This is a genomic window from Hymenobacter sp. UYCo722 (assembly GCF_040547115.1).
Lineage (GTDB): Bacteria > Bacteroidota > Bacteroidia > Cytophagales > Hymenobacteraceae > Hymenobacter.
Genome location: NZ_JBEPPC010000007.1, coordinates 170,128 through 226,792 on the forward strand (window position 1 = coordinate 170,128; position 56,665 = coordinate 226,792).

At 60.6% G+C, this 56,665-nt stretch carries 48 protein-coding genes and 1 tRNA gene (2 of these 49 running past the window's edge); 20 read left to right on the forward strand and 29 right to left on the reverse strand.

The features are described 5' to 3' along the window. Nucleotides 1-1,386: the 5' portion of a penicillin-binding protein 1C gene (pbpC, locus tag ABIB44_RS16335; RefSeq protein ID WP_354585735.1), read on the reverse strand. 957 nt of this gene lie to the left of the window's left edge; only the first 1,386 of its 2,343 coding nucleotides appear in the window; its start codon is at nt 1,384-1,386; its stop codon lies beyond the left edge, outside the window. 442 nt (nt 1,387-1,828) lie between these two features. Here pbpC and ABIB44_RS16340 point away from each other — a divergent pair, with 442 nt between their 5' ends. Continuing rightward, nucleotides 1,829-4,552, forward strand: coding sequence for a S8 family serine peptidase (locus ABIB44_RS16340; protein ID WP_354585736.1), 2,724 nt, complete (start codon nt 1,829-1,831; stop codon nt 4,550-4,552). A 135-nt stretch (nt 4,553-4,687) separates the two neighbouring features. Here the strand turns inward: ABIB44_RS16340 and ABIB44_RS16345 are convergent, their stop codons facing one another. After that, nucleotides 4,688-10,291, reverse strand: coding sequence for an alpha-2-macroglobulin family protein (locus tag ABIB44_RS16345; protein ID WP_354585737.1), 5,604 nt, complete (start codon nt 10,289-10,291; stop codon nt 4,688-4,690). 108 nt (nt 10,292-10,399) lie between these two features. Further along, complete coding sequence (locus tag ABIB44_RS16350) at nt 10,400-11,095, reverse strand: HAD family hydrolase (protein WP_354585738.1); 696 nt, start codon at nt 11,093-11,095, stop codon at nt 10,400-10,402. A gap of 69 nt (nt 11,096-11,164) precedes the next feature. Here ABIB44_RS16350 and ABIB44_RS16355 point away from each other — a divergent pair, with 69 nt between their 5' ends. The 4 genes from ABIB44_RS16355 (at nt 11,165) to ABIB44_RS16370 (ending at nt 16,093) form a co-directional block, all read left to right on the forward strand. Further along, nucleotides 11,165-11,794, forward strand: a complete 630-nt coding sequence (locus ABIB44_RS16355; protein ID WP_354585739.1) for a CatA-like O-acetyltransferase — start codon at nt 11,165-11,167, stop codon at nt 11,792-11,794. Between the two features lie 104 nt (nt 11,795-11,898). Continuing rightward, nucleotides 11,899-12,804: a LysR family transcriptional regulator gene (locus tag ABIB44_RS16360; RefSeq protein ID WP_354585740.1), complete on the forward strand. Its 906-nt coding sequence runs from the start codon at nt 11,899-11,901 to the stop codon at nt 12,802-12,804. Nucleotides 12,805-12,873: 69 nt separating this feature from the next. Beyond that, nucleotides 12,874-14,070: a threonine synthase gene (locus tag ABIB44_RS16365; RefSeq protein ID WP_354585741.1), complete on the forward strand. Its 1,197-nt coding sequence runs from the start codon at nt 12,874-12,876 to the stop codon at nt 14,068-14,070. 145 nt (nt 14,071-14,215) lie between these two features. Further along, a complete protein-coding gene (locus ABIB44_RS16370) occupies nt 14,216-16,093 on the forward strand; it encodes a polysaccharide deacetylase family protein (protein ID WP_354585742.1) in 1,878 nt (625 codons plus the stop codon). 91 nt (nt 16,094-16,184) lie between these two features. Here ABIB44_RS16370 and ABIB44_RS16375 read toward each other — a convergent pair whose 3' ends face one another. From ABIB44_RS16375 to ABIB44_RS16400, 6 genes are all read right to left on the reverse strand, one after another. Then, on the reverse strand, nt 16,185-17,234 hold the full coding sequence (locus ABIB44_RS16375) for an alkane 1-monooxygenase (RefSeq protein WP_354585743.1): 1,050 nt from the start codon (nt 17,232-17,234) through the stop codon (nt 16,185-16,187). A 93-nt stretch (nt 17,235-17,327) separates the two neighbouring features. Continuing rightward, nucleotides 17,328-17,594, reverse strand: coding sequence for a DUF167 domain-containing protein (locus ABIB44_RS16380; protein ID WP_354585744.1), 267 nt, complete (start codon nt 17,592-17,594; stop codon nt 17,328-17,330). Between the two features lie 48 nt (nt 17,595-17,642). Continuing rightward, a complete protein-coding gene (locus tag ABIB44_RS16385) occupies nt 17,643-18,380 on the reverse strand; it encodes an endonuclease III domain-containing protein (RefSeq protein WP_354585745.1) in 738 nt (245 codons plus the stop codon). A gap of 82 nt (nt 18,381-18,462) precedes the next feature. After that, on the reverse strand, nt 18,463-19,443 hold the full coding sequence (locus ABIB44_RS16390; protein ID WP_354585746.1) for a hypothetical protein: 981 nt from the start codon (nt 19,441-19,443) through the stop codon (nt 18,463-18,465). A gap of 162 nt (nt 19,444-19,605) precedes the next feature. Then, nucleotides 19,606-20,016 (reverse strand): response regulator, encoded by a 411-nt coding sequence (locus tag ABIB44_RS16395; protein ID WP_354585747.1) that lies wholly within the window; start codon nt 20,014-20,016, stop codon nt 19,606-19,608. 138 nt (nt 20,017-20,154) lie between these two features. Continuing rightward, the gene (locus ABIB44_RS16400; protein WP_354585748.1) at nt 20,155-21,645 is read right to left on the reverse strand and encodes a sensor histidine kinase; all 1,491 of its coding nucleotides are present in this window, start codon (nt 21,643-21,645) and stop codon (nt 20,155-20,157) included. An 81-nt stretch (nt 21,646-21,726) separates the two neighbouring features. Here ABIB44_RS16400 and ABIB44_RS16405 point away from each other — a divergent pair, with 81 nt between their 5' ends. After that, entirely contained in the window at nt 21,727-22,554 is an 828-nt protein-coding gene (locus ABIB44_RS16405) for a TrmH family RNA methyltransferase (RefSeq protein WP_354585749.1), read from the forward strand. A gap of 14 nt (nt 22,555-22,568) precedes the next feature. On the opposite strand, the gene galB is transcribed toward ABIB44_RS16405, so the two are convergent. The 3 genes from galB to typA form a co-directional block, all read right to left on the reverse strand. Beyond that, nucleotides 22,569-25,031, reverse strand: coding sequence for a beta-galactosidase GalB (galB, locus tag ABIB44_RS16410; protein WP_354585750.1), 2,463 nt, complete (start codon nt 25,029-25,031; stop codon nt 22,569-22,571). Nucleotides 25,032-25,106: 75 nt separating this feature from the next. Then, nucleotides 25,107-25,616 carry a DUF6630 family protein gene (locus ABIB44_RS16415; protein ID WP_354585751.1) on the reverse strand — a complete coding sequence of 170 codons (510 nt, stop codon included), beginning with the start codon at nt 25,614-25,616 and terminating at the stop codon, nt 25,107-25,109. An 81-nt stretch (nt 25,617-25,697) separates the two neighbouring features. Continuing rightward, entirely contained in the window at nt 25,698-27,509 is a 1,812-nt protein-coding gene (typA, locus tag ABIB44_RS16420; protein ID WP_354585752.1) for a translational GTPase TypA, read from the reverse strand. A 227-nt stretch (nt 27,510-27,736) separates the two neighbouring features. On the opposite strand from typA, the gene msrB reads away from it, so the two are divergent. The 3 genes from msrB to ABIB44_RS16435 all read left to right on the forward strand — a co-directional run bounded on the left by msrB (nt 27,737) and on the right by ABIB44_RS16435 (nt 29,686). Further along, nucleotides 27,737-28,285 carry a peptide-methionine (R)-S-oxide reductase MsrB gene (gene msrB, locus ABIB44_RS16425; protein ID WP_354585753.1) on the forward strand — a complete coding sequence of 183 codons (549 nt, stop codon included), beginning with the start codon at nt 27,737-27,739 and terminating at the stop codon, nt 28,283-28,285. A gap of 163 nt (nt 28,286-28,448) precedes the next feature. Continuing rightward, on the forward strand, nt 28,449-29,240 hold the full coding sequence (locus ABIB44_RS16430) for a DUF3050 domain-containing protein (RefSeq protein ID WP_354585754.1): 792 nt from the start codon (nt 28,449-28,451) through the stop codon (nt 29,238-29,240). A 110-nt stretch (nt 29,241-29,350) separates the two neighbouring features. Then, a complete protein-coding gene (locus ABIB44_RS16435) occupies nt 29,351-29,686 on the forward strand; it encodes a hypothetical protein (protein ID WP_354585755.1) in 336 nt (111 codons plus the stop codon). 79 nt (nt 29,687-29,765) lie between these two features. Here ABIB44_RS16435 and ABIB44_RS16440 read toward each other — a convergent pair whose 3' ends face one another. Further along, nucleotides 29,766-30,584 (reverse strand): hypothetical protein, encoded by an 819-nt coding sequence (locus ABIB44_RS16440; RefSeq protein ID WP_354585756.1) that lies wholly within the window; start codon nt 30,582-30,584, stop codon nt 29,766-29,768. 238 nt (nt 30,585-30,822) lie between these two features. Between ABIB44_RS16440 and metG the strand changes: the two genes are divergently transcribed. Next, a complete protein-coding gene (metG, locus tag ABIB44_RS16445; protein ID WP_354585757.1) occupies nt 30,823-32,865 on the forward strand; it encodes a methionine--tRNA ligase in 2,043 nt (680 codons plus the stop codon). 144 nt (nt 32,866-33,009) lie between these two features. Here the strand turns inward: metG and pth are convergent, their stop codons facing one another. The 6 genes from pth to ABIB44_RS16475 form a co-directional block, all read right to left on the reverse strand. Then, on the reverse strand, nt 33,010-33,576 hold the full coding sequence (pth, locus tag ABIB44_RS16450) for an aminoacyl-tRNA hydrolase (RefSeq protein ID WP_354585758.1): 567 nt from the start codon (nt 33,574-33,576) through the stop codon (nt 33,010-33,012). Nucleotides 33,577-33,708: 132 nt separating this feature from the next. Then, a complete protein-coding gene (locus ABIB44_RS16455; RefSeq protein WP_354585759.1) occupies nt 33,709-34,281 on the reverse strand; it encodes a 50S ribosomal protein L25/general stress protein Ctc in 573 nt (190 codons plus the stop codon). Nucleotides 34,282-34,374: 93 nt separating this feature from the next. Continuing rightward, nucleotides 34,375-34,956, reverse strand: coding sequence for a hypothetical protein (locus ABIB44_RS16460; protein WP_354585760.1), 582 nt, complete (start codon nt 34,954-34,956; stop codon nt 34,375-34,377). 410 nt (nt 34,957-35,366) lie between these two features. Continuing rightward, entirely contained in the window at nt 35,367-36,431 is a 1,065-nt protein-coding gene (locus ABIB44_RS16465; RefSeq protein ID WP_354585761.1) for a DUF6340 family protein, read from the reverse strand. A 109-nt stretch (nt 36,432-36,540) separates the two neighbouring features. After that, nucleotides 36,541-37,467: a ribose-phosphate pyrophosphokinase gene (locus ABIB44_RS16470; RefSeq protein WP_354585762.1), complete on the reverse strand. Its 927-nt coding sequence runs from the start codon at nt 37,465-37,467 to the stop codon at nt 36,541-36,543. 177 nt (nt 37,468-37,644) lie between these two features. Further along, a tRNA-Gln gene (locus ABIB44_RS16475) sits at nt 37,645-37,717 on the reverse strand. A 275-nt stretch (nt 37,718-37,992) separates the two neighbouring features. Between ABIB44_RS16475 and atpD the strand changes: the two genes are divergently transcribed. The 6 genes from atpD to ABIB44_RS16505 all read left to right on the forward strand — a co-directional run bounded on the left by atpD (nt 37,993) and on the right by ABIB44_RS16505 (nt 44,240). Beyond that, the gene (gene atpD / locus ABIB44_RS16480; RefSeq protein WP_354585763.1) at nt 37,993-39,498 is read left to right on the forward strand and encodes a F0F1 ATP synthase subunit beta; all 1,506 of its coding nucleotides are present in this window, start codon (nt 37,993-37,995) and stop codon (nt 39,496-39,498) included. Nucleotides 39,499-39,598: 100 nt separating this feature from the next. After that, the gene (gene atpC / locus ABIB44_RS16485; protein ID WP_354585764.1) at nt 39,599-39,847 is read left to right on the forward strand and encodes an ATP synthase F1 subunit epsilon; all 249 of its coding nucleotides are present in this window, start codon (nt 39,599-39,601) and stop codon (nt 39,845-39,847) included. Between the two features lie 136 nt (nt 39,848-39,983). Further along, nucleotides 39,984-40,853, forward strand: a complete 870-nt coding sequence (locus ABIB44_RS16490; protein ID WP_354585765.1) for a tetratricopeptide repeat protein — start codon at nt 39,984-39,986, stop codon at nt 40,851-40,853. A gap of 132 nt (nt 40,854-40,985) precedes the next feature. Continuing rightward, complete coding sequence (locus tag ABIB44_RS16495; RefSeq protein ID WP_354585766.1) at nt 40,986-42,098, forward strand: AI-2E family transporter; 1,113 nt, start codon at nt 40,986-40,988, stop codon at nt 42,096-42,098. 90 nt (nt 42,099-42,188) lie between these two features. Beyond that, nucleotides 42,189-43,313: a trans-sulfuration enzyme family protein gene (locus ABIB44_RS16500; RefSeq protein WP_354585767.1), complete on the forward strand. Its 1,125-nt coding sequence runs from the start codon at nt 42,189-42,191 to the stop codon at nt 43,311-43,313. Between the two features lie 213 nt (nt 43,314-43,526). After that, entirely contained in the window at nt 43,527-44,240 is a 714-nt protein-coding gene (locus tag ABIB44_RS16505) for a membrane-associated protein (RefSeq protein ID WP_354585768.1), read from the forward strand. A gap of 83 nt (nt 44,241-44,323) precedes the next feature. Here ABIB44_RS16505 and ABIB44_RS16510 read toward each other — a convergent pair whose 3' ends face one another. The 4 genes from ABIB44_RS16510 to ABIB44_RS16525 form a co-directional block, all read right to left on the reverse strand. Continuing rightward, nucleotides 44,324-44,908 (reverse strand): hypothetical protein, encoded by a 585-nt coding sequence (locus ABIB44_RS16510; RefSeq protein ID WP_354585769.1) that lies wholly within the window; start codon nt 44,906-44,908, stop codon nt 44,324-44,326. Nucleotides 44,909-45,028: 120 nt separating this feature from the next. Beyond that, nucleotides 45,029-46,198: a DegT/DnrJ/EryC1/StrS family aminotransferase gene (locus ABIB44_RS16515; RefSeq protein WP_354585770.1), complete on the reverse strand. Its 1,170-nt coding sequence runs from the start codon at nt 46,196-46,198 to the stop codon at nt 45,029-45,031. Nucleotides 46,199-46,319: 121 nt separating this feature from the next. After that, nucleotides 46,320-47,012 carry an acetyltransferase gene (locus tag ABIB44_RS16520; RefSeq protein WP_354585771.1) on the reverse strand — a complete coding sequence of 231 codons (693 nt, stop codon included), beginning with the start codon at nt 47,010-47,012 and terminating at the stop codon, nt 46,320-46,322. An 8-nt stretch (nt 47,013-47,020) separates the two neighbouring features. Beyond that, on the reverse strand, nt 47,021-47,662 hold the full coding sequence (locus ABIB44_RS16525) for a sugar transferase (RefSeq protein ID WP_354585772.1): 642 nt from the start codon (nt 47,660-47,662) through the stop codon (nt 47,021-47,023). A gap of 199 nt (nt 47,663-47,861) precedes the next feature. Here ABIB44_RS16525 and ispE point away from each other — a divergent pair, with 199 nt between their 5' ends. After that, entirely contained in the window at nt 47,862-48,683 is an 822-nt protein-coding gene (ispE, locus tag ABIB44_RS16530) for a 4-(cytidine 5'-diphospho)-2-C-methyl-D-erythritol kinase (RefSeq protein WP_354585773.1), read from the forward strand. 81 nt (nt 48,684-48,764) lie between these two features. Here the strand turns inward: ispE and ABIB44_RS16535 are convergent, their stop codons facing one another. From ABIB44_RS16535 to tgt, 3 genes are all read right to left on the reverse strand, one after another. Further along, nucleotides 48,765-49,679: a DMT family transporter gene (locus tag ABIB44_RS16535; protein WP_354585774.1), complete on the reverse strand. Its 915-nt coding sequence runs from the start codon at nt 49,677-49,679 to the stop codon at nt 48,765-48,767. 166 nt (nt 49,680-49,845) lie between these two features. Continuing rightward, nucleotides 49,846-50,925, reverse strand: coding sequence for an LptF/LptG family permease (locus ABIB44_RS16540; protein WP_354585775.1), 1,080 nt, complete (start codon nt 50,923-50,925; stop codon nt 49,846-49,848). 89 nt (nt 50,926-51,014) lie between these two features. Then, nucleotides 51,015-52,145 carry a tRNA guanosine(34) transglycosylase Tgt gene (tgt, locus tag ABIB44_RS16545; RefSeq protein ID WP_354585776.1) on the reverse strand — a complete coding sequence of 377 codons (1,131 nt, stop codon included), beginning with the start codon at nt 52,143-52,145 and terminating at the stop codon, nt 51,015-51,017. A 229-nt stretch (nt 52,146-52,374) separates the two neighbouring features. Here tgt and ABIB44_RS16550 point away from each other — a divergent pair, with 229 nt between their 5' ends. Both ABIB44_RS16550 and ABIB44_RS16555 read left to right on the forward strand, forming a co-directional pair. Then, nucleotides 52,375-53,481, forward strand: a complete 1,107-nt coding sequence (locus tag ABIB44_RS16550) for a glycosyltransferase (protein ID WP_354585777.1) — start codon at nt 52,375-52,377, stop codon at nt 53,479-53,481. Next, entirely contained in the window at nt 53,472-54,095 is a 624-nt protein-coding gene (locus tag ABIB44_RS16555) for an RNA polymerase sigma factor (protein ID WP_354585778.1), read from the forward strand. The genes ABIB44_RS16550 and ABIB44_RS16555 overlap by 10 nt, the downstream gene beginning before the upstream one ends. A gap of 56 nt (nt 54,096-54,151) precedes the next feature. On the opposite strand, the gene ABIB44_RS16560 is transcribed toward ABIB44_RS16555, so the two are convergent. Together ABIB44_RS16560 and ABIB44_RS16565 are read right to left on the reverse strand one after the other, a co-directional pair. Next, nucleotides 54,152-54,385, reverse strand: coding sequence for a helix-turn-helix domain-containing protein (locus ABIB44_RS16560; protein ID WP_354585779.1), 234 nt, complete (start codon nt 54,383-54,385; stop codon nt 54,152-54,154). Continuing rightward, a complete protein-coding gene (locus tag ABIB44_RS16565) occupies nt 54,385-55,101 on the reverse strand; it encodes a DUF2975 domain-containing protein (protein WP_354585780.1) in 717 nt (238 codons plus the stop codon). The genes ABIB44_RS16560 and ABIB44_RS16565 overlap by 1 nt, the downstream gene beginning before the upstream one ends. 211 nt (nt 55,102-55,312) lie before the next feature. On the opposite strand from ABIB44_RS16565, the gene rsmG reads away from it, so the two are divergent. Continuing rightward, nucleotides 55,313-55,930: a 16S rRNA (guanine(527)-N(7))-methyltransferase RsmG gene (gene rsmG, locus ABIB44_RS16570; RefSeq protein WP_354585781.1), complete on the forward strand. Its 618-nt coding sequence runs from the start codon at nt 55,313-55,315 to the stop codon at nt 55,928-55,930. Nucleotides 55,931-55,979: 49 nt separating this feature from the next. Here the strand turns inward: rsmG and ABIB44_RS16575 are convergent, their stop codons facing one another. Then, a protein-coding gene (locus ABIB44_RS16575) for a YheT family hydrolase (RefSeq protein ID WP_354585782.1) crosses the window boundary here: on the reverse strand, nt 55,980-56,665 show its 3' portion. Its footprint extends 295 nt past the window's final position; only the last 686 of its 981 coding nucleotides appear in the window; the start codon falls outside the window, past its right edge; the stop codon is at nt 55,980-55,982.

The window sequence follows — 56,665 nt, forward strand, 5'->3', positions numbered from 1 at the left end:
TATTCCCGAGGGCTCGTTTTTAATTTTTAGTTCTTCATTTTTAATGAGAGCCAAAGGTGCGTACCGCCCGCCATCCGCCAGCGCCGCGTACAGCCCCGTCAGTTCCTCCAGCGTGGCCCCGCAGCCGCCCAGAATGGTGCTTAAACCCAGCCTCGGTGCGGCTTTGGCCACGCTTTTGAAACCCGCCGCCCGCAGCTTATCGGTGAAAACGGGCACGCCCACATCGGCCAAAATTCGCACCGCCGGAATGTTGAGCGAGTAGGCCAGGGCCCGCTCCACGGTCACTTCGCCGGCGCAGCTCTTGTCGAAATTCTCGGGCCGGAAGCCGCTGAAATTGGTGGGCACATCGGGTAGCTTCAGCTTTGGGGTGATGATGCCCCGGTCCACGGCCAGGGCGTAGAGAAATGGCTTTAGCGTGCTGCCCGGCGAGCGAATGGCCCGCACGCCATCAACCTGCCCACTACTGGTGGCGTCGGCAAAATTGGCCGAGCCCACGTAGGCTTCCACGGCGCGGGTGCGGTTGTTCACGACCAGCACGGCGGCCTGCGAAATGCCCAATTCGTGCAGGCGGCGCACGTAGTTCCTGGTTAAATCTTCGGCCTTGGCCTGGGGGCCGCGCCGTAATGTGGAATGGATGATGGGCTGGCCCGGAAACTGCGTGACCAGCCGGCGTGCCAGGTGCGGGGCCAACGCGGGGGCGGCGTGGCGCTGGGCATCGAGCGGCTCATTAATGGCATCTTCAATGTCCTGGTTGGGAAACAACTGCTGCCGCTGAAACTGCCGCAGCCAGCGGTTGCGCTCGGCCAGAATTCGGTCGTTGTTCTTGCCCAAAACCAGCACGCGCGGCTGGTTGGGAATAATGGCCAGCGTCACGGTCTGGGCCAGGGATAAGTAGTCGGGTGGCTGCTGGAAATAGAGCAGCGCAGCCGATTTCACGCCTTCGATGTTGCCGCCGTAGGGCACCAGGTTCAGGTAGAGCTGCAGGATTTCGGCCTTGCTGTAACGGGCTTCCAGCTGCGTGGCGCGCAGCATTTCCAGCAGCTTATTGCCGAAGGTGCGCTCTTTGGGTTCCAGCAGGCGGGCCACCTGCATGGTGATGGTGCTGGCCCCGGTGGTGCGGCCTTTTCTGAAAATATTTCGCCCCGCCGCCTGAAGTATTGCGAATGGATTGACGCCGAAATGGTAGCGAAAATACCGGTCTTCCTTATTGATAATGGCCTGCTGCAAGGCGGGCGTTATTTCCGCTAACTCGGTTTTCATCCGCCATTTCTGGGTGGGATTCAGGAAGGCGTGGAGGACGGTGCCATCGGCGGCCAGCACGATGGGGGAGTAGTGTGGGGCGGGCGGCAGGGGAAAGAGGCGGTTGAGGCCGAAGAACAGGAGCAATGCCCCTGCAAGCCCCCAAAGTAGCCGTATGCCCTGCCGCCGATTCATGATGAAAGATAGCGGAAACCCCAGGTAAACCCTGAATGCTGCTTCAGCTTCTGTAAACAGGATGCCCCGCCGGGGCCGTTTCGACAGCCTTCGTATTCAGGTTGGGCGTCATCCAATCGTTAAAACGTGATTTTCAATTAAAATGCTGCGATTATATGGCACTGGCAATTATCCGTTGTTTGACAATGGTATTTTCAATAAAATAGATAAAAGTTCAAAAAATAGTAATTCAGGGTAAATCCGCTGAAAATAGTGATTCGTAGGTAGTGGCGTGGCCGTCAGGAATATCGGTAACGCCTTTGCGCTGGGCCCAGCGCATGAATTGGGCTGCCGCATGTCGCTGCCCGGCCACTGCAATACCTCACTAACCAACCCGCTATTTTCACACGCTTACATGAAAAACAAAATTCTCCTTACCCTGCTCGTGGCAGGGGTCAACGGCGTTGCGTTTGGCCAAGCCATCGTGGACCCGGAGCTGCGGACGGCATTAGCCACCAGCCCAGTCGCTCAGGTAGTTGTGACTTTTAATGGAAGCGGAGCACCGCAGGCTTCGCAGCTGCTGGCGCTGCAGCAGTTGGGCATCACGCGGGGCATCACCATGCAGGCATTGCCCATTGCCGGCATAGTGGCTACGGCCGCCCAGGTCAATGCCCTGGCCGCCAACCCCGCCGTGCGCTCGCTGTTCATCAACAAGCAGCTCGACTACGAAAATTTCGACGATACCAACCTGACGGGCGTGAAGCGCCTGCGCCTCGACCAGCAAATCACGGCCCGCAACAATGGGACGCCCGTTTCGGGGCGCGGTATTGGCGTGCTCATCAACGACAGTGGCGTCGATGGCACCCACGATGACATCAAGCTTGGCACGCACCTGGTGCAGAATACGCTGGGCTCCACCAACCTCAACTCGGTGAATGCCATGCTGCCCGTGACCTACGTGGAGGGCGTGCCGAACACCGACAACAACTCGGGCCACGGCACGCACTGCGCGGGCACGGTTGGTGGCAACGGTGCCCGGTCGGGTGGCAAGTACGAGGGCGTGGCACCCGGCGCTTCGCTGCTGGGCTACGGCTCGGGCGGTGCGCTGCTGGTGCTCGATGCCATCGGCGGCTTCGACTATGCGCTCACGCACCAGTTCCAATATAACATCCGGGTTATCAGCAACTCCTTTGGCTCGTCGGGCACCTTCGACCCCAGCGACCCGCTGAACGTGGCCACCAAGCGCTGCTACGACCGCAACATGGTGGTGGTATTTGCCGCCGGCAACTCCGGCCCCGGGGCCGATACCCACAACCCCTACGCCATTGCCCCCTGGACCATTTCGGTGGCCGCCGGCGACAAGAACGGCCTGCTCGCCAGCTTCTCCTCGCGTGGGGTGAAAGGCCAGGGCGGTACGTTCCAGGTCGATGGCCAGACCTGGACCTATAAGAATGAGCCCGTGATTACGGCCCCCGGCGTTGATGTCGTTTCGACCCGCACGCAGGGCCCGATACCGCTGCTGGGTGCCCAGAAAGATGCTGCCGTACTCACGCCGGCCGAGCTTCCCTTCTACACCGTGCTGAGCGGTACTTCCATGGCCACGCCCCACACGGCTGGGGTCATTGCCCTCATTCTGGAAGCTAAGCCGTCGATGTCGCCCGCCCAGGTGAAGGAGCTGCTGCAGAAAACCGCCACCAACATGCCCGGCCGCGAGTCGTGGGAAGTAGGTGCCGGCTATGTGAATGCCTATGCCGCGGTGGACCGCGCCTTCCGGGGTACCAACTTTGGCGCTACCGTCAACAGCACCCGCACTTTCAGCAGCAGCGTGAACTCGCTGGCTGCGGTTAGCAACTTCACCGTAAAGTATAACCCCGCTACCACGGCTTCGAACCAGTTCACCTTCAAAGTTCCCAGCGGTGTGAACAGCCTGGAGGCCAGCATCAACACATACGGGATTGAAGGCCAGACCGGCAACACGGTCAACCTGATTGTGCTCGACCCCACCGGCAAGCAGTACCGCTCGGGCATTCCCGCCGAGTTCACGCTCACTCCCGGTCGCAGTGTGGCTGTGGCCTCGCCCATGGCCGGCACCTGGACCCTGAAAATAGAGGGCCTGAATGGCGTGGCAGCTCCCGAGGACATTGACGGCAAGATTACCATGCAAACCCCCGCCGGCACCACCAACCTGAACGACATTGCCGGCAACCCGGCCGAAGCCTCCATCATCATGGCCGTGACCAACCGCCTCGTCGATGGTCTCCCGAACGGCTTCAAGCCCAGCCAGCCCCTCACCCGCCTGCAGCTGGCCGATTACCTGCTCATGGGCCAGGGCGTACGCCAGTACCAGCCTACCGACGGCTCGCGCACGTTCAGCGACATATCGTCGGCTACCGACATGCTGCTGACCGAGTCGGTTGCGGCCCGTGGCGCGGCCATCCGCGACCGGTACCAGCAGTTCAACGGTGTGATGGTGCCCATGGCCAACGGCTCGTTTGCCCCCAGTGGCCAGGTGAGCCGCGCTTCGCTGGCCTATTCGCTGGTGCAGGCCCTGGGCTTCCAGACGCAGGCCCTGGCCCGCAACGGCAAGGCCGTAACGGTGAACTACAACGGCGCTAAGGTTGCCGTTGATGATGCCGCTGGCATCCCCGCCGGCCTGGAAGGCTACGTAAGCATCGCCCTGGAGCTTAACCTCATCAATGCCTACTTCTCGGTAACGCAAGGCCCTTACGACCTGCAACCGGTGGTGCACGCCACCTTCAAGCCAACCCAGGCGGTAACGCGTGGTGAGTTTGCCGTTATCGTAACCCGCACGTTCCCGCAGTACAACGCCGTTACCCAGCCGGCTGCCGCTCGCGGCACAGCCAGCACCGGCACAACGGCCATAACTGCCAGCCCGGCGGCTTACCCCAACCCCTTCACCGAAACTACCACCATCAGCTACTACCTGACCCAGCAGGGCCCGGTGAGCGTGGATGTGTACAACACGATGGGTGCTAAAGTGAAAACCCTGGTGGTTGACACCCAGAATGCTGGCTACCACGAAGTGAAATTCGATGGCCGCGACCTGGCCCGCGGTACTTACCTGTTCAAGGTAAAAACCAGCGAATCGGTTTCGACCAAGCGTCTGGTGCTGCAATAAGTAACCTTCGGGTTGTGATTGAATGAAAAGGGCCTGCTCTATTTGGAGCAGGCCCTTTTCTGTTCTGGCGAGCTTCCTCCCCGGCTCCTCTCCGAAAAGTAAAGGAGGGCAGGGGGAGGCGCACGCGTCAGCGTATTACCGCACCCGCACTACGCCGGCCCCGTTGTAGCTGTGATACTCCGCGTTGTACATCGCGTCCGCGTTCACCGGCCCCAGCTTAAACGTGCCTTTCGATACCGCCCGGCAGAGATAATAAAAATGCTTCGGCGCGCCCGTGGCCGTCGTGAATAGATTAATCCGGTCGTCGCGCACGTCCAGATAATCGGGCGTCGAAGCATCCTTCGCCCAGGCCAGCTCGCGCAATGCGCCGATGCGTGGGTTCTCGATTTCCAACCCAGCCGGTAGCAAATCCGTGATGGCGACGTTCTTGATTTTACCGGCTCCGTCGCCGGCTTCCAGCGTAATCTTCACCACCACCAAATCGTTCTGGCGGAAGCTGGGCGTTCCCAGCGGTACGCCGTCGCGGGTGAGGAACTGGCGGCGCACTTTCAGGTAGCTGTCTTCCTCCTTCACCTGGCCGCTGGCGGAGATGCCTTCGGTTTCCCAGAAGTAGTAGAGGCTGCCCTTGCCGGCGGTCCGGATGCTGACGTTGCGGTTGGCTACGTTGCGTATCGTCAGGTCTTTGCCATCGAAATTCCCAGCCGGTTTGCCGTCGATAAATAAGCTGGCGGTTGCGGTGCTGCGAGCATTCTGGCGGGCTATTTTGCCGAGGGCCAGCAGGGCGAAGGCGCTTTCCTGAGTGCTGAGCCAGGGCGTGGCTTTCAGCTGGCGGCTGAGCTGGCGGGCGATGCCGGGGATTTGCGGGTTGTTGGGGTCGGTGCTGACGAGGACGTTGAGGATGAGGCCTTCGTCGCGGATGGGGGAGTAGAACGAGCCGTCGAGGGCGCGGTGGGCGGCCCGCTCGCTGCCGAAGCGGGTGGGCAGCAGCTCGCGGAAGGCGCGCTGGTTGCCGAGCAGGCTCTGAGTGCAGGCGAGAAGGAATTTGGAGTCTTCGGCCAGCAGTGGGCGGTTGGCGCGGTAGTAGTTCATCGCCACGGGGTCCTGGCGGCCGGCCAGGGCGAGGACGTAGAGCGAGTAGGCGATTTCCTTGCTGGCTATCGTGCGCTGGCGGGCGAGGTTGTTGGCGTCGAAGTACTGGTAGGGCTCGGTTTCGCGCTTTTTGAGGCGGAAGGCCAGGTATTTCAGCACCTTGTCGAGCACCGATTTATTCACCGAGAAGCCGGCCTGCTGGGCTTCCTGCAGGAAGTGGGCGGCGTAGGCGGTGGCCCACCAGTTGTCGTAGTCGCCGCCCGGCCAGTAGCTCAGGCTGCCGTTGTAGAGCTGCATACTCTCAATCTTGCGGATGGCTTCCTGGACGTGGTAGTTCGGGTTGTAGCGCTGGGCCTTCGGGCCGGAACCGGATTTCTGCTGCAAGGTGGCGGCCAAATCGGCGTAGTACAGCTGCGGGAAAGCGGCCGACACGGTTTGCTCCAGGCAGCCGTAGGGATATTGCAGCAGGTAGCGCAAATCCTTGCTGAACTCCGTGAGCGGCGAGCGGCTCACGACCAGCCGACTGGTCAGTGAGGAGGGTAAGAAATCGGTTTTCAGGCTGAGCGGGAGCGTGGCCCCGCCGGCCACTACGCCGCTGCCGGTGCGCTTTTCGAGCGAAGCGGCGGGGCGAATTGGAATATCTACTTCTTCTCGGTATTCTGTTGTTTGAACTGAAGAAGCACGAGGAACATACTCACCTGCTTTTGCCACTATCGTGACTTTCCCTTGGCCAATGGAAGAATTACTCCAAAGCCGGAACGTAACCCTGCCTTCTGAATTGGGCTTTACAATTACACTGTGCATCATGCCAGTGAATTTCCCGTCTCGATTATAGCCGCGTGAAGGAGATTGGGTTGCTGGAGAACCTAGCGCTGTAAAAGTCATTCCCTCATGATATTCGATAGGACCTTCTACCAGAGGCGTGACAGCAATTGACAGCGTTTTATTCGTCGTATTCGTCAGCGTCACCGGTACGTCAATCGTGTCGCCGGGGCTCATAAACCGGGGTAGCGCCGTCGAAATTACTACTGGGTCGGCCACCTTCATCGTGGCTTCGGCCGAGCCGAAGGCATCGTCTTTGTAGGCCACGGCCATGATGCGGAGCGCCCCGCTGAACTGCGGCACGCGCACCCGGTAGCGTACTTTGCCGTCGCCGTCGGCGGTGAGGACACCGCTCCATTTCGACACCAGTTTCACGCGGCGGTTGGGCACGGGGTTGGTGCGGCGGCGCATGTCGGCCGCATCGCCGCCGCTGCTGCTGGTGCCCAACTCGGGCAGCAGGAACGGGTACACGTCGAAGGCCGCCACTTCGAGGGCGCGCTTCTGGTAGAAGTAGGCGTGCGGGTCGGGCGTCTGGTAATTTTTGAGCTGGAGAATGCCCTCGTCCACCACGGCCAGGGTGAGCTGGGCGCGGGGCGCGGTGGTGATTTCCACGGTTTGCCAGGTTTGCGAGCGGCTGGCGGCGGGGGCAGTAATGACCACAGGCAGTCGCGAATCGGCTTTTTCGACGGTGAGCGGCAGGAAGCCGCGGGCCACGGTGAGGGGCAGGCGGTCCTGGGCGGTGTGGGCGCGCACGGCCGTGGCGGTCACGTACACGTTGGGCACGTGCTCGCCCTTGATGGGGATTTTGACCTCGGCCGCCTTGCCGTCGGTGGTCACGTAGAAATGGTCGAGCACGTTAGCTCGCTCCACCGTCACGAGAATGCGGCCGGCGAAGGGCGACTTCAGCAGCAGATTGGCCGTTTCGCCGGGCGCGTACTTGGGTTTGTCCGCCTCAATGGTCACCTCGCCCTCATTGTTCACCTCGAAGGAATTGGCCTGCGTATCGCCGTAGCCATAGGCGTAAAACCGCTGCGTGACGTAGCTGCTGGCCCCCGGCCGACTGATTCTTACCTCGTATTCGCCCGAGTAAATGGGGGTGAAGCTGAAGCTGGTTTCGGCTCCCACGGTGCGGCTTTGGCTCAGAATCACCTGGTCGCGCTGCTGCGAATTGTACACGTAGCGGCCGCCCTGGCGCTCCAGCACGGTTTCCCAAAGCCGGCGCACCACCTTGATTTCGGCCGGCGCGGAAGTGGGTTTGCCGCCCGGCGTGAGGGCCAGCAGCTTCACCGTGAGAGCCTGTTTGGTGCTGATGAGGTCGGGCAGATTGCCGATGCCGAACATGGTGGCCTGCGTCTGCACGTCGAAGGTGGCGAGGCGGTTCACGGGCCGGCCGGTTTCGTCGAACACCGTGGCGAAGGCCACGCCTTCCAGCGTGCCGAGGTCGCGGAAATCGGGCACGGAGTAGGTAGCGGTGCCCAGGCCGGCGGCGTCGGTCATGCCTTCGCGCACGGTTTTTTCGAAGCGCGAGGTGAGGGCGCTTTCGCTGGCTTCGCCGTCGTCGTTGGTCGATTTGCGCCGCTCGCCGCTGTTGATGGTGAAGCTGTAGTCGGGGTATTTCGGGGCCGAAAACGCCTTCTGCTTGAGCGAGAATTCGACCTCGAACTTGCGGTCGGCGGCGGGCGGTCCGAACAGATTCACGGCCGTGATATTGGCCGTCACGTCCTGGCCCGGTTTTACGGTTTTAGGCGCGGCCGTCACGGTCACCTTCATGCGGTCGGGGATGAATTCTTCGACGCTGATTTGCTGCGAGGTCAGCAGCACGTCGTTGCCCGTCAGCACCTCCAGCGTGTAGAGGCCCGTCATGATGCTGGGCGGCAGGATGAAGCGGCTTTCGAAGCTGCCCGCCGCGCTTAGTTTCTGCTGCAAGCTGCTGTATTCCTTGCCGCTAGGCAGCAACAGCCGGATTTTCATCGGCAGGCTCGGCGGCGGGCTTTTCCAGTCCTCGGTGCGGATAACGGTGTTAGTTCGCACCGTGTCGCCGGGGCGGTACAGGTTGCGGTCGCCGTACAAAAAGGCCTGGTAATGCGCGGCGTTCGAGGTCAGCCCGCCCACGGCAAAGCGGGAGGTTTCGACCCGGCTTTTGGTGAGGTCGAGGAAGGAAAAATCGGCCTCCTTCACCGCCGTAATCATGCCCAGCGAGAAGCGCTTCATGCTGGCCGCCGAATCGAACTGCGCCACGCCGGATTTGTCCGTCGTGGTCGTGCCAATCACCTGGTTATTTGAGCTCACGAGGTTCACCGTGACGCCCGCCAGCGGCTCGGCCGTGCGGATGGAATTGGCGAAAACCGTGGTGCCGCCCGTTGCGCCCTGCTTCACGATGAGGCCCAAATCCGTCACGGCTATCAGCTTGCTCACTTGCAGCCACTGCCGCTCGGTATCCTGCACCCGTATCACGTACAGGCCCTTCATCGGCCCCTGAAATTCCAGGTCTTTCAGGTTGAGATTGAGCAGGCGCAAACCGCCTTCCTTGGGCAGCCCATCCACCGAAATGGTGCGCTCCGACAGCACGTTGCCAATGCTCTCGGTGTCGTAATACTGGAAGCTGCGGTCGATGTAGTCGCCGTTTTCGTCCTGGTTTGATTCGCGGGGCTCGTCCTCGTCGTATTCGGGGTAGCCGTACTGCTTTTCGCCGCGCAGCAGCTGCTGAATGTTGTTGGCGTAGACCTTGGCGATGGTCACCTTCACCTTGGCCACTTCGTTGATGCGCAGTCCCAGGTTGCGGTTTCCCAGCGCATCGAGGTACATGGCCTTGTCGCTGCTGGTGAAGCTCAGACTCGGCCGCTCGTCCCCAAACGAAACGGCCTGGCTGAACGCCTCGCCCAGCAGCCCGCCCAGCAGCCCGCGCGTGCCGGCCGCCAGCGAAACCTGGTAGGTTTTGCCCACCTCAAACCCGCCGCGCAGCGTGAAGCCGCTTTCCAGCGCCTCCACGGTGTAGGCCACGGCGGGTGTCACTTTCAGGTTGGGCTGAATATCGGCGGCGCTCACGGGTTGGTTGAGCAGCAGCGTTACCACCGGCTGGCCGTTGAGCAGCGCACCGGTCAGTTCGCGCACTTCCAGCGTGCTTTGTTCGGGCACTTCGACCTGGGCGGTGAGGACTTTGTCGGTGGCCTTGGTGCCGGTGGCGGGCCGCAGGCCGGGGGCAATGTCAATCTGCACGGGCGTGCCCGCCTGCACGTCCTGCATAAAGGTCACGGCCACCACATCGTCCGGCTCAGCCGAATTCACCTCCACCGCCACGGGCTTGCCGCCCTGCGTTACTTTCAGTCGCGACTTCACATCGGAAGGCCGCACGGGGTAATTAAAAACCAGGTTGGCGCGCAATTCCGCCGTGCCCGCCGCCCGCTTCGAGCTGCCGTAAAACACCTGCGGCGCGGCCATATTCAAATACGGCGTGTGAAACTTCGGCCGGTTCAGGACCAGCTGCTGCTTGTCGCTGGGCAGCGTTGAGGGCCGGAGCGCGGCCGAGAAAACCGTGCTGGGCCGGAAGGGCTCCAGCGGCGAAAACGTCAATTCCCGGTCGCCGGTCCACTTAAACTTGCCGCGGATATTGGGCAAGAACGTGACGAAGCGCGTGGTATCCCACTGGTTGAGTTTGCCTTCGTCGACCACCTTTTCATCGAAGGTGAAAACGAGGTTGGCATACGGGTCAATTTCGTCGCCGTCGGTCTGGGCCGTTTCGGCGGCCTGTTCCTGGGCGGTTTTTTTTGCGCATGACGAGGCAGCTAGCAGCACAAGCAGCAGGGGCAAAAAGCGGTAACGGGCCAACATGTGAAGGGGGGAGTGGAATTGTGGCCGGAAGGTAGCGGAAAAGCGCGAGCGTTGGGCGGATAAACGATAGATAAACCGCAATATTATGAGGTTAACCAAGGCAGGGCATTACCTCACCAGCTCCAGCACCTCCCGCAGCCGCCCCACCACCCGAAACTCTACGCCCACCAGCAGCTCGGCCGGCACGTGCTCATGAATCCAATTGGCGTGGTAGGGGACGTGAATGGCGGGAAACCCCAGCCGCACCACCGGCAGAATATCCGATTTCAGCGAGTTGCCAATCATCACGAAGTTATCGGGCCGGATGCCGAGGCGGGCAAACAGGCGGCGGTAGGTGGGCTCGTCCTTCTCACTCACAATTTCGACGTGGTCGAAAAAGTCGCCCAGGCCCGAGCGCGCCACCTTGCTTTCCTGGTCAAGCAGGTCGCCTTTGGTGAGCAGCACCAGCCGGTGCCCGCGCTGCTTGAACTCCGTGAGCACCTCCAGCACATCGGGCAGCGGCTCGATGGGGTAGCGCAGCAGGTCGCGGCCCAGGTCGAGAATGCGTTGGATTTCGTGGCCGTGCACCGCGCCGTCGGAGAGTTGAATGGCGGTTTCAATCATCGAAAGCATGAACGACTTGGCCCCGTAGCCGAACAACTGCATATTGGCCCGCTGCATGTCGTAGAGGCGGGCGTTGATGGTGTCGAGGTCGGCGTAGGGCGTTAGAATCCCGAGTAGCTCAACCTCCACTTGGTCGTAGTGCGGCTGGGTTTTCCAGAGGGTGTCATCGGCGTCGAAGGCGATAATGGTTTGGGTAGGCATGACGTTCGATAGTAAAGCCGCGTAAAACAGTTCAGCCAACCCCGCAAAGCTACCGACCTTTGCGCCCGTATGAAGCACCTGATTGACCTCGAAACCTGGCCCCGCCGCGAGCATTTTGCCTTTTTCTCAGCTTTTGAAGAGCCCTTCTTCGGCCTCACCGCCAACGTGGACTGCACGGCCGCCCAAGCCGCCGCCAAACGGCTGGGCGTGTCCTTTTTTCTCTATTACCTCTATCACGCGCTCGAAGCGGCCAACGAAGTCGAAGCCTTCCGCTACCGCATCGAAAACGGGCAGGTGTATCGCTACGACCGCGTGCACGCCTCCGCTACCCTCGGCCGGGCCGACCACACGTTTGCCTTCAGCTTCATCGAGCAGCACGACTCACTGAATGGCTTCGTTGCCGCCGCCGAGGCCGAAATCGCCGCTGTGCAGGCCAGCACCGGCCTGCGCCTGAGCGACACCACCGGCCGGCCCGACACCGTGCACTGCTCGGCCCTGCCGTGGGTGCGCTTCACGGGGCTTTCGCACGCCCGCAGCTTCTCGCACCCCGACAGCTGCCCCAAAATCTCCTTCGGCCAAGTGTTTCAGGAAGGCGATACCCGGCAAATGCCCGTGTCGGTGCACCTGCACCACGGGTTGGGCGACGGCTACCACGTCGGGCTGTTTCTGGCGGCGTTTCAGCGGCGGCTGGATTTATAAAGGAAATTAAAAATTAAAAATGAAGAATTAAAAATGGCTTAGCTGAGCACGGAGAATAATTTCAATTTTTAATTCTTCAATTTTAATTTTTAATCCTCCCTCCCTTGCTCTCCCATCCCCACGAAGTTTTCCTCGAAGTAGCTCAGCGCCTGAGCTTCACCAAAGCCAGCCAGGCGTTGTTCACCAGCCAGTCGGCCGTGAGCAAGCAGGTGAAGGCCCTGGAGGAGCACTACAAAACCGGCCTGTTCGAACGGCTGGGCAGCAGCATCCTGCTCACGCCGGCCGGCCGCAAGCTCTACGAAAAGCTGCTGCAGGCCAAGCAGCTGCAACAGGAGCTGCACCAGGAAATGAGCGCGCTCAGCCCGGATTTCGCGCCGACGCAGCACCTCATTATCGGAGCCAGCACCACCATCTCGCTCTACGTGCTGCCGCCGGTGGTGTCGGCCTACCTGCGCCTGAATCCCAACCGCCAGCTCAGCCTCAAAAACCGTAATTCCGATAACATTCTGCGCGCCCTACTCGACCACGAAATCGAGCTGGGCATCATCGAAGGCATCCACAAAGTGAGCAACGTGACCTACACACCCCTGCTCACCGACGACGTAGTGGCCGTGTGCGCCGCCCACAATCCGCTGGAGAAACGCACCTTCGAAGTGCACGACCTGCTCACCACGCCGCTGGCCCTGCGCGAGGATGGCTCCGGTACCCTGGCCGTGCTGGAGGAAGCCCTGGCCCGGCACCGCATCAAGCTGGCCGCTTTGCCGGTGCGGGTGCGCATGGGCGGCACCGAAGCCCTCAAAAACTTCGTGCGCGTGGATACCTGCCTGGCCTTTCTGCCCCGGCAGGCAGTGGTGAAAGAGCTGGCTTCCGGCGAGTTGGTCGAAGTGAAAATCAATAACTTTCCGTTGAAGCGGGAGTTTAATTTTATTCAGCGGAAGGGCACCGAAAACAACGCGCCCTACAAGGATTTTCTCCAGTTCACGCGGCGCTACTATTCTGCTAAGGCATAGCCTATTCCAAATCCCCATCCCAAACGGGCATACCACGGGTAAGGCGGTTCCGTACTTTGCCCCATGAAAATGGTCGCCTCCGAATCCCTGTCCCGTCTCGCCTCGCTGCATTGCTCCGCCTGCGGCACCGAATACTCCGCCTTCGACTTGCAGCGCGTGTCGGCTTGCTGCACCGTGCCGCTGGTGGCCGATTATGACCTGCACGAGCCCATCAGCCGCACGGTAATCGACCAGGCCGATACCTCCATGTGGCGCTACGGTGCCCTGCTGCCCCTGCTGCACGAAGAAAATAAGGTGACGCTCGGTGAAGGCCTGACGCCGCTGCTGCGCCTGCCGCGCCTCGCCGCCCGCCACGACCTCGCCAACCTGCTCCTGAAAGACGAGGGCCAAAACCCCACCGGCTCTTTCAAGGCGCGGGGCCTGAGCATGGCGGTTTCGAAAGCCAAGGAGTTGGGCGTGGAAGGCTGCATTATTCCCACGGCCGGCAACGCGGGCGTGGCCCTAGCGGCCTACTGCGCCCGCGCTGGCCTGAAGGCGGTAGTAGTAATGCCCCGCCACACCCCAGAGGCCTTTAAAGAGGAATGCTACTGGTACGGGGCCGAGGTCGAGCTCGTCGACGGCCTCATCAGCGACTGTGGAGCCCGCGTGCGCCAGCGCAATGCCAACGGCGCGCTCCTCGACATCTCGACCCTGAAAGAGCCCTACCGCCTCGAAGGCAAGAAAACCATGGGCTACGAAATTGCCGAGCAGCTGAACTGGACGCTGCCCGACGTGCTGCTGTACCCCGCCGGCGGCGGCACCGGCCTCATCGGTATCTGGAAAGCCTTCCAGGAAATGAAACAGCTCGGCTGGCTCGCGCCCAAGGTGAAATTGCCCCGCATGGTGGCCGTGCAGGCCGAAAACTGCTGCCCGCTGCTCGAAACCTACGAGGGCCGCCAGCCTAACTGCCACGCCTACCAGGGCCGCGCCACGCTGGCCAACGGCCTGGCCGTGCCCCACCCGCTGGGCGAAAACATGATGCTGCGGGTGCTGCGCGAATCGGGCGGCACGGTGGTGAGCGTGAGCGAAGAAGACATGATGACCGGTATGCGCGATATCGGCCACCAGGAAGGCTTGTTCGTAGCCCCCGAAGGTGGGGCCGTGTGGATGGCCGCCCGCCAGCTGCTGGCCACCGGGGCCATTCGCCACGACGAGAATATCCTGCTTCTGAACACCGGCAACGGCCAGAAATACATGGACAACGTAGCCGGCCGGGCCTGGGGGTAGGGGCTGCGTCTGTCATCTTGAGAGGAGTGGAGGACCTTATCACGACTGAACGACTTGTTCTGATGCGATAAGGTCCTTCGCTCCGTTCAGGATGACAGACGACCTATCGACGCCATCGTCCCGCGACTGGCAATACCTTTGCCCCATGCGCATTCTCCACGTTCTGTCGGCTGAGTTCTTCGCGGGCTCCGTGGCCTACGCCGTGCAATTGGCCGAAGCGCACCGCGCCCAGGGCCATCAGGTGTGGATGCTGTCCGATTCTGCCCAGCTGCCCACCGGGGCCACGCAGCTGCAAACGCCCATCGTGAACCGGCGCTACGGCCAGCGCCTGCGCAACGCTCGCCTCATCCGGCAGCTGGTGCAACAGGAAAACATTGATGTGGTGCACTGCCACTCGCGGGCCGCTAGCTGGGTGAGCTACTTTGCCCTGCGCGGCCTGGTGGTGCCGCTAGTAAGCACCGTGCATGGCCGCCAGCACTTGCACGCTTCTACCTCGTTATTCGATGTGTACGGCGATAAAGTCATCGCCATCTGCGACCATCTGCGCGCCCATCTCATCACGGAAGTGAAAATGGCCGCCGGCAAAATCGTGGCCATCCCGAATGGCGTAGCCTTCGGCAATGAGGAATTAGCGGACATGCCGGCCGGCCATAATTCTTCCTTGCTCCTTGCTCCTTCCTCATTGCGCGAGCCGCCCAGGCTCGCGTTTATCGGGCGTTTTAATGGGGGCAAGGGCGAGCGGGCGGCGTCCCTGTTGGCGCAGGTTTTTCCGGTGCTGCTGCGCGAGTTTCCGGCGTTGCGGGTGGCGCTCATCGGGGGCGAGCTGCAACACTTGCCGGCCGCCGGCAAAGCGGCCCTAGCGCAGCTGCAAGCCGATTTTGGCGACCGCCTGGAAGTAGTGGGCTTCACCGAGGACGTGGCTGGCTGGCTGGCTCGCACCACGCTCGTAGTTGGCGCGGGGCGGGTGGCCATCGAGGCATTGGGCGCGGGCCGGCCGGTGCTGGCGCTGGGCGAAGCCAGCTACGAAGGGCTTGTATCGGAGGAGACTTTTGCGGCGGCCGCTGCTTCCAACTTTGGCGATATCTCGGCGCGGCAGGCCAGCACGGAAGTTGATTTTGCGGCTATTCTGGCCGATGCGCGAGGGTTTCTGCGGAGCCCGCGGCCAGTATCGGCGGCGTTGCGGCAGCAGGTGCGGGCGCACTACGACCTGGCCACGGTGGCCGCCCGGGTGCTCGAAACCTACCAGGCCGCCCGCATGCAAAAGGCCGGCATTGGCTACATTCCGGTGCTCATGTACCATAAAATTCCCGATGCGCCGCTAGCCACCAAGCACCAGATTTTCGTCACGAAGGAAAATTTCGAAAAGCACCTGGCGTATTTCAAGCAGCGGAAGCTGACGCCCATCACCTTCGCCGATTACCTGCGATACGCCAGCAGCGAGCTGCCGCTGGCGGCGTTCCCAGCCCGTCCCATCATTCTCACCTTCGATGATGGCTACCTCGATAACTACACCAACCTGCTGCCCCTTATGCAGCAATATGGCTACCGCGGCGTCATCTACCTGCTCGGCGATTTCGAGGTGCGCTACAACCGCTGGGATGTCGAAGTAGACCCCACCGAGCCGCGCTCCGAAATAATGAACCTGCCTCAAAAACGCGCTTTCGTGGCCGCCGGCTGGGAAATCGGGGCGCACACCATGTCGCACCCGCACCTGCCGGCGCTGCCGCTGGCCGAGGCCGCCGCCGAAATCGCGCAGAGCAAATCTGCCCTGGAAACCGCCCTCCAAACTGACATCGTGAGCTTCGCCTATCCCTTCGGCGACCTGAGCGACGCCGTGAAGAAGGCCGTGCGCACCGCTGGTTTCGCCCTGGGCGTGGCCACCGATACGGGCGGCCTCAGCATCGAAGCCGACCGCATGCACGTGTTTCGGGTGAACATGTTTCCGAACGAGTCGACAGCCAGCCTGTTCAAAAAAACTTCGCCCTGGTACCGCCGGTACTACCGCTGGAAGCGTGGTAAGTAAGTCATTCAACAATTGTTAATGAACATTCAACTGCCGTTCAACGAGCCTGTTGGGGTACATTAACCGGTTGGTGTATGTTCCTTGGCAACTGTTAATTGAAAGCAACCGGTACCCGCCGGTTCATCACCCGAAACCAGAGCGGCGGCACGGCGGCCAGCAGCATCATGCCGGGGTAGCCGGTGGGCATTTGGGGGCTGGCGGGCTGGTGGCGCAGCGTATGGTAGGGCCGGGCGGCCTGGTAGTGATGGTCGGAGTGGCGGGTGAGTTCGTAGAGCAGGATGCGACCCAGGGCATGCTCCGAGTTCCAGGAGTGATGAGGCTGAACTCGCTCGTAGTGGCCGGGGGCCAGCTCGCGGCGTAGCAGGCCGTAGTGCTCTACGTAGTTCACCAGCTGAAACAGCACGTAGCCGACCGCCGCCGCCGCCAGCCAGGCCAGCAGGCCCGCCCCCCCAAAGCCGGCCAGCACCGCGCCCGCCAGCAGCAGCTGTACCGCGCCAAACTGCAGCAGTTGGTTGCCGGGCGCAAGCCACGACTGGTCCAGTCGGCGCAGGCGCTCAGCTTCCAGCGCCCAGGCCGAGCGGAGCTCGCCGCGCACGGCCCGGGGCAGAAAGCGCCAGAAACCTTCGTGCATGCGGGCCGTCACGGGGTCGTGCGGAGTGGCCACGTGGCGGTGGTGGCCCCGGTTGTGCTCAATAAAAAAGTGGGCATACCAGGTGCTCAGCAGCAGGGCCTGGGCCAGGCGCTGCTCCCAGGCGCGGGCGCGGTGCCCCAGCTCGTGCGCCACGTTGATGCCCAGCGCCCCGCAGCAAATGCCCACGGCTACCACAGCCCCGGCGGTTTCGAGGGCCGAAAAGTGGCGGGTTTTCAGGGTAATGAGGAAATACGCCAGCAGGCTATACTGAATGGGAACATTCAGATACAGCAGCCCATCGAATAAGAGGTGGCGCTTGGCTTCGGTGGCGGCAGCCTGGCCCGGCACGGCCGCAGCTGGCGGCCGCAGCCACTCCAGCAGCGGCACCAAGCCAAAGGTGTAGCCCAGCGTGAGCCAGGTCCAGAGCCCGCCCCACCACAGGCCCAGCGCGGCCGTGAGGGGTAGGGTGTAGGCTACCAGGTAGCGAAGGTTGCGGAACGAGGGATGCATGGCCGGTAGCGAAGAAAGCAGCAGGCGGAGGAGGCTGCCGCCGCTTGCTAAATATAGCGCTTTTGCGCAACAGACCCGCTGGCCTACCGTCTGCTACGTTCGCAGGCGCGCCAGCACAATGGCCGCCTGAGCATCGTCGACATCCAGCAGGGCCACTTTTTTGAACGCGGTCGTATGGCCGCTCAGCAGTTCGACGCGGCTTTTGCTGGTGCCGAATACTTCGGCCAGGTAGGCCAGCAGCACGGCATTGGCCTGCCCCTCCTGGGGCGGGGCTTTCAGGCGCACTGTCAGGGTGCCGTCGGGTGCTACCAGCAACTGGTTAGCGCGGGCGTTGGGCTTGGCGCGCAGATGCAGAATCATGTTTTGTTGATGATAAAAGTTTAGCTGATGTACCGCCAGCAAGCCGCACTACCCACCAACCCGCGCCTGGCCGAAGGGGCACTGGTCGAGCACCACGCAGCGCCCGCAGGCCGGCCCACTGAAGTAGCAGCACTTCTGGCCGTGAAACATCAACGCTTCGTGGTGGTCGTACACCTGCTGGGCATCCCAGCCGGGCGGTAGTAATTGCTCTAGTAGCTTGTGGGCTGCCGCCTCGCCCACCTTCGGCCCAATCAGGCCCAGGCGCTGGGCCACGCGGTGGTGGTGGCTGTCGACGGGCATGGCCGGGATGCGCAGCGTGCTGAAAAGCAGGGTGGCGGCGCTGGTTTTAGGCCCGACGCCGGGCAGGCTTTCAAGCCAGGCCCGGGCTTCGGGAATGGGCAGGTCAGCCAGAAAATCCAGGGCGCAAGGGGCTTCGGTGCCGCAGCGGGCGCTGATTTCGCGCAGCACCGCCTGAATGCGCGGGGCCTTCTGCTCGGGCCAGGTGCAGGCCCGGATGGCATGCTGCACGGCCTCGGTGGGGGCATCGCGCACGAGCTCCCATTCCGGAAACGTGGCCGTCAACTCCTGGTAGGCCCGGTGCGAATCGGCGTTTTTGGTGCGGTGCGAGAGCAGGGCACTCACCAGCTCGCTCAGCGGGGCTTTGGTGCTAAAGAAGCGGAACGGCGCGCCGTATTCGGCGCACAGCCGGGCATGTATCAGAAGCGCCTTGGCCTGGCGGGCGGCAAAATCGGGGCTGGCATCGGTTGTCAGGGCGGAAGAAGGCATGCCCAGCCTACGCACCCCCACGAAGCAGAGTTACCGCCGGCTGGGGCCGCTAAAAAGTATTGGCCGGCGTTGGTGCCGCCGGCTACCGGCCAGCGTTGTACAAGGCAATGGCCTGGCGTTGGTTAGAAGCCTGCTTGCTTTGCAGTACGATGGGTACCAGCAGTACCGGCAGCGCCGCGTAGGTGAGGGGCGACACCCCCGAGCGGGTCGGGGTCAGGGTTTGCAGTAGGCCCGCGATAAGCAGGCCGCCGCCTACCACGTAGCTGGCGGCCGTGAGCTGTTGGTAGCGGCGCGATTCGAACAGCAGCTGCTGGGCCCCGGCATTGTCGCTGGTGGCCAGCAGCAGGGTGCGGCTGTTCAGGTTCTGAATCGGGCCATTGTCTTTCGAAAAGTACTCGGTTTTAATGGTGCGGTAGCCGCCGTAGGGCGAGCCGTAGCCGCCCATGCCATAGCCCCCGTAGCCGCCATACCCGTAGCTTGGGTAGCCAAAGCCGCCCGGCCCGCCCGAATACTGCGTGCTGGTGATGGAGTATAGGCTGATGCGCCCGGTTTTTTCGCGGCGCAGCGTGGCCTCGCGCGTCGAGCCCGGCAGGGTAGTGCGCACGTAGTGGCCGGTTTCATCTTCGAAGAAGCCCACTTCCGCCATCTCGAACTTACGCTGCCCATCGAGCAGCAGGTAGGAGCGGCCGAAGAGCGGGTTTTTCGTCTCCACATCATTGGCGCTGTATACCAGGCCGTTTTTGAGGCCTACCTGGAAGCGGGGTGCCTGTAAGTTGCCGCCGGGCAGCTGCCCGGCCGGCACCGGGGCATACACCGGGGCCGCCGGTGCCGGAGCCGGCATGGGGGCCGGTAGGGGAGCCGTAATTGTGGCGCGGCGGGTGCTGTCGGGCAGTGCTACGGGCGTGCTGTCGAGCTGGCGCGGGGCTGGCACCGCCCGGGGGCGTGGAGCTACGGGCACGGTGGGGGCTCCGCCAAGCTGGCGGGGGCCGTCGGGCTGGGCCTGGGCAACGGACCCGCCCAGCAGCACCAGTGCCAGCATCGGTAACGCGAAGAGAATTTTCATGGGAGTGAGGACGGCAGGAAAAGCAGTGAAAGGGCCCGGCAAGGTACTACTGCCAGGGGGCTAAGCCCAACGAAGGCAGCCCGCCTCCCAAACGCACGCACTAGCCCGCAAATTCCGCGCAATTACCGTGAGCATCCGATGAATGCGACCGGTGCCAGGGGGCTACTTCAGCAGCTGCTCCAGCAGGCTGAGGCTGTCGGCCAGGTCGCCGCCGGTTTCAAAATCCAGCGGCTTGAGAATGTAGCCGCTCACCCCCAGCTGCTCGGCATCGGCGCGGTCCACATCCATGGCCGACGTGGTGGTGATGAACACCGGAATATGGTGCAGCTCGGCATTGCCGCGCAGCTCGGTGAGGAATTCGATGCCGTTCATGCGAGGCATGTTCAAATCGAGCAGAATGACTTCGGGCAGTGGGCGCAGGGCCTCGGTGCCGTTGCGGCCCAGCAGCAGGTCCAGCGCTTCCTCCCCGTTGAAAGCCGTGTGCAGCTGGTGCGGCACGCTGAACTTGGCGAAGGACTTTTCCGCCGTCATCGTGTCAAATACGTCATCTTCAACCAATAAAACAGAACGCATATGGGGTAATGGTTAATTGTTAGCGGTTAAGGGTTAATCAGCAGGAATTAATGAAAAAGGGTTTTGGCGGAGTTGGCCTCCGGTTAACCGCGCTTCGCATTAACCACTAACCGTTAGTCATTAACCGTTAAAACGCCGCTATTTCGGCCACGTAAAGATAAAAGCTGCCCCCTGACCCACCGCCGATTCGACGCGGATAGTGCCCTGCTGCTCATTAATAATTTTCTGCACGATGCTCAGGCCGATGCCGGTGCTCTCGGCCGTGTGCCGGTCGCGCAGGGTCTGGAAGAGCAGGAAAATCTTCTGGTGATACTCCGGGGCAATGCCCGGGCCATCGTCCTGCACCCGGAATTCGTAGAAATCGTGCAGGTCGCGGCTGCTCACTTCGAGCTGCCCCGTGCCCCGGTGGTGGTACTTCACCGCATTCGAGAGCAGGTTGATGAATACCTGTTGCAGGCCCAGCCGGTCCGTTTCGAAACGGGGCATAGCGGGGTCGATGCGCAACGTAAACTCGGGCGGTACCACCAGCTCGGCTACTTCGTTCAGCAGCTGGTGCACATCCACGGCTTCGCGGGTTTGGGTGGTGCGGCCCACGCGGGCGTAGGCCAGCAGGCCGTTTATCAGGTCTTCGAGGCGGCTGAGGCGGCCCTTCATCTGGTCGAGGTAGGTGCGCAGCTGGGGCGAAAGCTCGGCGGCCAGCTCGTTCTCAATCCACTTCACGATGGTCGTCACGCCCCGCAGCGGAGCCTTCAGGTCGTGCGAGGCCACGTAGGCAAACTGGTCGAGCTCGCGGTTGCGCTTTTCGAGCGCGCTAAAGCTGGCATCGAGCGTTTGGGTCATCCGGTTGAGCGAAGTGGCCAGGCCGCCGAGGTTGTCGGTGGCCGTATCCGGAATTTGCACGGTATAGTCGCCCTGCACCACCTGTTCGGCCAGGGCCCGAATCTGGGCAATGCGGTGGGCCACTTCGGTGTTCACGGCGGCCAGCTCGGCCTGCAGGCGGCGGTTGTCGTCGAGCTCGCGCACAATTTTCATCACCAGCCACACCACAATCACCACGGCCAGCACGGCCGACACCAGCACCACGATGGGCGTGGCCTTCGCGAATACGGCTTGCGCGGCGCTGCGCTCGGCCAGCAGGTTTAGCTCGTCGCGCCTAATGCGGGCGTAGAGCAGCCGCACCTGGCGCAGCGTCTGGCGGTCGGTGTCGAGCAGGGTCTGCATTTGGGCCTGGCTGCGGGTGCTCGTAACTTCGGTGAGCGGGCGCAGAATGCGGAATTCCTGTTCCACCAGCCGGCGCAGCGAATCGAGCCGGACCTGCTGCACCGCGTTATCCACTGTAAGCGCTATCACCCGCTCCAGGGCAGCTGGCAGCTGGCCCGATGCCATGCTGTAGGGCCGCAGGTACACGGTGTCGCCCGTGAGCAGGTAGCCGCGCGTGCCCGCCTGGGCATCCTTGAGCACGGCCGTGATGGTTTCTACCTCCTGCATTACCTGGTAGGAGTGCTCCACCCGGGTAGTTTGCACACTCAGGCCCCGGATACTCCAGAACGAAGCCGCCGCCGTCAGGAGCAGCACGCCCACGGCCAGGGCAAAGCCCACAACAATTTTGGTATTTGATTTGAAGTTCATCGGCAGCGAAGGTAATGGCCCGCCCTACGCCCCCGGCGGCGGCAAGGTTGGCCCCGGCCGCCGGGCCGGTATCTTTGCGCCATGCCCTTTGCTCCGTCCGACCACCTCAGCAGCCCCCAAAACCCGCGCATCAAGCAGCTGCTGAAGCTGCAGCAGAAGTCGGCCGAGCGCCGCGCCCTGGGCCTCACCCTGGTCGAAGGCCTGCGCGAGCTCACCATTGCCGTGGAGGCCGGCGTGCCGGTCGCCACTATTTACAGCTGCCCCGAGCTGGCCGGCGAAACCGGCGAAGCGGAGCTAAAAAGCCTGTTTGCCGGCAAGCAAGAAGCCCCTGATTGGTTCGAAGTCACGCGCCCGGTTTTCGAAAAAGTGGCTTACCGGGAAGGGTCCGATGGCCTGCTGGCCGTTCTCCGCACCCCCGCCCGCACCCTGGCCGACCTGCGCCTGCCCACCAACCCGCTGCTGCTCGTGCTCGAAGCCGTGGAGAAGCCCGGCAACCTCGGGGCCATCCTCCGCACCGCTGATGCTGCTCCGGTTCATGCCGTGCTCATTGGCGATGCGCGCACCGACCTCTACAATCCCAACACCATCCGCTCCAGCATTGGCTGCGTATTCTCCGTACCCGTAATTGCCGCGCCGATGGCCGAAATTACGGCCTTCCTGCGCGCCAAAGGCATTCGCAGCTACGCCGCCGCCCTCACGCCCACGGCGCACTCCTACCTCGACTGCGACTTCCGCCCGCCCACGGCCTTCGTGCTCGGTACCGAGGCCGCCGGCCTCACGCCCGCCGCCCTCGCCGCCTGCGACGACACCATCATCATTCCCATGATGGGCCGCATCGATTCGCTCAACGTGAGCGTGGCCGGGGCCGTGCTGGCATTTGAGGCCGTGCGCCAGCGTACGGCCTCGTAAGCAATTATGGCCCCCTATTTCCCCGCCGCCCGCGCGGTGGTTTGCAGGGTTGCGGTCCCGCTTTGCAGCCCCGGGCTGCTGGCCTGCACCTGCACCGCCCCGGCAGCCGTACTCGTTTGCACAATGGCCACCAACTGCCCCTGAAACGCCCGCATTTGCGGCTTTTGGAAAGATTCCAGGCTGGTTGCGTCGCCGTTGCCGATGGCCCGGAAGCTGCCCGCGCCACTCACCGCGAAGCTGAGCAACTGGGCCGCGTCGGGGCAGAGGTTGCCTTGCGCATCCTCCACGCGGGCGGTCACAAAGGCGAGGTCCTTGCCATCGGCCGTGAGGGCCGTGCGGTCGGCCACCAGCCGGATGTGGTGGGGCGCGCCGGCCGTGCGTACCTCTTCGGTGGCCATGGCTTTGCCCAAGGCATCGTAGGCCACTATTTTAATGCTGCCAGGCGCATACATCACGTCGTTCCACATCAGGCGGTAGCGCGATTGGGGCTGGTTAGAAGGTCCTTTGGTCTGGCGGCCCTGGCTTTGGCCGTTCACAAATAGCTCGGCCGAAGGGTAGCTTGTGTACGCAAACACCGGCGTGGTCTGGCCTTCGCGGCCGGGCCAGGTCCAGTGCGGCAGCAGGTGCAGCGTCGGGCTGGCGGTGTTCCAGCGGGCGCGGTAGAGGTAGTACCGGTCTTTCGGTATTCCGGCCAAGTCCAGAATACCGAAGTAGGAGCTGTGCGAAGGCCATTTTTCGTCGTAAGGCGTGGGCTCGCCGAGGTAGTCGAACCCCGTCCACACAAACTCGCCCATGACGTTGGGCAGGTCATCCTGGGCGGCAAACTCCTCGTCCGGCGTTTGCGACCACACGCAGGCCTCCAGGTCGTACGACGACGACTGATTGTCCGGGTACTGCTGCTGTTTGGCGGGCACCACCGGAAACTTGTACACCCCGCGCGAACTCACCGTAGAGGCCGTTTCCGCGCCCAGCAGAAAGCCCTGCGGCAGCTGGCCCAGCGCCTCGGCGTAGCGGTGCGGCTTGTAGTTGAAACCCGGAATGTCGAGCACCGCCGCAATACCGTACTTGAAATCATCGTCGAACCGGTCCAGGCCCATGGTTACGGGCCGGGTGGGGTCTTCGCGGTGCACAATATCCTGCAAGCGCTTGGCGATGATGGGTCCGTTGGCGTTGCTCTGGTCGGGCACCTCGTTGCCGATGCTCCACATGATTACCGACGGGTTATTGCGGTAGTGGTGCACCATGTTTACCAAATCCTTCTCCGCCCACGCCTCGAAATACTGGCTGTAGCCATTCTTGACTTTCGGCGACTTCCACTCGTCAAACGACTCCGCCATCAGCATCAGGCCCATTTCGTCGCACAGGGCCACCAGCTCCGGGGCGGGCATGTTATGTGACGTCCGGATGGCATCGCAGCCCAAATCCTTAAGTAACGTCAGCTGCCGGCGCAACGCTGCCGTGTTCACCGCCGCGCCCAGCGGGCCTAAATCATGGTGGTTGCATACACCCTTAAACTTGCGCGGCTGCCCGTTCAAAGAAAAGCCCAGACCCTTCTCAAAGGTGAAGGACCGAATGCCAAACGTGGTCTTGAAGGCGTCTTTCAGCGCCTTGCCCGCATACAGCTTCGACGAAGCGGTGTAGAGTACCGGCGTTTCCGGCGACCACAGCCGCGGCTGCGGCACCGTCAGGTTCTGCTCAAAGGTCAGCCCCCTGGCCAGTGCCGTGCTGGTCGTAGCCACCACCTTGCCCGCCGCGTCGCGAATTTCGGTGTCAAGCCGCAACGGCTGGAATTTGCCGCCCGGCGTTTCCACCGTGGTTTTCAGATGCACCTTGGCCTGGGCCGTCGTGATTTCGGGTGTGGTCAGGTGAGTGCCCCACACCGGAATGTATACGTCATCGGTCACCACCAGGTGTACGTTGCGGTATAGGCCCGCGCCGGGGTACCAGCGCGAAGCTTCGGGCTGATTTTCCAGCCGTACGGCCAGCACATTGCCGTTGCCGGGCTTTATAAAGGAGGAGATGTCCAGTGAAAACGAATTGTAGCCGTACGGCCAGAACCCGACTTCCTTGCCATTCACAAAAACGTGCGCGTTGCTCATCGCCCCATCAAAGAGCAGCACCGCCCGCTGGCCCGGTCCGAAGCCCGGCACCGATAGCCGCCGCCGATACCAGCCCGTGCCGATGAACGGCAGCCCCCCCGTGCGGCCCGATTTCTGGGTGGCCTTCTGCTCCTGGTTCTGTTCAATCTTAACGACCTGCAGGTCGTTATTTCCACTAAACGGCCCCGTAATGGCCCAGTCGTGCGGTACGCTCACCGTCTGCCATTTGGCATCGGCAAAGTCCGGATTGGCCGCATTCGCTACGTCACCCTTCGAGAATTTCCAGTTCGAGTCGAGCAAATATTCGTGCCGGTGCTGAGCGGCGGCCGCAGTAGTGGTCAGCAGCAGGGCACTAGCCAGCAGTTTCTTCAGCAGCATAAGCAGGCAGGAGTAATGGGCCCGCAAGGTACGCGCCACCACCGCTACACAATCGATTATCCTGGCCTTTGCCGACTAGTACACGGTCACCCCAAAGCCCAGTTCCCGCGCCAGCTGGCGGGTTTCTTCGGCCTGCGCATCGGCCACTACGCTTACGGCGTAGGAATCGCTATCCAACGTAAGCAGCACCAGTGCTAAGCCAGCGGGCTCAAGTAATTCCTGTACGATATCAAGTGCTTCGGGGCCTTTCACGGTGTCGCGTGCAGGTTCACTGGGCCAACGGGGCCGACGCTGTGTCATCAGAATTTCGTTAATGCCGACAATCAACATCGCAGCCGTGTCTTCCCAGTCGCATTCCCAAACCAGTTCCTCGCTCAGCAGCGCATCAATTAGGGCCACGTCGCGCAGTTCCTGCACGGGCAGTTCGGCCACTATATCGCGCTCTTCCAACTCCTCGGCAAATTGCTCCTGATAAGCAGCCGGCTCATTCAGTACCAGCGCCAGCCGCTCGCTCACGCGCTGGGTCGCTTCTGTATCATTCAGGGTGAAAAGCTGCACGAAGCGGTTCAAAGTTTCTTGATTCATAAAGCGAAAAATAAAGTTTGGGAAATGAAAAAGGGCGCGACCAAAGCCGCGCCCTCTTCAAAATTATTCCTTGCAGAATAATTAGTCAGCCTGCTTGGCGTAGCGCAGCCGCTCGTTTTCGTCGAGTAGAATCTTGCGCATCCGAATCGACTTCGGCGTCACCTCCAGGTACTCATCCTTCTGGATGTATTCCATGGCTTCCTCCAGCGAAAACTGGCGCTTGGGGGTGATTTTAGCGTTGTCGTCCGTGCCCGAAGCACGCATGTTGGTCAGCTTCTTGCCTTTCTGGATGTTCACCGTCAGGTCATTGGGGCGGGTGTGCTCGCCGATAACCTGGCCGCCGTACACTTCCTCGCCCGGGTCCACGAAGAACGAGCCGCGGTCCTGCAGCTTGTCAATCGTGTAAGCCGTACCGGCACCGGTTTCCAGCGAAATCAGCGAACCAGCAATCCGGCCGGGGATGGGGCCTTTGTGCTCCTCGTAATCCACAAAGCGGTGGTTCATGATGGCCTCGCCGCCGGTGGCGGTCAGCACGTTGTTACGCAGGCCAATCAGGCCGCGCGACGGAATCGTGAACTCCAAGTGCTGCAGGTCGCCCTTGGGCTCCATGATGGTCATTTCGCCTTTGCGCATGCTCACCAGCTCGATGACTTTGCCGGCCGATTCCTCGGGCACGTCCACCACGAGTAGCTCGATGGGCTCGGTGCGCTTGCCGTGGTCGTCTTCTTTGAACAGCACCTGGGGCTGGCCCACCTGCAGCTCGTAGCCTTCGCGACGCATGGTTTCGATGAGTACCGACAAGTGCAGAATGCCGCGGCCGAACACGAGGAAAGTATCCTCTTTATCGGTGGCCTCCACGCGCAGGGCGAGGTTTTTCTCAGTCTCTTTGAACAGACGGTCCCGCAGGTGACGCGACGTCACGAACTTGCCTTCCTTCCCGAAGAACGGCGAGTTGTTGATGGTGAACAGCATGTTCATCGTCGGCTCGTCGATGCTGATGCGCTCCAATTGCTCGGGGTTGTCAGCGTCAGCCAGCGTGTCACCAATGTCGAAGCCTTCGATGCCCGACACGGCGCAGATTTCACCGCTGCTTACCGAGTCCACTTTCACGCGGCCGAGGCCTTCAAATACGTGCAGCTCGCGGATTTTTACTTTCTTGATGCTACCGTCGGCTTTCATCAGGCTCATGTTCGAGCCTTCTTTCAGCGTACCGCGGTGCACGCGGCCGATGGCAATACGACCCACGAACGACGAGTAGTCGAGCGAGGTAATCTGCATTTGGGGCGTACCGTCCAGGGTCGGTGCGGGCGGAATCGAGGAGATAACCGCGTCGAGCAACGGAATCAGGTTGTCGGTCTTCACTTTCCAGTCGGTGCTCATCCAGCCCTGCTTCGAGGAACCGTACAAGGTCACGAAATCGAGCTGGTCTTCCGAAGCGCCGAGGTTGAACATGAGGTCGAAAACCTGCTCGTGCACCTCGTCGGGGCGGCAGTTTTCCTTGTCTACTTTGTTCACCACCACGATGGGTTTCAGGCCCAGGGCAATGGCTTTGCCCAGCACGAAGCGGGTCTGCGGCATGGCGCCTTCAAAGGCATCCACGAGCAGTAGTACGCCGTCGGCCAGCTTCAACACGCGCTCTACCTCGCCGCCGAAGTCGGCGTGACCAGGGGTGTCGATGATGTTGATTTTAGTGCCGTTGTAGCGTACCGATACGTTTTTGGAAACGATGGTGATGCCGCGCTCGCGCTCCAACGGGTTGTCGTCGAGAATCAGGTCATCGAAGTGCTGGTGCGCGTCGAAAATCTTAGATGCGTGGATAATCTTATCCACCAGAGTAGTCTTGCCGTGGTCAACGTGAGCGATGATGGCAATGTTACGAATATTGTTGGCCATATGGGTTGGTTTTGCGGGTGCAAAGGTACAGATAAAAACGCGTAAAGCCTTGTGATACTCAACTCTTAACCCGAGCCCGGCTGCCGCACCCTGCCGCGCAGCCAAGCCCGTCGCCCTAAATCGATTAGCTGGGGCGTAAGGTTCCCCATGTTCGTTCGTCTGCCTCACCGACCGAACCAGGTACCGCCGCCGTATGTTGGTCACTTATCATTCAACTCATCCCCGCCATGCGCTTTTCCCTGCTTATATTACTTGTTTCGGTGCTTTCCCTCAATTCGGCCTGCTCGCAGAAGCGTGACGTGGCCCTCAACATGCCTACTGCGGCCCGTGCCACGGCTGGTAAAAGCTACCCCAAACCGCAGGCCGTAACTGGCAAGCCCGACGAATTCCCGGTGCGTAAAACCGATGCTGAGTGGAAGAAAACCCTCACGCCCGACCAATACTACATCCTGCGCGAGCAGGGCACCGAGCGCCCCTTCACTGGCAAATACCACGACAACCACGCCGCTGGCACCTACTATTGCGCTGCCGACCACAACCTGCTCTTCAACTCCGACACCAAGTTTGAGTCGGGTACCGGCTGGCCCAGTTTCTTCGCGCCGGCCACCGTTACCAGCGTAAAAGTGGCCTCCGATAATAGCTTTGGTATGAGCCGTGATGAGATTGTATGCGCTAAGTGCGGCGGCCACCTCGGCCACGTGTTCAACGATGGCCCCAAGCCTACCGGCCAGCGCTACTGCATGGATGGCAACGCCCTGGTGTTTGAGAAGAAATAAAAGAAAGACTAGTGCTTTTCTGAGAAAATTCACATTCGCAAGCTCCCCGGAAATCCAAACCGGGGGGCTTTGCGTTTGTATGGTCCTGCCTGCGCGACCTGACCCTTGTTATTCGGAGCGTACGTATCTTGGTTAGTCCTATTTTGTCTTTATTTATTTACTCATGGAAAACTCCCGCGATTCCATTCAGTACCTGCAACAGGCCGTGGAGCCTACGCGCCAGCAGCTACTCAACAATAGCATATACCAACGCCTCGAAACGCTGGCCGACCTGCGGCGCTTTATGGAGCACCATGTGTTCGCGGTGTGGGATTTTATGTCGCTCCTGAAAACGTTGCAGCGTGACTTAACCTGCGTGGCCGTCCCGTGGGTGCCATCACCTAATCCGGCTACGCGTCGCCTCATCAACGAAATTGTGTTGGGCGAAGAATCTGATATTGACCCCGCCGGCCGGCCCACCAGCCATTTCGAGCTCTATGTGCAGGCTATGGAGGAATGTGGGGCCAACACCGCGCCCATCCGGCGGCTGGTAGCAGCCATCGCGGCGGGTCGCACCGTTGGCCAGGCGCTCACCGAGGCGCAGGCCCCCGCCTCGGTGCGCGAGTTTGTCGAAACCACGTTTGATATTATTAATTCGGGCCAGCCGCACGCTGTGGCCTCCGCTTTCACCTTCGGCCGCGAGGATTTGATTCCGGCCATGTTCCGCCAGCTGGTGGGCGAGTTGCGCGAACGGTTTCCGGGCCAGCTCGACACGTTCGTGTATTACCTCGACCGCCACATCGAACTCGATGAGGAAGTTCATGCCCCCATGGCCGAGCAAATGGTGCGCGAGCTTTGCGGCGACGACCCCATTCGCTGGCAGGAGTGCCAACAAGTAGCCGTGCGCTGCCTCGAATCCCGCATGGTGCTTTGGGATGGCATCGTGCCAGTAGGCGTTTCCTTCCTCCCGGCCTAACGACGCCAACCCCAAGGCCGTAGCCTTCGTTTCAAGCAGGCTGCCCACTCCGGCAGCCTGTTTTGCTTTTTGCGATGTATTCCTTCCTTTCTTCTCGGTTGAGTTTAAGCATGAGCGCGTTGCTGGCCGGCAGCTTGGCTGCCTGCTCGGTTTCAGACCAGGTATCCGAAACGGCTACGCCCAGCGCCACGCCCACCGAAGTGCGCACCGACGCCGACCGCCGTGCCCTCTACAACAGCAATGGAGTATCCAGCCGCAACGGCTACCCGGTGCCCGATGCCACGCCCAACCGTGTGCGTCTAGGCGAGCAGGCTGCCGCCATCAATCGCGAAAAGCGCATTGAGAACGTTAATACCAACGACCCCAATAACACTACTTCCGAACTTCGAATGAAGCGCCTCAACTATGATGCGCCCATTCCCCTTGACACTGTACGCCCCCGGTAAAGTAGCCAATCGGCTTACACAGAAAAGCCCGCAGCCATTAACTGGTTGCGGGCTTTTCCGTGCCGGTAAGCAGGGTTAGCTATTCGCTGACCTCGCCGGTGCTTGGGCTATCGGCCGAGTTCAGCAGGCCGCTGGCTTCGGTTGCGGTCGCCGGGGTTGCCGGGGTGTTGCGCTTGGGAGCCGGTTTAGCGGCCGGCTTGGCCGCTGGCTTTTTCGCGGTGCTGCGGGGTGTAGCAGCCGGAGCTGGCGCTTCGGTAGCTACCGAAGTATCGGCAGCGGCAGTGTTGGTGGCCAGGGCAGCTTGGTTGCGAGGCTTGGGGCCGCGCTTGGCGCCGGTGGCGGGTTTAGCTGCGGCTTTAGCGCCGGGCTTGGGACCGCGCTTGCCCGGGGTGGCAGCCGCAGCAGCATCGTCGTCGTTGCGGGAAGCGCGGGACTTGCGCGGGGTGCCGTCCTTGTTCAGGGTAGGGCCCTTTTTGCTGCCGCGCTTGCCTTTTCCAGCGGATGCTTCGGTGGTCGAAGCGGCCGCGCCGTTGTCGGTAGTGGGGGTGCCGGCTACCGAGTCGTAGTGACGCACAATGGTGTGCAAGGCCTGCTCAAACATGCGCTCCGTATCGCCGTCGAGGCGGCGCGTCGCTTCCTTCACCACTTCCTTCAGCTTGGCCTTCGTTTCTTTGCGAATGCGCGACACCACTTCATTCATGCGGCTGTTCAGCTCTTTTTGCAGCTGCTTAGCCGCCGACTTCAGCGATTTCTTCTGGCTGGCTTTTTTGCTGGCACGGTCGTCTTTTAGTTCGGTCGTCGCGCGGCCGGCTTTTTTGGTCGATTTGCGTGCGGCTTTTTCTTCCGTCGTGCGCTTGGGGGATTTTTCGGCTTTAACCGGAGAAGCAGGTTTTTTCATCTGAAAAAAAATGGTTAGTGACGGGTGATGGAAAGGAAGAATGTCGCAATGAAAACGCGTTATTTTTATTTCGACGTGCTCAAATATAAAATCATTTCTGCGTCAAACGGTTTGCTTGGTTTTTTTGTTGATTTAGTTCTGCTCTTTTTTCATCGTTTATTTGTGCGAAGGAATAGTAGCACTGTTTTTTTAACCAAAAACAGTTCGTTCATTTCCATTCGTTTACTTACTAGTTTATATGCCAGTTATCCCTGAGCGCTACACTGTTACCGCTGCGTTGCCCTATGCCAATGGTCCCGTGCACATCGGCCATCTGGCCGGCGTTTATTTGCCCGCCGACATTTATGTGCGCTACCTGCGCTCAGCTGGTCGCGACGTAAAATTTATTTGCGGCTCCGACGAACATGGCGTTCCCATCACCATTCGTGCGCAGAAAGAAGGCGTTACCCCGCAGCAGGTGGTCGATAAATACCACGCCTTGATTCGCGATTCGTTCAAAGATTTTAACGTTTCGTTCGATGTGTATTCGCGCACCTCTTCGCCTACGCACGCCGAGGTTTCCAGCGAGTTTTTTACCAAGCTGAACAACGAAGGCAAATTCATTGAGCAGACTACTCAGCAATATTTCGACGAAAAAGCGCAGCAATTTCTGGCTGACCGCTACATCGTGGGTACCTGCCCTAATTGCGGCAACGAAAATGCCTACGGCGACCAGTGTGAGCGTTGCGGCACCTCGCTCAGCCCGACGGAGCTAATTAATCCGCGCTCTATGCTGAGTGGCGCGCAGCCGGTTTTACGCGATACCAGGCACTGGTTTCTGCCCCTCGACCAATACGAGCCCTGGCTGCGCGAATGGATAATTGAAGGCCATAAAAACGATTGGAAAACCAACGTCTATGGGCAATGCAAATCCTGGATTGACCAGGGCCTGCACCCCCGCGCCGTAACCCGCGACCTCGACTGGGGCGTGCCCGTACCGGTGCCCGGGGCCGAGGGCAAAGTGCTTTACGTATGGTTCGATGCGCCCATCGGCTATATCTCGGCTACTAAAGAGGCCTTCCCCGAGGAGTGGGAGCTATACTGGAAAGATGCCGGCTCGAAGCTGGTGCATTTTATTGGCAAGGATAATATCGTTTTCCACTGCATTATTTTTCCGGTGATGCTGAAGGCGCACGGCGAATTTATTTTGCCGGATAATGTGCCTGCCAACGAATTTCTGAACCTCGAAGGTGATAAAATTAGCACTTCGCGCAACTGGGCCGTGTGGCTGCACGAATACCTCGCCGATTTCCCCGGTCAGGCCGACGTGCTACGCTATGTGCTGTGCGCCAACGCGCCCGAAACGAAAGACAACGATTTCACCTGGAAAGATTTTCAGGCTCGCAACAACAACGAGCTGGTTGCCACGCTCGGTAATTTCGTGAATCGTGCCGCGGTGCTCACGCATAAATTCTTCGAAGGCCGCGTGCCCGAGTTAGGTGAGTTAGTGGGCATCGACCAGGATGCTTTTGCGCAGTTAGCCGACTTTCCCGCCAAAATAGGCGCGCTGATTGAAAATTACCGTTTCCGTGATGCGCTGGCTGAAGTAATTAATCTGGCGCGCCTTGGCAATAAGTACCTGGCCGAAACGCAGCCCTGGCACCTCATCAAAACCGATGCCGCACGTACCGGTACGGTCCTGAATGTGTCGCTGCAAATTGCCGCGAGCCTGGCCCCGTTGCTGGAGCCTTTCCTGCCCGAGTCGGCGCAGAAGCTGGCTACCATGCTCAATTTGCCGCTGGGCAACTGGGCCAGTGCCGGCCGTTCCGATGCGCTCGTAGCCGGCCACCAGCTGCAGGAAGCCGCGCTGCTGTTCGGCAAAATTGAAGATGCCGTTGTTGAAACCCAGGTGCAAAAACTGCTCGATACCAAAAAGGAAAACCAATTAGCCAACACGCCGGTGGCGCCGGCTAAAGCCGATATTTCTTTCGATGATTTTGGGCAGATGGATTTGCGCATTGGCACCATCACCGCCGCTGAAAAGGTGGCCAAAACCAAAAAACTGCTTAAGCTTACCGTCGACCTGGGCCTGGAGGAGCGCACCATCGTGAGCGGTATCGCCGAGCATTTCGTCCCCGAAGCCCTTATTGGCCAGCAGGTGCAGGTATTGCTCAACCTCGCGTCCCGCGAAATCAAAGGAATCCAAAGCCAGGGCATGCTGCTGATGGCCGAAAATGCCGACGGCAGCCTAGCGCTGATGCAGCCCGGCAAGCCCGTGCGCAATGGCAGCGGCGTGGCGTAGGAAAGGCGGGTTGACATAAACCAGAACGTCATGCTGAGCCTGGCGAAGCATCTCTAGCGCAATAGTAAAGTCAATTACTTGTGCAGTAGGGATACTTCGCCAGGCTCAGCATGACGTTCTGGTTTATATTTTTTATAAGCAGGCCTACTTCACGTTCACGATATTCATCGCCCGTTCCAAACCCATTGCGCCGAATGCCAAAACGGCCTCCGCCGCCTTTTCAATGCGCGTGGGTAATTCGATTAATTCGTCGCCCGAAAAAGGGTCCAGTACATAATCAACTTGGCGGCCTTTGGGGAAATTAGCATCCACGCCGAAGCGCAGGCGGGCGTACACATCGCTGCCGAGCGTGGCCTGAATATCCTTCAGCCCGTTATGGCCGCCGGCCGAGCCTTGGCCCTTCAGCCGCAACTTACCAAAGGGGAGGGCCAGGTCGTCGGTGACAGCTATCATATTTTCGGCCGTAATTTTTAGTGTGGCCAGCCAGTGGGCGGCCGCTTTGCCGCTCAGGTTCATGTAGGTGGTGGGCTTCACCAGTACGTAGTGGTGGCCTTTGTGCTTAAACTCGGTGGTGAAGGCATGGCGGCCAATTTCGAAGCGGGGCGCGTCAAACTTCGCCGCCAGATAATCGGCCACCATGAAGCCGATATTGTGGCGGGTGTCGGCGTATTCGGGACCAATGTTGCCCAGGCACAGGACGAGAAATTTCATATTAATCAACGAAGAGTTGCCGGCTAAAGCGCGGCGCGTAGTAAGGAAACTAAAAAGCCGCCCCAAAATTGGAGCGGCTTTTCGTATTTGTCCGAATATTCCCGAAAGCCGGGTACATCGCGGGCAAAAAAATTACTTGCCAGCGGCCAACTCGCCTTTCAGGGCACGTGGGATGGTGATGGTGGCGATGGGAGCCTCGGCGCTGGTGAGGATGGTGTAACCCTTCGGCTCCACGGCACCTACCTTGATGGATTTGCCCAGCTCCATGGTGCTGATGTTCACTTCCACGTAGTCGGGGAGGTTGTCCATCGTGGCCCGCACGCGCACTTTGCGCAGCTTGCTCACCAGTTTGCCACCGGCCAATACGCCGGGCGACACGCCGATGTACTTCACGGGGATATCCATTTTCACCTCTTTGCCGTCTTCCAACTCGAGGAAGTCAACGTGGAGGAGCATTTCGTTTACGGGGTGGAACTGCGTATCCTGCACAATCGCCTTATACAGGGTGCCTTCCACGTTCAGGTCCACAATGTGTGCCTCCGGCGTGTACAACAGTTCGCGGAACAGGATAGCGGGCACGGAGAAGTGCACGGTATCGGTGCCGCCATACAATACGCACGGTACTTGAGCGTCGAGGCGCAATGCCTTGGCGTCCGTTTTACCGAGATTCGCTCTTTTAAACCCTACAATCTCGAGGCTTTTCATAAAAGTGGTTTTTGAGAAGATAAAAAATGGCCCGTTTGCTGCCGGAATTAGCGGCAAACGGGCCGCAAAGGTACGGGCGCTGAGGATAATATCCTACGGTGCCCCGGCAGCAAAGGCCAGACTGCCAAAAAAGCGGTGCACATCTTCGAGCGCGCCTGCCTCCTGGGGCAGCGAATACGTGCAGTACAGCACGTATAAATGGTTTTCACGCAGTAGCCAAATCAGCTCCAGCAGCGCGGGCAACTGATGGAACTCATCCACTCCCTGGTAGAGGCGATGATTGGCCAGGCGGTCGGGCGAGGCGGGCAACTGTACTGGTCGAGCCACCTGAAACTTGGGTTTGGCAAAGAATTCCATGCGCTGCCGCATCAGGTCGAGCAGGAGCTGGTCGATGGCCCGTGAACTCGACCGGTTAGGGGCGGGCAACTCCTCGGGTTCCAGGGCGAGGGCCAGGGCGTAGAATTGGTTGTCGGAAGTGCCGGTGTGGTAGAATACCAGCGGACTGTCGGCCTCGGGCATGGGCTGCGAACTGGCGTAGGGCAACTGCACCGAAGCCGTCGAATCGAGCCAGACAGTGTGCCAGGCAAAGGCATCGTCGGCCTGCGCGTGCGCCGCCTCCGACAGCCCCAGCAAGCCTGGCAGCAAGAGCACACCAAGAACCCGGAAGAATTTCATTGCAGAAAGAAGAAATAGCGAAAGTTGCCGGCAAGCTACTGGGTGCGCCAAAGCCAGCCGTTTCAATTTCGGCCAACGGACCATTCCGGCCCGCCAGTAGCCCCCGCGTCTCGGTACCGGCGTTTGGGACCGTTGGGACGGCGCCGGGGAACGGCCGCGCCGCTACAATAGCGGCTGGCGCTAAAATCGCCTCAACTGTATCGTGCTGAAATACTTCTGCTTTCCCTGGCGGTAATCTTCGCCATCGGGGTCCGTAGCAGTACAGAGGAAGAAATAAACGACGCCATTCAGCTCGAACCACCGCACCTCCAGTAGTACTGCTTGGCCACGCTGGCCCCGCCCGCCCTCCGCATCCCTAAAACCAGCCCGACACAGCTGGTAAGGTGCAAAAAATGGAGCATGCCGGTAAGTTAGTTGCCAGTTGGCACGCTCTTCAGCTGTTCCTGCACCACGGCCTGCGCCTGCATCCGGTCATTCAGCACCCGCAGATATTGGCGGGCTTGCGAATTGTTGCAGGTGAACGCTGCTTTTTTGGCCCAGTCCAGCGCCCCCGACAGGTCGCCGCGCACCTCGCTGGCCACGGCCAGGTTATAAAAGGCGCGGCCGGCAACCTTAGGGTCGAGCTGGCGAGCCGATTGTTGCCAGAGCGTCGAGGCCCCGGCCCAGTCGCCGGCCTCGGCTCGCTGGGCGGCTTCCTTCATGCGGGCATCTTTTTTGGCCGTGGTGAAGTAGTCCCGGTTCAGGTCGATGTAGGAAGGAGCGATGCGACGGGCGTAGCCATCGCCAGCGTGCTGGGCCACCCGGCGAATGCATTCCTCGGGCGGTGGCAGCTGGCGCAGGGCGGCGGGGTACGTATCGCCGTTGCCACTGAACACCAGCTGGTCTTCCTGCCGGGCCTGGTCAAGCACGAAGCCCTGGGCTACGCCGTAGGTCCGGAACCCGGTCACGATTTTCATCACCATTTCGACGTGTACGGTAGGTATCTGGTGCTCCTTCCCTTCCTTGTCTTTATAAGTGCGGGTGCCGGTGGTATGCGTCAACAGCATGTCGGAATCGAAGGCTTCGAGCACTACCAGCCCGTCGACCTGGGTGCGGCGGCATAGCTCCTGCACGTAGCGCGGAGCCAGCGGCGGCAGAAAAAATTCGCGGCTACGGCCCAATAGCTGGAGCTGCGCCTGCGTTACCCTAAAGCGGTAGCTGTTGTTGGCCAGGGCCTGGCCCACCACGTTCACGCACTCGTCGGCCCCGGCGCGGTCCACGCCAATGCCTTCGCCGGTGAAGGCTCCTTCCAGCACGTCGAAAAATTTATCGCGGCGCGACTCGGGAATAATGCGGTTGGCCGTGGCCACGCTTTGCAGGTTGGCCGGCATGGGCACCGCCGCCGGAGCCAGGGCCCTGATATGCACTGTGGAGGCGCAGGCGCTCAGCAGCAGCGCGGCCAAAAGCGTGAGGGCGGAAGCGTAAAAATTGTTCATCACGTTTGCAGAAAAAAGTTCCAATCAGGAAGCCCTTTCTACAAAATTGTGCCAAAGTTCGGTGTTCCCGGCGAATAGAGCATTTCGTACTATTCGCCGGGAACGCCGGCTACACGAACAGCGAGCTGATGCTCTCGTGCGTTACCACGTTGCGGATGGCGGCGGCAAAAAGCGGGGCCAGCGAAATCACCCGAACTTTCTCGTTTTCCTGAGCCAGCGGAATCGTATCGGTCGTAATCAGCTCCGTTAGGGCCGAGGCGCGAATGCGGTCGTGGGCCGGGCCGCTGAGTAGCGGGTGCGTCACGACGGCGCGTACCGAGCGGGCTCCGCGCTCCATCACCAGCTCGGCGGCTTTGCAGATGGTGCCGGCCGTGTCCACCATGTCATCCACGAACACTACATCCATGCCTTTCACGTCGCCGATTACCTGCATCGAGGCAATCTCATTGGCCCGTACCCGCATCTTATCGCAGACCACGATTTCAGCCCCGAATTTTTTGGCGAAGGCGCGGGTGCGCACTACGCCGCCCACGTCGGGTGAGGCAAAAATCAGGTTTTCTAGGTTCAGCGACTTGATGTAAGGAGCCAGCACGGTGGCTCCGTCGAGGTGGTCGACGGGAATATCAAAGAAGCCCTGGATTTGGCCGGCATGCAGGTCGACGGTCATCAGACGGTCGGTACCTACGCTCTGGATGATGTTGGCAACCACTTTGGCCCCGATGCTTACGCGGGGCTTATCCTTGCGGTCTTGCCGGGCGTAGCCCATGTAGGGCATTACGATAACGACTTTGTGAGCAGATGCGCGCTTGGCGGCGTCCACCATCAGCATCAGCTCCATGAGGTGCTCGGCCGGGGGGAAGGTGCTTTGCACAAGAAACACCTCGCAGCCGCGGATGCTCTCGTCGAAGCTCGGCCCCATTTCGTTGTCGGCGAAGCGCTGGAGGGTAAGGTCGCCGAGGGTGGTACCGTAGGCGGCGGCGATTTTTTCGCCGAGCTCACGCGAGGCGCTGCCAGCGAATATTTTGACCTGTTTCATTGGGGAAGGTACTGATTTTGTGCGGCTAGCGTTGGCTGGCACCGCACGGACGATGGATGGAATAGCGGCTTAAACACGGCAAGCGAAGGCCTGCCGTACGGGCCAGAAAAGCGAAAGGCGCTGACCACTCCGGAAATTGGAGAAGCCAGCGCCTTTTCAGTTACTCGAGCTTTGTCGTTGTCCGACCAGGGCTCGAACCTGGACTTTCTTGAATCAAAATCAAGCGTGTTGCCAGTTACACCATCGGACAATTTCCCGGGGGCTACGTGCCGTTTGGGAGTGCAAAGGTACATGCGGAATGATTCGAGGCAAGGGTTTGGAGAAAAAAATCCGTAAAAAATTTAGCCCGGATATGACCCGAAATGTCGCTTGAATTCGCTAGGGGCTGATATTCACCCCCTAACTCCCGGGCTTTATGGCTGGGGCAGGGGGCGGGGCTGCAATGGATTGGGGTTGGAAAAACGGGGTTTGGACCGTAATTTTGCGGCCTGAAAAGAGCATCAACTTCATCATAAATACAAGCAAATGGCCAATACCGGCAAAATCACTCAGGTCATCGGCCCCGTCGTTGACGTGAGCTTCGCGGGAGAAAACACGAAGCTGCCCAACATCCTCGACGCCCTCGAAGTAACCAAAGAGAACGGCCAGGTGGTAGTGCTGGAATGCCAGCAGCACCTGGGCGAGGACCGGGTTCGGACCATTGCCATGGACTCGACCGAGGGCCTGGCCCGCGGCGCGGAAGTGCGCGACCTGGGTACGCCCATCTCGATGCCGACCGGCGACGGCGTGAAAGGCCGCCTGTTCAATGTTATTGGCCAGGCGATTGACGGCATTCCGCAGCCCAAGAGTGGCGAGCGGCTGTCCATTCACCGCAATGCCCCGGCGTTTGAAGAGCTGGCAACGTCGTCGGAGGTATTCTTCACCGGCATTAAGGTTATCGACTTGCTGGCTCCTTATGTAAAGGGTGGCAAGATTGGGTTGTTCGGGGGTGCCGGCGTGGGCAAAACCGTACTGATTCAGGAGCTCATCAACAACGTGGCCAAAGCCTACGAAGGTCTGTCGGTGTTTGCTGGCGTGGGCGAGCGGACCCGCGAGGGCAACGACTTGCTGCGCGAATTCATCGAATCCAACATCATTCTCTACGGCGATGCCTTCAAGCATTCGATGGAAGAAGGTGGCTGGGACCTGAGCAAGGTGGACATGGAAGCGATGGAAAAATCGCAGGCTACCCTCGTGTTCGGCCAGATGAACGAGCCTCCCGGAGCCCGCGCTCGCGTGGCCCTGTCGGGCCTCACCATTGCCGAGAGCTTCCGCGATGGCGACGGCACCGGTGCCGGCCGCGACATCCTGTTCTTCATCGACAACATTTTCCGTTTCACGCAGGCGGGTTCGGAAGTTTCGGCTCTGCTGGGCCGGATGCCTTCGGCCGTGGGTTACCAGCCCACGCTGGCTACCGAAATGGGTGCCATGCAGGAGCGCATTACTTCGACCAAGCGCGGTTCAATTACCTCGGTACAGGCCGTTTATGTGCCTGCCGACGACTTGACTGACCCGGCCCCGGCCAACACCTTTGCCCACTTGGACGCCACGACGGTACTAAGCCGCAAAATCGCCGAGCTGGGCATCTACCCGGCCGTTGACCCGCTGGACTCGACCTCGCGCATCCTGTCGGCCGACATCCTCGGCGACGAGCACTATAACACCGCCCAGCGCGTGAAAGAATTGCTCCAGCGCTACAAGGAATTGCAGGACATCATCGCCATTCTGGGTATGGATGAGCTGTCGGAAGAGGACAAGCAGGTCGTGAACCGCGCCCGTCGCGTGCAGCGTTTCCTGTCGCAGCCCTTCTTCGTGGCCGAGCAGTTTACCGGCCTCAAAGGAGTGCTGGTTGACATCAAAGACACCATCAAAGGTTTCAACGAAATCATCGACGGCAAGTATGACCACCTGCCCGAGGCCGCTTTCAACCTGGTTGGTAACATCGAGGATGCCGTAGCCAAAGGCGAGCGCCTGATTGCGGAAGCCAAATAATTATTTTAGTGGTTAATGGTTAGTGGTCAATGATTGGTGCTTTTTGCAAGCCTGACAAATGCCATTAACCATTAATCACTAACCGTTAACCATTGAAATCGTGCATTTAGAAATCATCACCCCCGACCGCAAGGTTTTCGAAGGCGAAGTGACAGCGGCCCAGTTTCCGGGGGCTGATGGCTCGTTTGAAGTGCTGAACAACCACGCCCCGCTCATCGCGGCCCTGAAGGCCGGCGACGTGACCCTGACGGGCGGTGCCGGGGGCCGTGAGGTTATCCGCATCGAAGGCGGCGTAGTGGAAGTACTGCGCAATAATGTGATTGTGCTGGCCGAAGGCGCAGTAGCCTAATCTGCTGCTGAAGGATAAAGCCGCCTGAAAACTAAAAAATCCCCGTGACGGCAAACGTCATGGGGATTTTTTATGCGTATTCGGAATCAATACGTTACTTTGCAGTACAATTTATTCTTCTTTACTTACTGCAAAAATGGTACAACGAATTCTCTGGGTAGTAATCCTCTGGGTGGGGATGAGCAGCTGGGTGCTGGCCGACGGGTTTCGGGAGCAGTTTCGGGCGGCTTTCAAAGCCGGCGATTTGGCCGGAGCCGAGAAAGTGCTGACCGATTGGGAGAAAGCCACCCCCAAGGACCCGGACCTGTACGTGGCCCGTTTCAACTTTTTGCTGAACAAGGCCACCAAGCGCACGCCGGTGCCGACGCAGCCAGTGGCCCAGGGCCAGGCCCCGCGTCCGCAGGCGGTGGTAGTGAGCTACGACCCGGCCACCATGGCCCAGGCGGCGGCGGTGCTGAAGCAAGGCATTGCCCTGGCCCCCGAGCGGCTGGATATGCGCATGGGCTTGGCCAAAAGCTACGAAATGGCGGGCCAGCCCGCGCCGCTAATCCAAACGATACGCGAAGCGCTGGAGGCCCGCAAAAACGGTGGGAAGCCGTGGCTGTGGCGCGACGGCGCACCCCTGCCCGCCCCCGAAAATGCGTTTGTACCGGCCGCCATCGAGCCTTTTGCCAGCGCCTATTGGAAGCAGCCCGGCGACAAAGGCCTCGAGAATGGCCGCCCCATCGCGGAATTGATGGAGCAGTATTTCCCGCAGAACTCGCTGGGCTATTTCAATATGGGGGTGTACTACGCCCACCTGCACAAAACGCAGGAGTCGTACGAGAAGATGCAGCAGGCTGACGCCCTCGACCCGAATGATATTTCGACGCTGATGAACCTGACCCGCATGGCCATTGAGCTGAAAGAAAAGGACAAAGCTAAAGCCTACCAGGAGCGCCTGCGCAAGCTGCCCAACGGCGGGCCGGCGGCCGACAGCTTCGCCAGCGCTATGCAAAAACTGTAGCCACGGCCCGGCAGCTACTTCGAAATGCCTTTCTCCGTTGGGGAAAGGCTTTTTGGTTTTGGGCGGCGGCCAGCCAAAATGTGCCCCAGCCGTATAGCCTTGCATCCGGGCCACGATGGCCCTCGATTCCCTATGCAAAAACCGTTTAATTTATACGCCGCCGTCGAGAATATTTACACGCCCCGGCAGCGCTACGTGCTGTTGGTCGCTTCGCTGCTCGGCCTTGCTGCCCTCATGCTGCTGGGATTGGCGCAGTACCTCACGGCGTTCTTGGCCGCGGGCATTCTGTTCGTGGTGTTTCGGCCGTGGTGGGTGGCGCTGGTGCACAAGCGGCGCTGGAATGCGCGGCTGGTCACCATCGGGATTCTGTTGATTACGGTGGTGGTGCTCGTGATTCCGTTCTATTCGTTGAGTTCGCTGCTGCTCGACCGGCTCATTACGTTCGCCAAGAACCCTGACCAGATAATGGAAGTGGTGCACAAGGTGGAAAAGGCCACCGGCTTCAAGATTGCCGAGCAGTTGAACGTGCGGCAGCTGCTGCTGCAGTCCGGCGCGAAGGTGAGTGGCTGGCTGCCCACGCTGGCCAGCAGCGCCCTCAATTTTTTGGTGATTGTGGGTCTGATGCTGTTCACGATGTACTACATGTTCATGCAGGAAACGTACTTTATGCTGGGGCTGCACCGCTACCTGCCGTTTCGCAATGAGACGCTGGAGGACCTGGGCGAGTCGTTGAAAAACAACGTGAATGCCAACGTGCTGGGTCAGGTGGTGGTGGCGCTGGTGCAAAGCATTCTGACCGGCCTGACGCTGTGGATATTTGGGGTGCCCGATGCGCTATTTTGGGGCGTGGTGGCATTTTTTATGGCGTTTCTGCCGGTGTTGGGTACGCCACTGGTGTGGGGCCCGGCGGCGCTTTACCAGTTTTCGCAGGGCCACAACGGGCAGGCCATTGGTATTCTGCTGGTGGGCTTCATCATCATTATCAACGTGGATAACGTGCTGCGCATCATGCTGGCCAAGCGCATGGGCGACATTCATCCGCTCGTGACGCTCGTGGGGCTGGTTCTGGGCGTGGAGATTTTTGGGTTGATTGGACTGGTGGTGGGTCCGCTGCTGGTATCGTACTTTTTGGTGCTGATGGAGGTGTTCCGGCGCGAGAACCGGGCGCACCAGCTGGCGCAGGCAGGTGCGGAGCCCGCGGCGGTGCGGACGCCGCTGCCCGGCGAGCCCGTTTCGGAATCGTAGGCGGCCGAACGTGGGTTCCGAAGCCCCGCTTCGGGCCTGAGCCCAACGGCCCGGCCATACCTTTGCGCCTTGCTATCTCACGTTCCCATCATGCCCAACATCCAGCCCAAAATCACGCCTATCTACCAAACGTCGGTGTTCAAGTTTGAAGACCTCGACGCGGTGCAGCAGTATTTCGACGAACCGGGCAGCCGCTACCTGTACTCGCGCAACGGCAACCCCAACACCGACGAGCTGGCCAGTGCCGTGGCCCAATGGGAGGGCGGCGCGGGAGCCGTGGCCACGGGTTCGGGCATGGCGGCTATTTTCGCGGCGCTGCTCACGTATTGCCAGGCCGGCGACCATGTGCTGTGCGCGGCCGATATCTACGGCGGCTCGGCGGCCCTGCTGAACCTGGAGCTGGCGCGGCTGGGCATTGCGGTAACGTACGTGCCATTTGAAAGCCTCTACGACTTGGCGGGTTACGTGCAAGCCACTACGCGGCTGCTGCTGTGCGAAACCATGAGCAACCCGTTGCTGCGCGTGGTAGACCTGCGCGCCGCCGCCACCGAATGCCACCGCCACGGCCTGAAGCTGGTGGTCGACAATACGTTTGCGACCCCCGTGCTAACCCGGCCGCTGAGCTACGGGGCCGACCTCGTGCTGCACAGCGTGACCAAATACCTGGCCGGCCATTCCGACGTAACGGCCGGGGCCGTGGTGGCCCGCACGCCCGAAGACGTGGCCCGCCTGCGCCAGATTGGTGTGGTGTTCGGCCTCACCCTAAGCCCCATGGAAAGCTGGCTGAGCGTGCGCGGCATGAAAACCATGCGCCTGCGCGTGGCTGCTCACTGCGAAAATGCCTGGGCCGTGGCCGAATTCCTGGCCAAGCACCCGGCCGTGCAGGCCGTGTATTACCCCGGGTTGGGCGCGCACCCACAGCACCAGCTGGCAGCCAGCCAGGGCGGCGGGCGCTTCGGGGGGATGCTGTCGTTTCGGCTGCCGGATGACGCGGCGGTCGTCAACCGCTTCATGCAGCGCAGCCAGCGGTTTCCGTTTGCGCCTTCGCTGGCGGGCGTCGATTCGTCGTGTTCGCACCCGCTCTACACTTCGCACCGGGCCCTGACCGATGCGCAGCGGGCCGAACTGGGCATCACCGTCGGGCTGGTGCGGCTGAGCGTGGGCATCGAGCCGGTGGAGGAACTATTAGGCGATTTAGCCCACGCGCTGGCTTGAGATTAGCTCTCGCTGACTTTAGCTCAAAGTCCAATTAGTAGAGTTTAAAGTATTGAAGGTTAGTGATTGAGTGGAAGTAATGCGCGATTTGAAAGGTCGGGTGTAAGCTGCTTTTGGGTTTGGAAGGCGCAAACGGCGCTCTTCCTTTGTGACGGTTCTACTAGCTGGCAACAACGCCGGTCCCGAGCCACTTCACTTTCCCCATCAATTGTTATGGATGCTGCTTCGCCCCGTTTGCCGCTTGCTCTCAAATTGGTTGTTAGTGCCTTTCTGGCCGTGATGGTGCCGGTGTACTACTGCGATTACGGCCCCACCAATTTTCTGTATTTCTGCGACGTGGCCTTGCTGCTGAGCTTCATCGCGCTCTGGACGGAAAAAGCTCTGCTGGCCTCGATGGCAGCCGTTGGCATTCTGATACCCCAGGTATTGTGGTGCGCCGATTTTATGGGCGAGCTGTTCCATGTGCATCTGGTGGGACTGACGGCCTACATGTTCGACGCCAACCGCTCGCTGTTTCTGCGTGGGCTGTCGTTCTTCCACGGCTGGTTGCCGTTTCTACTGGTTTTTTTGGTGAAGCGCCTGGGCTACGACCGCCGCGCGCTACTGGCCTGGACGGCCCTGGGCTGGAGCCTGTGCCTGGTGGCCTACTTCTTGATGCCCGTCGCCGGCACCGTGCTGGCCGACCCCAAAATTCCAGTCAACATCAACTACGTGTTTGGTTTTGACGATGCCCATTCGCAAACCTGGCTGCCCGCCCCCCTGTATCTGCTGGCCTGGATGATGGGGCTGCTGCTGGTGTTTTATGTGCCTTCGCACCTGCTGCTGCGCCAGTTGTTTGCCCAGCCTGCCTCGCCGCAGCCCCGGATTGCCCACTCGCCAGCTCCCGAAACCATTATTCTGGCGGTAGGCGGGTGCATAAGGCGCTAAGGAGCTAGGGCCCAAAACACAACACCCGACGCCAGGCTAGTGGCGTCGGGTGTTGTGGTATTGAAGCGGGGCGAAAAGCCCTTTTAGAGCTTATCCGACACCTGTCCCGAAATCTGCCGGGCGGTGCGCAGGGCCTGAAACTCACCCTGTACGCCCCGGATGGTGAGTTTGTCGTCGAGGGTGTAAGTGCTGCGCAGCTGCTCGTAGCGGCCGTTGAGGCTGCTGAGCACGGTGGCGGCGCGGGCCCAGTCGGCAGACGACCAGCCGCGGCGGTCTTCCCGCACCTTATCGAGGAAGCGGGTGTAGGCATCGAGCAGCTGCGGGGAGGTGAGGCGGGCTACGGTGGTGCGCTCGCGGAAGAAGTTGGAAACGGCCGTGTCGCTGGCCGCCCCGGTGGCTACGGTTTCGGTGGGGCTGGTGCTGGGGTTGATGATGGTGGTGCCCGTACGGGCGGCGGTGCCAGCCGGCACGGTAGTGGTGCGCGTGGTGCGGCGGATGACCTTGCCGGTGGCCGGGTCGAGGTCTTCAGTAACCTCCGTCACCTGCTCGGTGCCGGGCTTGGCGGCGGCCGGCGAAGTGCTGGTTTTAGCCGTAGTGGTGGTTTTGGTTTGGGCGGTGGCGGCCAGGGGCAGGGCCAGCAGCAGGGCAAAAAGGGGAACGTTTTTCATGTCGAATAGCGAATGGCTAAGCCTTTAACGGCAAAATAGCCTAAAATGGCTGCCGGGTGCCCATATACTGGCAAGAATGCGGCCAGTTTGCAATGTGCTAATCATCAGAATATTCCAGATTCAACCCAAGGCCTCCGCCAAAGCCTCCTTCACGCGGCGCAGGTCGCCGTCGGTCATGGCCGTGCCGCTGGGTAGGCACAGGCCCCGGGCGAAGAGGTCGGCGCAGACCGCGCCGCCGTACATGGGCGCTTCGGCAAACAAGGGCTGCAGGTGCAGCGGCTTCCAGAGCGGGCGGCTCTCGATGTTGCGGGTTTCGAGGTGCTGGCGCAGGGTTTCGGGCGTGATAAAGGGGGCAGCCGGGGCGTCGGCATCCGGGTCGGCCGGGTTCAGCAGAATGGTGGTGAGCCAGCGGTTCGAGCGGCTGCCGGCGGGCTCGGGGGCCAGCGCGACGGTGATGCCGGGCAGGCCGGCGAGGTGCTCGCGGTACCAGTCGAAAATCTGGCGGCGGCGCTTCACACGCTCGGGCAGCAGCTCCATCTGCCCGCGCCCGATGCCGGCCAGGATGTTGCTGAGGCGGTAGTTGTAGCCCACTTCCGAGTGCTGGTAGTAGGGGGCATCGTCCTTGGCCTGAGTGGCCAGAAAGCGGGCTTTTTCGGCCAGGGCGCGGTCGTAGGTCATTAGCGCGCCGCCGCCGCTGGTGGTCAGAATCTTGTTGCCATTAAACGAGAACACGCCTACCCGGCCAAACCCCCCCAGCGGCTGCTGCTCCCACTCCGAGCCCAGCGCTTCGGCCGCATCTTCGAGCACCGGAATGTCGAACTCCCTGGCCAAGGCCAGGATTTCGGGTAGCTTAGCCGGCATGCCATACAGGTGCACCATAATGAGGGCCTTGGGCTTTTTGCCCTTGGCAATTCGGTCCACGATGGCTTCGCGCAGGCGTTCGGGGCAAAGATTCCAGGTATCGGGCTCGCTGTCCACAAACACCGGCGTGGCCCCCAGGTACACAATCGGATTCGCCGTGGCCACGAACGTGAACGAGGGGCACAACACCTCATCGCCCGGCTCCACGCCCAGCAAAATCAGCCCCAAGTGAATGGCGGCCGTACCCGAGTTCAGCGCCACGCAATGGGGCATCCCCACCGCCGCGCAGATGTCGGCTTCGAAACCGCTGATGTTAGGTCCGGCCGGGGCCACCCAGTTGTCCTCAATGGCCTTGTGCACGTAGTTGAGTTCGTGTCGGCCGAGATGGGGAGGAGAGAGGTAAAGACGGTCGTAATCCTGGCTACGCATGTATTCAATTAACGATTAACAATGAGCAATGAACAATTAGGGATGGGTAATCAGGGTTGAGTAGCGGGCGGGTTGGCAGATTATGTGCCACGCCCCACAACGCATTATTCATTGCTCACTGTTAATTGGTCATGGCCTTCGCCGGTACGCCCACGGCCGTGATGTTGGCTGGTAGGTCGCGCACGGCGACGGCCCCGGCCCCGACGATGGTGTTTTCGCCTACCTGCACCCCCTGAATCACGGTGGCATTCGTGCCAAGGTACACGCCAGTGGCGAGCCGGGCCGCGCCGCCCACGTTGGCGTGGGGCATGAGGGAGCAGAAATCGGCTAATTCGGCATCATGGCCCACGGTGCAGCCCAGGTTCAGCAGTACGAAGCGGCCCAGGGCAATGTCGCAGGTGAGCACGCAGCTTTGCTGAATAATGCAGCCGGCTCCCAGCGCGAGGCGCTGGCGCGGGTGCAGCGCCACGCCCGGATGCACCAGACTCGGAAAACTAAGCTGCGCCGACGTGAGCCGGGCCACTACGGCCGCCCGCCCGGCCGGGCTGCCCACCGCCACGGCCACGGCCAGCGGCTCGGGGGTGGCGTTGAGGGCGGCGCTGGTGCCGAGGTAGGGTAGGCCGCCCACGGTGGGCGTGGCCGGTGTTTGGTCGTCGTAGAAGCCGCGCACCTGCCAGCTGGGCCGAGCGTCATTCAACTGCTGCACCAGCAGCAGCACTTCGCGCCCGAGGCCGCCCGCGCCGAAGATGACGAGCGGGGGCCGCGCACCGGCGGGCTCGCTATCGTCGTAATCTGAGAAAAAGAGCTGAGTCATGAGCAGGCTTACGAAGAAAGGGGGGGCGGTGGGCTACCTCGAAAAGCAGTAGTCGTGGCCTGACCGGGCGCATTGATGTCGCGCGCACCCAGTACCCGCCCGGCAGTGCGCCACAGGATGCGTAGGTCCAGCTTCAGCGATAGATGGTCAACATACCACACGTCGAAAGCAAATTTTGCTTCCCAGCTGATGGCGTTGCGGCCATTGACCTGGGCCCAGCCGGTGAGGCCGGGGCGCACGGCATGGCGGCGGGCCTGCTCGGGCGAATACAGCGGCAGGTACTCGGGCAGCAGCGGGCGGGGGCCCACCAGGCTCAGGTCGCCGCGCACAATATTCCAGAGCTGGGGCAGCTCATCGAGCGAGGTGGCGCGCAGCCAGCGGCCCAGCGGCGGCAGGCGTTGCGCATCGGGCAGCGGCTGGCCGCGGGCATCGTGGGCCTCAGTCATGGTTTGCAGCTTGTAGAGCGTGAACAGCCGCCCATGCCAGCCTGGCCGCGCTTGCCGAAACAGCCAGCGGCCCCGGTTTTGTACCGCCGCCAGCACCGCCGCGCCCGCCAGCAGCGGCAGCGTGAGCAGCAGCAACGGCGTAGCCAGCGCCAGGTCGAGCAGGCGCTTGCCGTGGCGGGCGTAGAAGGAAGCGGAAGCGGACAAGGCAGAGATGGGTCAATAATACGGTCACAAAAGAACGTCATGCTGAGCGGAGGCGCAGCCGCAGTCGAGGCATCGCGCGTGCTCTCACTAACCAAATCGGTGGGTTTGCGATAGTGGATTGCCCGCGAGATGCCTCGGCTGCGCTCGGCATGACGTTCTTTTGCTGCTTGTTCTCCATTCTTCATTCAGCGAAGCATCCATGCTCGTCTTCCCCAACGCCAAGCTCAACCTTGGCCTCTACGTTACCCAGCGCCGGCCCGACGGCTTCCATACCCTCGAATCGGTATTTGTGCCCCTGCCCTGGACCGATGCGCTCGAAATGCTGCCCGCCGCCGCTGGCCAGCCCACCGGCCTCTTGCTCACCGGCCGCCCCATCCCCGGCGACCCGGCCACCAACCTCTGCGTGCGGGCCTACGAGCTGCTGCAGGCCGACTTCCCGCAGCTGCCGCCGGTGCAGCTCTACCTGCATAAAATCGTGCCCATTGGGGCTGGCCTGGGAGGCGGCTCGGCCGATGCGGCGTTTACCCTTCGGGCCGCCAACGACCTGTTTGGCCTCAGCCTTACGGCGGAAGCGCTGGAAGGCTACGCCCGTCGGCTAGGCTCCGATTGCGCTTTCTTCATCCAAAACAAGCCCGTGCTGGCCATTGAAAAAGGCGACGTGTTCGAGGATATCGAATTGAATCTGAAAGGGACTAGCTGCGTGGTGGTGTACCCCAACCTGCACATCAGCACGGCCGAAGCCTACGCCCGCATCAGCCCGCAACAACCGCGGCACCCGCTGCGCGAGGCGCTGACGCAGCCAATGAGCACCTGGCGCAACACCGTTAGCAACGACTTCGAAACGGCCCTCACGCCCAGCCACCCCGTATTGGCCGAAATCAAGCAGCAGCTGTATGACGCCGGTGCTACCTATGCGAGCCTATCGGGTTCGGGCTCGGCCGTGTACGGCTTGTGGGAAAGCGCGGAGCCGGCGGCACTGGAATGGCCAATTGGATATACGGTGTGGCAGGGGCTACTATGAATAGTTAAAAGTTGAATGTGAAGAGTTGAATCAACAGCGTCTGCTAAACCAACTCCCAACCCTTCACTCCTAATTCTTAACTCAAACGGGCATAGCTGGTTCCAAATCGGGCTCCTTATCTTTCATCAGCCGGGCCACCAGCGGATGAATCAGCACGCTGAGTACGATGAGCAGCGTGCCAATGTAAAAGCCCGTGCTCATGCGCTCGCCGTTAAACTGCGGCGCGTGCAGCAGTCCTTTGGTGTGCAGCCAGTAAATGGCGGCGGCCATCGAGATGCCATACACCGGCTCCAGGTTGATGGTCAGGTTCACGGCAAAAGGGGAGAGGCGCTTCATCAATTCCACCGAAGTGGAGAAGGCGTACACGGTGCACACGCCAGCCAGCAGGCTCAGCCAGAGCCAGTCGGAGCCGTGCCAGGCCAGCTGCAGCCCGTGGCCCTCGGTGAAATAATGGCTGTAAACCGGAAAGAACAGCACGATGCTTAAGCACGCGCCTGCCATCTCGTAAAACGTGAGCCGCAGCGGCGGGTGCAGCTTAATCAGTTTCGAGTTCAGCACGCTGAACAGCGCCGATAGGCCCGCCGACAGTACCGCCACACCCAGGCCCAGCAATTGGTCGAGCTCAGCCTGGCTCACGAGGTACAGGCCTACCATCGTAATCAGGCCCAGGCCTACCTCGTAGCCGCGCACCCGGCGCCACAACAGCAACGGCTCCAGCAGCGAAGTCCAGAGCGCCAGCGTAGCCAGCCCGGCCAGGCACACACTGACGGACGACAGGCGCGCCGCCAGAAAAAACGTTATCCAGTGCGCTGCTACCAGCGCGCCCACCGCCAACAGCCGCAATAGCTGCCCCATTGGAATGCGCCACGGCAGCCGCCGGGCCACCAGTAGCACCGCCAGGCCCGCGGCCGCCAGTAGCGTGCGCCAGAACACGAGCTCCACCGGCAGTACCGTCAGCAGCTTGCCCAGAATGGCCGTGAAGCCCCACAGGAGCACAATAAAATGAAGCTTTAGGTAGTCTTTTAGCAAGGGGAGGAGGGTAAGGGGGTGGGCGGGTATGGGTTTCTGGGGTAAGAAGGTAAGGGTGTGGGGGGACAGAAATGAAACGGCGGTTCCTTTTCACCCCTCATATCCCCTTACCCCGCACCCTCCTGCTCTACTATTATTTCGGCACGAAGCGGTACAGCGCCAGCCCAATCATCGAAAACACCGTGCTGGGCACCCAGGCCGCCACCAGGGGCGAAAGGCTGCCTACCTGCGCCAGATTGCGGCTCAGCATCACAAAAATGATGAAGACAAAGGCCAGCACGAAGCCCAGCGCAATTTGCCCACCCACGCCGGCCCGCGACTTCCGGGCGCTGAGAATTACCCCAATCAGCGTAAGAATAACGATGGCAAACGGGTAGGAATACCGCTCGTATTTCTCGCTGAGGTAAATCTGGGTGTCGTCGGCTCCGCGCTCGATTTTGGTGCGGATATAGCGGTTGAGTTCCGGCAGCGTCATGGTTTCGGCCAGCTTGTAGGTGCTGGCGAAGTCGGCGGGCAGTAGGTTCAGCGTGGTGTCGCGGGCGGCCACGGTTTTCAGCGTTTCGTCCTGCGGCCCGCGAAACGTGCGCACCAGCTGCGGCGAAAGGTGCCACACGTGCTTGGTCGAATCCCAATTGATGGCATCGGCCGTGAGGCGGCGCTTGAGGATGGTGCTATCCACGGTTTCGAGCGCAAAATGGAAGCCGATATTATTGATATTATCGTAGCTCTCCATATACACGTAGCTGCGCGGCCCAATTTTAATGTGCACGTTGCGCCCCTGAAATCGGTAGGGTAGTTTAATATACGCCTTCTCGAATTGCACCCGCGATTTGTTGCCCAGCGGCAGCACCCAACCAATCAGCCCGAATATCAGCAGCCCCACCACCGCGCCGCCGGCCGCATACGGCATCATCAGCCGCCGAAAGCTCACGCCACTGGCCAGAATCGCGACAATTTCGGTGCGCGCCGCTAGCTGCGCCGTCACAAATACCACCGCGATAAAAATGGTAATCGGCGAGAGCAGGTTAGCAAAATAGGGAAATAGAAAAATATAATAGCCGAAAATAATTTTCGACATCGATAAATTATGCTGAATAAAGTCGTCGTTTTTCTCCGTGAAATCAATCACGCAAATCACCGTCACCAGAATAGCCACCGAGAAAAAGAACGCGGCGAGAAATTTCTTAATGATGTATTTGTCGAGGATATTCATTGGATAACGGTTAGTGTTTAATGGTAAATGGTTAATTAACAAGAGTAGCTATTTGGAAAAATTAACCACTAACCATTGACCATCACTCCTTATAATCTTGTCATCAGCTGCTTCACCATGCGCTCCTTCCAGGGGCCAAACGTGCCGGCGATGATTTCCTTGCGGGCTTCCTTCACCAGCCACAGATAAAACGTGAGGTTGTGGGCGGAGGCAATTTGCGGCCCCAGCATTTCCTGGCACTGGAAGAGGTGGCGCACGTAGGCGCGGGTGTAGAAGTTGCTGGCCGCGCCCTCCAGCACCGGGTCGATGGGCGTGAAATCGGTGGCAAACTTCAAATTGGTCACGTTCATAATGCCCTGCGTGGTGAACAGCATGCCGTTGCGGGCGTTGCGGGTCGGCATCACGCAGTCGAACATATCCACGCCCAGGGCAATGTTTTCGAGAATATTAGCCGGCGTGCCCACGCCCATCAGGTAGCGGGGCTTGTCTTTGGGCAGGATGTCGCAGACCAGCTCGGTCATCTCGTACATCAGCTCAGCCGGCTCGCCCACGCTCAGCCCACCGATGGCGTTGCCGGCGCGGCCCTGCTCGGCAATAAACTCAGCGGATTTAACGCGCAGGTCCTTGAAAGTGCTGCCCTGCACAATCGGGAACAGCGCCTGCTCGTAGCCATAGAGACCCTCGGTACGGTCGAAACGCTCGATGCAGCGCTTCAGCCAGCGGTGGGTCATGTCGAGCGAGCGGGCGGCGTAGTCGTACTCGCAGGGCCAGGGCGTGCACTCATCGAAGGCCATGATAATGTCGGCCCCAATCACGCGCTGAATATCCATCACACCCTCGGGCGAGAACAAATGCTGGCTGCCGTCGATGTGCGAGCGGAACTTCACGCCCTCTTCTTTAATCTTCCGGGTGTTCGAGAGCGAGTACACCTGATAGCCGCCTGAGTCCGTCAGAATCGGCCGGTCCCAGCCGTTGAACTGGTGCAGCCCGCCAGCGGCACGGAGCACGTCCAGGCCCGGGCGCAGGTAAAGGTGGTAGGTATTGCCGAGGATAATCTGAGCCTGCACGTCGTCCTTCAGCGTGGCCTGGCTCACGGCTTTCACGGTGCCGGCCGTGCCTACAGGCATAAAAATGGGCGTTTCGATGGTGCCGTGGGCCGTTTCGAGGCGGCCGGCGCGGGCCTTGGTGGCGGGGTCTTGGGCGAGGAGGTCGAAGGTCATGCGGTCTGGAACTGTCATCCTGAACGTAGCGCAGCGAAGTGAAGGACCTTATCAACCGCGAACGATTCGCAGTAACTCAATCGGCGCGGCCGTGATAAGATGCTTCGCTGCGCTCAGCATGACGGTGCAAAGGTAACCCGCCCGTTTCGCGCCCCGTACTTTTGCAGGCTCATTCGTACCCGCCGCTTTGTTGCTTTCATTCGTACCCACGTCCCCGTTTTTCTGGCTTTTGTTGGCGTGCGTGCTGGTGCAGCTGTTCTACGCGGTGTATTTCTTCTGGCCCTTCGCCCGGCGCGTCCCCGAAGCGCCCGCCGATGCGCCCGGACCCGACGCGGAGCCGGTGTCCATCGTCGTCTGCGCCCGCAACGAACTCGACAACCTGCGCCGCCTGTTGCCCCTGCTCCTCAAGCAGGACTATCCCGCCGCCTTCGAAATCGTCCTCATCGACGACCGCAGCCACGACGATACTTATCTCTACACCCAGCAGCTGGCCCAGTACTACCCCAGCACCGTGCGCCTCGTCACCATCGGCAGCACCCCCGACGGCTTCGCCCCCAAGAAATACGCCCTCACGCTCGGCATCAAGGCTACCCGCTACCCGCGCCTGCTTTTCACCGACGCCGACTGCATTCCGGCTACCAACCAATGGCTGCGCCTGATGCAGCGCGGCTTTTCGCACAAGGACGGCGCTGATGTCGTCCTTGGATTCTCCGCCTACGCCGAAGCGCCCGGTTTCCTCAATCAGCTCATCCGTTACGAAACCCTGCTCACGGCCGCGCAGTACCTCAGCTTTGCCTGGCGCGGCTGGCCTTACATGGGCGTTGGCCGCAACCTGGCCTACACCCGCGCCTGCTTCACGGCCACCAAGGGTTTTGCCTCGCATATTCGGCAGCTTTCGGGCGATGATGACCTGCTGGTGCAGGATGCCGTGCGCCAACACCAGCGCGTGGCCGTGGTGGCCGACTCCGGCTCCCACACCCTAAGTGAGCCGGCCGAAACCTGGCGCGCCTGGTGGCGGCAGAAACGCCGGCATTTATCTGCTGGCCGCGCCTACCGGTTGGCCGACCGGTTGCGAATCGGCACCTTTGTGCTAGCAAATACGTTGTTCCATCTGGCTACCGTCGTGTTAGTTTTTTCACCAAACAATTGGGTACCTTTGGCGGTAATATGGGTTCTGCGAAACTTGTTCGTGAGCGCCGTATATGCGCGGCTGAGCCACCGCCTCGACCAGCCCGTAAACGTCGGGCTGTTGCCAGTGCTCGATGTGGTTTATTTTGTTCAATACCTGGCTCTGGGAATCTCGCTCTTCCTCAACCGCACTCTTCGATGGAAATAAACAACCAAGATATTCAAAAGCAGTTTTCAGCTAAAGCTAAACATGACTTCAAGCTGATTCGCGCCGCCGTGGACCACGGGGATGAAAAGGCCTACGCCGAGCTGATGCAAATCTATAAAAAGCCCGTTTACCACGTGGTGCTAAAGATGGTGCGCAATCAGGACGATGCCGAAGACCTCACCATTGAGGCCTTCGCCAAGGCCTTCCGCAATCTGCACAAGTTCAATCCCGAGTATGCGTTCAGCACCTGGTTGTTCCGCATTGCTACCAACAACTGCATCGATTTTATTCGCAAGAATAAAATCAAAACCATGTCGATTGACTCGGCCATTAAGGTTGACAACGGCGACGAAATCACCATCGATTTCCGCGACAACGACCTGAACCCGGCCGAACACGCCGTGCGCAACCAAAAAATTGAAATCATGCGCCACGTCGTGTCGCGCCTGCCCGATAAGTATCAGCGCCTGGTGTCGCTACGCTATTTCGACGAGCTTAGCTACGAGGAAATTGCCACCGAGCTCAAAGCTCCGCTTGGCACTGTGAAAGCCCAGCTGCACCGCGCCCGCGAGTTGCTCTATGACATGGTGAAGCACACCAAGCAGATTATCTAGAATCAGAAAGCCCCGATGAGAGTCGGGGCTTTTTTTAGGGATTGAACGGACGGGCTTTATTCGTCCGCCGAGCGCAGGTCGCGTGGGTCGGGCCGGTGTTCGAGAATTTCGGCGGGTTGGCAGTCGAGGGCCTGGCAAATAGCGGCCAGCGTGCTGAAGCGCACGGCCTTGGCACGCCCGCTTTTCAGGATAGATAAGTTGGCCAGGGTGATGCCCACCATCTCGGCCAGCGCGCTAAGCGTCATCTTGCGACGGGCCAGCATCACGTCGAGGTTTACAATGATGGGCATCAGATAACAAGTTCGGCCTCGCGGCTCAGTTCGACGCCGCGCTGGTACACGGCCGCAATAATCAGCAGTATCAGGCCAACCTCCCAGCCCGGCAGGGTGTTTTCGGTGCTGAGGCGCACGTAGTGGCTAAGCGGCTCGGCCAGGCCCGCAGCCCGAAATGGCGGCACCAGTGCCCGCACGGCTAGGTAGGCCATTTCCTGCGCGAAATCGAGTCCCAGCACCAGCAGGCCCAGCCCGCGCAGCCGCTGGGCATTGGCAAAGGTAAACGGCGTGGTAGGGGTCACGTCCAGTAATAGTTGCCACAGCAGCCAACTGCCCACCCCAAAAAACACCACCCAGGCCAGCGATTGGTAGTCACTGGAAGCGCCGAGATACAGCAGCGCCAGCCGCCGCCCCGTGCTGGGCTCATAGTAACGTAACAACGTTGCCTGCGGGTCGGCCACTACTTCGAAAGTAGCTATGGCGGCTAATTGTGGCTGCCGGGTCGTGCGCGCTGGCCGATAGTTGTACCCGTCGGACCAACCCGCCTGCATGTCGTGCATTGCCGAAAACATGTTCGGGGTAGTTGTGTCCAGCGTGAGTTGTAAAGCGGGATTGTCGAAGGCCACCGCCGTGCGAACCAGCAGCAGCATGGCCGCTAAACCACCGCCAAGCAGGAAAATAAAGGCCAGGGGCCGACTAAATCGCAATAGCGAAGCCAGAGGAAGAAGACGCATCGGGAAGGAATGGGTGATTAATGCTGCAAAGCAATTGATAAATTATTGAAAAACAATAAAAATTTATTGAATATAAATTTATTTGTATCGATTATCAATAGAAATGTATTGTTGATTTCTGATATTCTGCTTTTTTTATTGCCGCCAGATACATGGGAATATGGCACCGGCTTTGTGTGCCAAAGCACCTGTACCGTGCACCTTTGCACCCATGAACCTTTTACAGCACCACTTCCCCCAGCTCACTTCGCAGCAGCTCCAGCTATTTCAGCAGTTCGAAACCGAGTTTCGGGCCACCAACGAAGCTATTAACCTCGTGTCGCGCCCCGACATGGATAATTTCACCGAGCGGCATGTGCTGCACTCGCTGGGGATTGCCAAAGTGATTCAGTTTGCCAAAGGCAGCACCGTGCTCGACGTGGGCACCGGCGGTGGCCTGCCCGGCCTGCCGCTGGCCATTCTGTTCCCCGAAGTTCATTTCCACCTCGTGGACAGCATCGGCAAGAAAATCCGGGCCGTGCAGTTCATGGCCGCCGCCCTGGGCCTCGATAACGTGACCGCCGAGCAAACCCGCGCCGAGCAGCTCCGCGCCAAGTACGACTACGTGGTGAGCCGCGCCGTGGCCCGCCTAGCCACCTTCCACCCCTGGATTGCCCACCGCTTCAAGCCCCAGGGCGCGCCAGGTGCCGGGCTTTATTATTTGAAAGGCGGCGAACTGGCCGAGGAAATTGCAGAATCCGGCCTGAAAGCAAAGGTGACGGACTTGAGCAACTTCTACCCGGAAGAATTCTTCGAAACGAAGAAGGTGGTTTTCGTGCCGGCAAAATAGGGGGCATCATTGCAAGTGGAGCGTAGCGCTTCACTCGCAATAATAGCCACTATGCCGGTACTGCTGCTGTTAAAAACGCCACGGCCCGGCGTTCTGAGTAGTACTCGCCGCTGCTCTCGGCAAAGCCCACGTGCCCGCCGTCGGGGGGAGTTTCCAGAAAAACGTAGGAGGAACTGGCTGCCACCTCGCGGGGGTAGCACGAGGCTGGCAAAAACGGGTCGTTTTGGGCGTTCACCAGCAGCGTGGGCACCCGGATGCCGCTGAGGTAACGCCCCGAGCTGGCGTATTGGTAATAGGCATCGGCCGAATCAAACCCGTGCATGGGCGCGGTGTATTTATCATCAAACTGCGGGAAGTTGCGCAGGGCTTCGATGCCTTCCAAATCGACCTGCCCGGGCAGTAGCGCGGCCTTGTCGCGAATTTTCTGGCGCAGCGACTTTAAAAAGCGGCGCATGTACACCTGGTTCTGCGGCCGGCCGATGTACTCGGAGCTGGCCTTCAGGTCCGTCGGCACTGAGAACACGGCCGCGCGCTGCACCTCGGCCGGCACGCGGGCCGCGTCTTCGCCCAGGTATTTCAGCGTTACGTTGCCGCCCGCCGAGAAACCCAGCAGGTAGGCGCGGCGGTAGCGGCCGGTGGCCAGGGCGTGGCGCACTACGCGGTCCAAATCCTCCGTGTCGCCGAGGTGGTAGGAGCGGAGCAGGCGGTTCATTTCGCCGCCGCAGCTGCGGTAGT

What these genes read in the sequence shown, in the direction of transcription:
- ABIB44_RS16405 (WP_354585749.1), top strand. Translation starts at nt 21,727, where the DNA reads ATGCCCTTTGCTCCGTCCGACCACCTCAGCAGCCCCCAAAACCCGCGC.
- tgt (WP_354585776.1), bottom strand. Translation starts at nt 52,145, where the DNA reads ATGACCTTCGACCTCCTCGCCCAAGACCCCGCCACCAAGGCCCGCGCC.
- ABIB44_RS16515 (WP_354585770.1), bottom strand. Translation starts at nt 46,198, where the DNA reads ATGCGTAGCCAGGATTACGACCGTCTTTACCTCTCTCCTCCCCATCTC.
- ABIB44_RS16465 (WP_354585761.1), bottom strand. Translation starts at nt 36,431, where the DNA reads ATGAACAATTTTTACGCTTCCGCCCTCACGCTTTTGGCCGCGCTGCTG.
- ABIB44_RS16395 (WP_354585747.1), bottom strand. Translation starts at nt 20,016, where the DNA reads ATGCGTTCTGTTTTATTGGTTGAAGATGACGTATTTGACACGATGACG.
- ABIB44_RS16375 (WP_354585743.1), bottom strand. Translation starts at nt 17,234, where the DNA reads ATGCATCCCTCGTTCCGCAACCTTCGCTACCTGGTAGCCTACACCCTA.
- ABIB44_RS16365 (WP_354585741.1), top strand. Translation starts at nt 12,874, where the DNA reads ATGGTCGCCTCCGAATCCCTGTCCCGTCTCGCCTCGCTGCATTGCTCC.
- ABIB44_RS16490 (WP_354585765.1), top strand. Translation starts at nt 39,984, where the DNA reads ATGGTACAACGAATTCTCTGGGTAGTAATCCTCTGGGTGGGGATGAGC.
- atpD (WP_354585763.1), top strand. Translation starts at nt 37,993, where the DNA reads ATGGCCAATACCGGCAAAATCACTCAGGTCATCGGCCCCGTCGTTGAC.
- ABIB44_RS16510 (WP_354585769.1), bottom strand. Translation starts at nt 44,908, where the DNA reads ATGAAAAACGTTCCCCTTTTTGCCCTGCTGCTGGCCCTGCCCCTGGCC.
- ABIB44_RS16505 (WP_354585768.1), top strand. Translation starts at nt 43,527, where the DNA reads ATGGATGCTGCTTCGCCCCGTTTGCCGCTTGCTCTCAAATTGGTTGTT.
- ABIB44_RS16470 (WP_354585762.1), bottom strand. Translation starts at nt 37,467, where the DNA reads ATGAAACAGGTCAAAATATTCGCTGGCAGCGCCTCGCGTGAGCTCGGC.
- ABIB44_RS16520 (WP_354585771.1), bottom strand. Translation starts at nt 47,012, where the DNA reads ATGACTCAGCTCTTTTTCTCAGATTACGACGATAGCGAGCCCGCCGGT.
- msrB (WP_354585753.1), top strand. Translation starts at nt 27,737, where the DNA reads ATGCGCTTTTCCCTGCTTATATTACTTGTTTCGGTGCTTTCCCTCAAT.
- galB (WP_354585750.1), bottom strand. Translation starts at nt 25,031, where the DNA reads ATGCTGCTGAAGAAACTGCTGGCTAGTGCCCTGCTGCTGACCACTACT.
- ABIB44_RS16460 (WP_354585760.1), bottom strand. Translation starts at nt 34,956, where the DNA reads ATGAAATTCTTCCGGGTTCTTGGTGTGCTCTTGCTGCCAGGCTTGCTG.
- ABIB44_RS16370 (WP_354585742.1), top strand. Translation starts at nt 14,216, where the DNA reads ATGCGCATTCTCCACGTTCTGTCGGCTGAGTTCTTCGCGGGCTCCGTG.
- ABIB44_RS16495 (WP_354585766.1), top strand. Translation starts at nt 40,986, where the DNA reads ATGCAAAAACCGTTTAATTTATACGCCGCCGTCGAGAATATTTACACG.
- ABIB44_RS16565 (WP_354585780.1), bottom strand. Translation starts at nt 55,101, where the DNA reads ATGCGTCTTCTTCCTCTGGCTTCGCTATTGCGATTTAGTCGGCCCCTG.
- ABIB44_RS16350 (WP_354585738.1), bottom strand. Translation starts at nt 11,095, where the DNA reads ATGCCTACCCAAACCATTATCGCCTTCGACGCCGATGACACCCTCTGG.
- ABIB44_RS16355 (WP_354585739.1), top strand. Translation starts at nt 11,165, where the DNA reads ATGAAGCACCTGATTGACCTCGAAACCTGGCCCCGCCGCGAGCATTTT.
- ABIB44_RS16455 (WP_354585759.1), bottom strand. Translation starts at nt 34,281, where the DNA reads ATGAAAAGCCTCGAGATTGTAGGGTTTAAAAGAGCGAATCTCGGTAAA.
- ABIB44_RS16385 (WP_354585745.1), bottom strand. Translation starts at nt 18,380, where the DNA reads ATGCCTTCTTCCGCCCTGACAACCGATGCCAGCCCCGATTTTGCCGCC.
- ABIB44_RS16400 (WP_354585748.1), bottom strand. Translation starts at nt 21,645, where the DNA reads ATGAACTTCAAATCAAATACCAAAATTGTTGTGGGCTTTGCCCTGGCC.
- metG (WP_354585757.1), top strand. Translation starts at nt 30,823, where the DNA reads ATGCCAGTTATCCCTGAGCGCTACACTGTTACCGCTGCGTTGCCCTAT.
- rsmG (WP_354585781.1), top strand. Translation starts at nt 55,313, where the DNA reads ATGAACCTTTTACAGCACCACTTCCCCCAGCTCACTTCGCAGCAGCTC.
- ABIB44_RS16430 (WP_354585754.1), top strand. Translation starts at nt 28,449, where the DNA reads ATGGAAAACTCCCGCGATTCCATTCAGTACCTGCAACAGGCCGTGGAG.
- ABIB44_RS16415 (WP_354585751.1), bottom strand. Translation starts at nt 25,616, where the DNA reads ATGAATCAAGAAACTTTGAACCGCTTCGTGCAGCTTTTCACCCTGAAT.
- ABIB44_RS16440 (WP_354585756.1), bottom strand. Translation starts at nt 30,584, where the DNA reads ATGAAAAAACCTGCTTCTCCGGTTAAAGCCGAAAAATCCCCCAAGCGC.
- ABIB44_RS16540 (WP_354585775.1), bottom strand. Translation starts at nt 50,925, where the DNA reads ATGAATATCCTCGACAAATACATCATTAAGAAATTTCTCGCCGCGTTC.
- ABIB44_RS16435 (WP_354585755.1), top strand. Translation starts at nt 29,351, where the DNA reads ATGAGCGCGTTGCTGGCCGGCAGCTTGGCTGCCTGCTCGGTTTCAGAC.
- ABIB44_RS16390 (WP_354585746.1), bottom strand. Translation starts at nt 19,443, where the DNA reads ATGAAAATTCTCTTCGCGTTACCGATGCTGGCACTGGTGCTGCTGGGC.
- ABIB44_RS16380 (WP_354585744.1), bottom strand. Translation starts at nt 17,594, where the DNA reads ATGATTCTGCATCTGCGCGCCAAGCCCAACGCCCGCGCTAACCAGTTG.
- ABIB44_RS16345 (WP_354585737.1), bottom strand. Translation starts at nt 10,291, where the DNA reads ATGTTGGCCCGTTACCGCTTTTTGCCCCTGCTGCTTGTGCTGCTAGCT.
- ispE (WP_354585773.1), top strand. Translation starts at nt 47,862, where the DNA reads ATGCTCGTCTTCCCCAACGCCAAGCTCAACCTTGGCCTCTACGTTACC.
- ABIB44_RS16560 (WP_354585779.1), bottom strand. Translation starts at nt 54,385, where the DNA reads ATGCCCATCATTGTAAACCTCGACGTGATGCTGGCCCGTCGCAAGATG.
- ABIB44_RS16500 (WP_354585767.1), top strand. Translation starts at nt 42,189, where the DNA reads ATGCCCAACATCCAGCCCAAAATCACGCCTATCTACCAAACGTCGGTG.
- ABIB44_RS16555 (WP_354585778.1), top strand. Translation starts at nt 53,472, where the DNA reads ATGGAAATAAACAACCAAGATATTCAAAAGCAGTTTTCAGCTAAAGCT.
- typA (WP_354585752.1), bottom strand. Translation starts at nt 27,509, where the DNA reads ATGGCCAACAATATTCGTAACATTGCCATCATCGCTCACGTTGACCAC.
- ABIB44_RS16340 (WP_354585736.1), top strand. Translation starts at nt 1,829, where the DNA reads ATGAAAAACAAAATTCTCCTTACCCTGCTCGTGGCAGGGGTCAACGGC.
- pth (WP_354585758.1), bottom strand. Translation starts at nt 33,576, where the DNA reads ATGAAATTTCTCGTCCTGTGCCTGGGCAACATTGGTCCCGAATACGCC.